Origin of the sequence: Shewanella sp. Pdp11, assembly GCF_002838165.1 — a bacterium.
Classification (GTDB): domain Bacteria; phylum Pseudomonadota; class Gammaproteobacteria; order Enterobacterales; family Shewanellaceae; genus Shewanella; species Shewanella hafniensis.
Genome location: NZ_CP015194.1, coordinates 2,472,154 through 2,529,824, shown reverse-complemented (window position 1 = coordinate 2,529,824; position 57,671 = coordinate 2,472,154). Strand labels below are relative to the sequence as shown.

Sequence of the window (57,671 nt, the reverse complement as noted above, 5' to 3'; positions counted from 1 at the left end):
GTAAATAATCCCTTATCACCGCTCACCGATGGCCAAGTGTTAATTAAAAACCTGTGGATGTCGGTCGACCCTTATATGCGTGGCCGCATGGTAGATCGTAAGAGTTATGTTCCGCCCTTCGCCTTGAATCAAGTCTTAGAAGGCGGCGCGATTGGTGAAGTTATCGCGTCTAAAAACACTGATTTCCCAGTAGGCACTAAAGTCAGCAGCATGTTAGGTTGGCGCGAACACGCCGCCACCGATGCGGCTGGACTGACCGCTCTGCCGCAAACTGAATTAGACTGCTCACATTTTCTCGGCGTGATTGGTATGCCCGGCATGACAGCGTGGACGGGACTGACTCGCATCGCAGATTTAAAAGCGGGTGAAACCCTGTTTGTTTCTGCCGCATCAGGCGCAGTTGGCAGTGTTGCTTGCCAGATTGGTAAACTGATGGGGGCTCGCGTAATCGCCTCTGTGGGTTCAGATGAAAAAGCGGCATTGCTGCAAAGCTATGGTGTTGATGCCATCATCAATTACAAAACCTGTGGCAATCTCACCCAAGCGCTCACAAAGGCCGCGCCAGAAGGGATTGATGTGTACTTTGAAAACGTCGGTGGCGAGCACTTAGCCGCAGCGCTGAGCAATATGAAAGATCATGGTCGTATCGCCGTTTGCGGTATGATTTCGCAGTACAACGACACAGCACCAACACCTGGTCCAGACAACTTGGCCCTGATAGTGATGCGTAAACTTAAACTAGAAGGTTTTATCGTATCCGAACATTGGGCGCATTATCCTGAGTTTGCCGCTAAAATGGCTCAATGGTTAGCTGAAGGTAAAGTCAAAGCTGAACAAACCATTTATCAAGGGCTTGAACAAGCACCGGATGCCTTTATCGGTCTGTTTGAAGGCAAGAATCGCGGTAAAATGTTGGTAAAATTGGCGTAAATCGCCATCAAAGTGACATAAACGCTCTGTTTAGATAACAAGACTCAGCTTTAGATAGCAAATAGTCGGTGTAACACGAGTTGTACCGACTGTTTCTATTTGATAGTCAACTGCTTGTCTTTTAACCTTTAACGGATTAACCCTTCCACATCGCAGCTTCAATCAAATGTGCCACCTTCTCCACAGCGGCCTCGCCTGCGGCAATCGCTTCATCGGCACGGTGAAATTCCATAGTACCGATATTACCGACCTCAGGCACAATACAAATATCTGGCGGATCGCCCATCAAGCGTGCCCGTTTATGTCTTTGCTCTAAAATGCCCATTGATTGTGACATCACGGCAATCATGCCAGGATTCGATTTAGTGCCAAGCGAAAACTTATCGGTAAGATTGCTGACATAATCTCGGCCACGGGCAAACAAATCCATAAATCCGGTTTCTTGTCTTTCAGATGGATCCATTTCAGGTTCCGTTATCTTTTGACTCGTCATGTTCACCGGCAATACTTGAATACGGCCGGAATGATAGCCATATAAATCCACAGCAATCACCAGATCAACGCCCATGGCACGACTAACAGAAACAGGCACTGGATTCACCACAGCACCATCAACGAGCCAGCGGTCGCCCTGTTTTACGGGCGCTAAAATCCCCGGCATGGAACAAGACGCGCGCACAGCTTGACGTAAATCACCTTCCGTAAACCATATTTCCTGCCCCGAATACAAATCGGTCGCCACCGCGGCAAAGGGACGATTGAGGTTCTCAATATTCACATCCCCTATCCGAGCTTGCAGCACATCAAATACCTTATCGCCGCCAATAAGCCCGCCTTTACGCCATCGTATATCCATCAAGCCAAGCACGTCCCAGCTGGAGAAACTCCGAACCCATTCTTCTAGCTCAGGTAAATTATCATGGGCGTAAGCGGCTCCGACTAAAGCACCTACCGAACATCCCGCGACTTTATCGGGCTTGATCCCCATGGCGGCAAGGCCATTCAACACACCTATATGTGCCCAACCTTTCGCAGCGCCACTGCCCAAGGCAATACCCACCGAAGGGGTTGTTCCGTTAGCCATAATCCTTCTCCTGTTACACTACCCGCTACACGATAACGTAAACTCCTTCCAAATCCACTGTCAATTAGTGAAACCAAGACAATTAAGTTCTTGTAACGTCAATGTAAACAAATGCAGGCAACAGAGTGTAAATGACACACTTTGGCGATAAATCCATGTATGAAACAGAGATAATCGCCGATGTGGATAGCTGAGTTAGGGCGATTAAGGCTATAATCTGCCCTTACTAAGATTTAGGGGATATACCTTTGCAATTTACCGATTTTTCTCTGGACCAGCGTCTGCTTCAAAGCATAAAACATATGGGGATCACAGAACCCACCGCCATCCAGGAACAAGCACTGCCTATCGCATTGGCAGGTAAAGATTTAATGGCGTCATCAAAAACGGGCTCAGGTAAAACCTTAGCGTTTTTGTTACCCGCATTGCAAAGAGTCATTTCTACCCGCTCACTGTCAAAACGCGATCCTAGAGTCTTGATTTTATTACCGACTCGCGAACTAGCACATCAAGTGTACAGTCAGCTTCGCCTGCTAGTCGCCAACACCCAATACAAGGCCATAAGCGTTCTGGGCGGGGAAAACTTTAACGATCAAGCTAAAGCCTTAGCAAAAGAACCGCATTTTATTGTCGCAACGCCAGGTCGTATCGCCGATCATCTAGAGCAAAAACATCTATTTCTAAATGGGTTAGAGTTACTCGTGCTCGATGAAGCCGACCGCATGTTGGATTTAGGCTTTGCACCGCAGTTAAAAGCCATCAACGATGCTGCCGATCATAAACGTCGTCAAACGCTGATGTTCTCTGCCACGTTAGATCATAACGAAATCAATGATATCGCGGCAACACTGCTAAAAAATCCAGCGCACGTAGCAATTGGCGCGGCACACTCTGAGCATAACGACATTCATCAACGTATCTTTTTATGTGACCACTTAGACCATAAAGAAGCGTTATTGGCCCGTTTGCTGAAAGATGAAACCCATAAGCAAGTGATCATCTTTACCGCGACTCGACCAGATACTGAGCGCTTAGCCGCTAAGTTAACAGCACAAGGTTTTGCAACCGCAGCACTCAGCGGTGATTTAAAGCAAGCTGCACGCAACCAAATCATGGACCAATTTGCCCGTGGTCAACAACAAGTTCTCGTGACGACCGATGTCGCCTCTCGTGGTCTGGATTTGCTTAATGTGTCTTTGGTCGTCAACTTCGACATGCCTAAATTTGCCGAAGAATACGTGCATCGTATCGGCCGTACTGGCCGTGCTGGCGCAAAAGGTGATGCGATATCGCTCGTCGGACCTAAAGATTGGGACAACTTTAAGAAAGTCCAAGTATTCCTTAGAAAGACCTTTGAGATCAGTACGATTTCAGGTCTAGAAGCTAAATTTAGTGGCCTAAAAAGTAAAGCCAAACAGACACCAACAAAACGTGTTGCTAAAGCCGAGCTAGCTAAAGGTAAGAGCAAAAGAACTAAAGCAGCCACACCAGCACCGTCACGGGATAAGCGTTTTATCACGGGCGTGGACATTGGCGATGCACCCATGCGTAAAAAACCTGCTGCGGCGCAATTGCTGCAAGACAATGATACAGAAGAAGTTTAGAACGAATTAAAGAATACATGCCGGTGGATTTAACATCAGATTTTATTTCTGATACCCAATACATTGGCTTAACGAATACTGGGAATTGACGTACTTAAGTGCATCAGCATGTCGCCAAGAGAATCAAAAGCGCAGGGTAAACACTGATCCTCGCGTCATTTCCAGCTACAATAGCGCTATTATCGATATTTTGAAGGTGTAACATGAGAGTTTGTGGTGTTGAATTAAAAGGTGGCGAAGCCATTATCAGTTTATTGAGCTATGAAGGTGAAACCTTCAATGTGCCAGAATGCCGTAAGGCGTCTTTCACCGTTTCCCAATCTGCTACCACAGAAGCTATTCGTGAGTTTCACTTCGCTTTTCATAAGCTTATGCAAGATTATCGCGTCGATGAAGTTGTCATCATTGAACGTGAGCAAAAAGGTAAATTGGCGGGTTCTGCTACAAGTTTTAAACTTGAAGCCGCGATTCAATTAGGTGAATTACCTGTCAGCTTACTGTCTCCTGTCACTATCAAAGAGCAAAACAAGCGCAATCCACCACAGGTTGATTTCGATAGTTTAGATCTTAAAAAAGTGCAGCAGTTAGCTTTCGAAGCCGCTTACGCCCAGCAAAATCGCCGTATTTTCGGCAAAGTTTAAGTAATGCGATAACTCAGGCTCCGAAATCATTCGGAGCCAAATTCCCTATGAATCCATTAAAATACTTAAGCGGTTACAGCCCAGATATTCAACAGCAGGTACAGCAACATCTTGATGCTGGCACATTACCTAAGCTACTGTTGAAACGTCATCCTGTCATACATAACGTCCGCAGTGATAAAGCGCTGTACGACTACACCCAAGCGATTAAAAACCAATTTTTACGCCAGTCGTCCCCGCTCTCAAAAGTGATCTTTGATGACAAAATTAACATTAGTCATCATGCACTTGGCTTACATTCCTACGTTGCACGAGTTCAAGGCAATAAAATCAAAGCTAAGAACGAAATTCGCATTTCTTCACGTTTGAAGCGTGTACCTGAACCCTTATTGCGTATGGTCGTTGTACACGAATTAGCCCATTTAAAAGAAAAAGATCACAACAAGGCTTTCTACAATTTGTGTACTCATATGGAGCCGGATTATCACCAGTTTGAATTTGATTTACGCTTATTATTGACCTGTATCGACGCCAACATATCCCCTTATTCCGCAGATAAAGCCGACACTTGACCTTAGTACATTTTCTGCCCACAACTTGACTGATAATAGTTTTCATTTAGAATATTGAAGTATCTCACGCTGCAGAATTCAGTAACGACAATGACGAAACAGAATATCGATAAACTTTTAAGCAAGTGGTGTAAAAAGCAAGCGAAAAAGTTACTCAAGGCACAGACGAAAACTGTTTCAAGTTCAGGAAAAGCGATTCCATCCTTATCTCGTCTGCACACGCTTACCGATAAATCGTTGACGAATAAAAAAGCTCAGCGAAAGCACCTCACCAAATTACTCACGAAGCACATTTCACAGCAAGAATTTGCCCATAGCAATAAATCCGCACTCAAGAAACAGTTAAAGCTAGCAAAGGCTAAGTTTATTGCCGCTAATGATGCAACATTTTCATCGACTATCATTACTCGGCTCACTCCTTTACCCACAGAACACAGCTTTGCATTACGTCCTTTTAAAAAGTCTCCCTGCGGTGGTTGCCCCGCCCTAAAAGGTAAACTGTGTAAGTGTGCATTAAAAATGATGCAAAGACGCCAAGCAAGCTGATAGGCACGATTTAGCGCTACGTATTCGTTTCTGTTCAGCCCCAAATATCAGTTTGTATAAGAGTAAAGTGTTAGCTTTAAAAGTTATCAGCTGCCTAATTGTGCTCTTATTGTCCAAGAGAATAACTTGCTAAAACACGCTAACTGAAATTCCTCAGAACCGCTCCATTTATCCCCCGAGTTTTTATCGCCACAACTACGTATTGAATAAATATTAAGCTTTCATTTGACTCAAAATCATACACGTAATAACTGAAAAATAACGACATCCAGAAGGATCATGGAAATAAAAAAATGCCGATGAAATTTACATTTCATCGGCATTAATAAAATCTTTAAACACTTATTCAGACTTGGCGAGATTAACTCTATTAGCCAAGGTTCATCATAGCTTCACGACTCTTCACCATATTGGTAAATGTGCGTAAGTCTTGATTGGCTAACTTACTAGACATAGGAATATCCGCTTTCAATGGGTCAACAGGTTTGCCATTGATATGGAATTCATAATGTAAGTGTGGGCCCGTTGAGCGACCAGTATTTCCTGATAAAGCAATAACTTGGCCTCGTGTTACTCGTTGACCTTTACGCACAAGCGACTTAGATAAATGCAGATAACGGGTACGATACTTACCGCCGTGGTCAATCACAATATACTTACCAGCGAACTGGTGATCAGTCACTAAACTAACAACACCATCACCTGGAGCAATCACTTTAGTTCCGATAGGCACTGAAAAGTCGGTTCCGTTATGGGGTGAAATACGGCCAGTAATTGGATGCTTACGATAAGGGTTAAAACGGGAACTCATGCGCGGTTGTTTAGCTAATGGATAACGCTGGAACGCACGTACTAAACTCTGGCCCTTGGCATCGTAATAACTGCCGTCTGTATATTGAAATGCACTAATTTCAGAACGACCAGTTTTAATACTCACGCCTAAAATTTGGCTACTGCCCGTCGCTTCACCTTCAACATATTGATCATTTACCAAAACAGAGAATTTATCGCCAACACGTAAATCACGGGCGAAATTCAATTTTTCTTTGAGTAAATCTTCAATCCGCTGAATGTCTGCCGCAGCTAAGCCCATTTTTTGTGCAGAGACGTAAAATGAACCTTTAATATCGCCAGATATAATACGATTTTGCCAAACACCTTCAACGTTGACTTCTTCAACATTAAAACTGCCATCTTCATAACGCGTAAACACCACTTGGCGAGCGGCGTTAAAATAAAGCTCTAATTTCTGTAATTGGCCTTCGTTATCGAGCCAAAATTGCATTCTGTTACCGGGCAATAAGGTATCGAGAGCCAAAATATTTAAATCAGCTTCTAACACCTTATACATGGTCTGCTGATCAACACCCGCTTTCGAAAATAACCCACTTAAGGTATCACCAGAAACAATAATTCGCTCAAACTGAGGCGCGTTATTAATAAGAGTCGCTTGGTCTTGAACTTCAGGTTCAGAAACTTGAGGGAGAATATTTTCAATATCGAGGACAACTGGGATACGCTGAGCAGTAGGCACAACATGACCATTATTCGGCATTAGCATAGCAGCGCCAATCAACAAACCACCCATTAATAGAATGTTTTTTTGGGTCGATGATAAGTTCTGCAAACGGGTTTGCGATAAGTTGATAAAGTTGGGTTTGCCTGTCTGCAACGCTTTTCACCTTTCGTTAACTTTGCGTTTTATTTTTGAACCAGTCCCTATTAGGGAAGCCCGAATTTTTTCCAACTTATCCCAAAAATCCCATTATGACAAATGCTATTTCGTACTTTTACCTGACTATTAACAAGAAACATGCGTCAGTTGGCATTTTCAACTGACTTTGTGGACATTATCCTAATGTTAAACACGCAGGTGTCACAATAAATAACATATATAAAACAGAATGTTATTTATCGTACACAGAGAGAACGAGCGACTAAGGCAAAACTATCGTCATTTCGCTCCCATGTGAGGTTTTATTGATGTCGATGCGCGTATTTATCTGCTCTTTCATCTCAGAAACGTGCGAGATCACCCCTATCATGCGACCCGAAGACTGCAGATCCATCAAGGTTCGAATCGCCAATTCCAATGAATCCTGGTCTAAACTGCCAAAGCCTTCATCGATAAATAAGGTGTCGAGTTTTATCCCTCCCGCATAAGCTTGCACCACATCGGATAGCCCTAACGCCATGGACAAGGCCGCCATAAAACTTTCGCCGCCGCTTAAGGTTGCCACAGGACGCACTTTTGAGGTGTAGGCATCTTCAACTTCTAACTCGAGCCCAGACGCCTTGTTACCCTTTGCTCTATCTTCCTTACGCAGCAAGCGATAACGTCCCTTACTCATCAGATGCAGCCTATGGCTCGCTTCGAGTAGCACATCGTCGAGCAGTACGCTTAATACAAAACGCTGCAAACTGATCTTATTGCCTGTTTTCCCATTCGCCACATCGGCAAGCGTGCCGATAACCGCATACTCATCCTCTAACGCCTTCGCTTTCGTGTCTGCAATACTCAACTGAGTTTGGGTTTGTGTGAGTAATACGCTGCGAGTGTGAAGCAACTGCCATGCCTGCTCTGCTGAGTGTAATGCTTGCTGCGCCGACTCAAGCTCGGCAGCGAGCTTAATGCTATCGGGCGGCACTTTATCCTTAAGCTTAAGCGCTAACTGTTCACACTGGGCCTTAGTCAAAGCGCTGCGCTGCTGGTAAGCCTCAATCTCGCTGGCTAATGCATGCAGTTGATCTTCATCCAGCATGGCCGCAAATAAGGCCAGTTGGTCGGTAAATCCCGCTGCGACTAATTGCTGATTGAGTTGCTGCTGGGCACGCGTTTGCTGGGCTAATGCCGCCTCAGCGGTATTTTCGGCACCATTCAATGCTGCTTTAGCTACAACAAAGGTTTGCCCCGTTTGTTGCTGAAGCGCCCTCACCTCAGCAATCTGTTGTTTGATCTTGTTTATCTGTTGCTGGTTTTGCGTGATAGCAGCAGTTAATGCCTCAAGCGTTGCAAGCGCAGGTGGGACGCTTTGTTGCATGTGTGCTAACTGCCCCTGCAATAAATCCACTTTAGATTGCAGCGCACTATCGTGTGTTTGTCCCTGCTCCAGCTTTTGTTGCAGATGCGTTTCCTGCGCTTGCAACAAGACAATTTCTTGCTGTAACTGCTGCAAATCTTGATGAGCTTGCTCAGCTTGTCTGAGTGCGAAAGCGTATTGCGACAAGGTATGCGTATGTTCATCTAACGACATATCAACCGCAGTGCCCAATTGGGCCGCGAGTTCTTGCGCTTGTTGCTGCAAGGTTTCTAATTGAGTCTGTAATCCGCGATATTCCGCTCTGGCTTTGCTCAGGACTTCTTGGGCCGTTGTTTCAGCGTCTTGGGCCAATTGCAGCGCTTCATCGCTTGGGAGCGGCTCTTGGCTCTGTGCTGGCTGCGGATGAGTTTGGCTGCCACAAACAGGGCAAGGTTCATCTTGCTGTAATTGCCGCGCTAAAATGGCTGCCTGTCCTTGGTGCCAAGTCATTAATAAGGCTTTATGTGCAAATTGTGCTTGCTGATGCTGGGCATTGAGCTGTTGTCCGTGCGCTTTTGCATTGGCAAGTTTTGCCTGTGTCGACGATACCCTTGCCGCCACTTGTTGCCATTGCTGATAAGTCGACAATAACTGCTGTTGCTGCTGGTACGCCTGTTGCAATGAGAGGCGAGTGTCGCTGTTGGCCTGCAATGGTGGCAAAGCCAATTCCAATTCACGCCGTTTTTGAATGACTGCGGTTAACTCATTTTTACTGATCTGAAGCTGTGCTTTAGCCCTAACTAACTGCGCTTGCTCTTGCTCTAGGGTTTTATTGAGTCTATCCAGTTCCCTAAGTTGTGGCCCAAGCGCATTCAATTGCTGTTTGGTTTGTTCCTGTTCCAGTAGCGACGCTTCCAATACGGGCAAATCTTGCGCTTTGAGCTCAGCATTATCAAAGGCTTGCTTGGCCTGATTCAGTGCCGTTTGCGCATTGTTAAAGGCGAGACTGGCGGCTTTTGCTTCCTGCTCACGGGCTAAAAACACCTCAACCATAGGCGCTAAACGCTGCGCTTGTTTGGCTAAGTCCAGCTTTTGGGTTTGTGCAGCGATACTTTCTTGCTGTGCCTCAAGCGCTGCTGCCGTTTGAGTTAAGGTATCCAATTGTGCAAATTCGGCCAGTAGATGCTGGGCGGCATCACTGGCTTTAATCACTAATTGTTGCTGTTGTAATGCCTGTTCCTTGGCACTTTGAGCGAGCACAAGTTCAGGCGTGAGCTTAGCTAATTCGCTGCTAAGCTCGTCATCGGATGCTAGGCCAGCACTTTGCAAAATACCATCGCGACGGCTACGTTGATCTTTCACTAAGGCGCTGATATCGGCAGCCTTATTTTTTAAGGTATCTTCAATCCGGCGATAAATATGCGTTTGAAATAACTGACTAAATATCAGTTCGCGCGCTTTAGAATCCGCCATTAGTAATTCGCGAAACTTACCCTGAGGCAGTACCATCACTTGGCGAAACTGCTCCACATCGAGCCCAGTTAAGGCTTCAATCTCAGCGGTGGCCTCGGACACTTTGCTAGCGACTAACAAGCTTTCATTGCCATCGGCGTCAATTTTATAGAGCTGTGCTTCGCTTTTTTGCACTGTCGAGCCGTCACCGCTTTTCTTAACTCTGTCTTGCTCTGGCACGCGGCGAATACGATAGCTGTTATTACCGAGCTGAAAACTGAAAGTGACTTCTGTTAGTAGACTAACGTCAGCCATATCACAGCGCATTTGGCTGCCTTCACGCTCATTACCTGTGGTTTTTCCATAAAGCGCAAAACAAATGCCATCGAGCAAGGTCGTCTTACCCGCACCTGTAGGGCCGTTGATGAGAAATAACGGATTGGTTCCAAGGGCTGTAAAATCAAGTGTTTGAGTCGCTGCAAAAGGGCCAAAGGCTGACATGGAAAGGCTAAGGGGTCTCATGCTTGACGCTCCTCATTGTGTAGCTTAGTCAGGAGTTCATCCATCACGGCTTGCTGTGCTTGCGTTAAGGATTCACCAGACACTTGAGAGAAAAAGTCACAGAACATGTCCATCTCACCTTTTTTGATATGGTCCCGGCTCAAGGCGACTTGCGGCTGCCCCGCCATCAAGCCTGTACGCTCTAAATGCAGCACATTCGGGTAGACCGCCCTGAGTTTGCCCATAGCGTCTAAAATGGCATGTTTATCGAGGAGCCTGACCATAAGGTAATCTTCACGCTTGATATCCGTTTTACCTTGGGCGAGTAAGGTGTCTAACTCCCCTTCTAAGATGCGAACATCACGCAGCGAGATTAACGGCAATAAACGGATATCAATCGGCGTTTGCGCGCCTAGTTCAACTAAGGTCACCGACTTGTGTTGATGTTGTTCACTAAAGGAATACTTCAAAATCGAGCCTGAGTAGCGCACATGCTCGGCGCCTTTGTATTGCGGTCCGTGCAAATGCCCAAGGGCAACATAATCAAACTCAGTAAAGAGCTTTGGTGATATTTTATCGGCGCCACCAATACTGAGCGGCCGCTCTGATTCTGATTCACTGCCACCATCCAAAAAGCAATGGCTTATCACCACTTTGGGTAAGCCTTGGCTATCGTGCTGGCGCACTTTTTCAAGTAATAAATCCATGGCCATTTCGTGGCTCGATGCCTCACACTCAAACACTTGCCGCACTGTTGCTGGTTCAGCGTAAGGCAAGGGATAAAAAACCACATCACCACTTGTACTCGACAAAGTAATAGGCTGAATGTCAGCACTCAAGGGCCCCACAATATATAAGCCACTTGCCGTCATTTGTTTTGCCGCAAACCCTAAGCGCTCGTGGCCATCGTGGTTACCGGCAATCATAATCACTTGCAGGCCTAAATCTTGTACTAAACGGTTGAGTACATCATCTAACAGCGCAACCGCGTTTGCTGGCGGAATCGATCTGTCATAAATATCCCCCGCCACAATCACAGCATCCACCCTATGCTCAGCTGCTAAGGCAATAATTTGCTCGAGCACAAAGGCTTGATCATCCAGTAATGACTGATTGTGTAACTGACGACCTATGTGCCAGTCCGAGGTGTGGATAAATTTCATAATCGCTCTTTTAAAGAAGTGGTAGCGCTAAACCTGAGTATGTACCAGCACATCAATGCAAAAAGAAGGCACACGAGATAAACACTGCACGCATATAAATCGGGTTGAATCGTATTAAATAAAAACATCGCGTTTACATGCACAGAGAAAATCGAGCAGCCTAAAAAGTGCATTAAAATTGACAAGTTATACTATTCAAAAACCTTTAAAGAGTACACCTATTGCAAAGTAGGAGGGATATTTAGATCATCTTTAGAGGATATTCTGAGCGATTTCCACCTCTGCTTCACTTTTAAGCCAAGGAGGGCATCACTCAGATAATATCAATTAACTTAAGCTTACGTGCCAAGATTAACTTATTCACCGCTTAAAGCTAAATTTATTAATAATAAACAATCTATTAGAACAAGTGATATTGCGTTGCTAGGAGTTTAAAGCTCATAGCAAGGGACATAGTGACCACTAGCGGCTTGATGATCTTAGTACCTTTAGTCACAACCAAACGTGACCCCAAAGTCGCACCAATCGCTTGCCCAGCCAGCATGACTAACCCCAATAACCAAATCACTTTGCCACCCAAGGCAAAGAAAATCAGCGAAGCTATATTGGTTGAGAAATTAAGTAGTTTTGCATGGGCAGTCGCCTTCGCCAGACCAAACCCCGCTAACGATACAAACGCCAGTGCAAAAAAGCTCCCCGTACCAGGACCAAAAAAACCATCGTACAATCCCACGCCTAAAGCAGCAGTAAAAGCAAATGCGGTAGGTGTTAACACTTGATGCTTATCGTCTTCAGAAATCTTTTTCGAAAATAAGAAGTAACAACCAATTGCCAAAATCAAGAATGGCAACATTAATTCCAGCACTTTAGTATCGACGAGTTGAACGAGAATCGTGCCTAATGCCGCGCCGATAAACGCACAGAACAAGGCTAATTTAACGGATTTAAGATCCACTAACCCTTTGCGGACGAAATACAAGCTCGCAAAAAAACTACCACCACAGGCCTGTAGCTTATTTGTGCCTAAGGCAACCGCAGGCGGCAAGCCTGCCCACATGAGTGCAGGGATCGTCAACAAGCCACCACCACCGGCGATAGAGTCGATAAAACCAGCCACCATAGCGACGGCAAAAAGTATCGCTGCGATCTGTAGAGTCAGTTCAAATTCCATAATGATTTATTATTCTTCTGATAAAAAAGGGAGTAATTGCTGAGCATTAGACTGCGTTTGCCAAATAAACGCAAAGGAGTTATTGTCGCCACTGCGTGAGCTAAACTCACGCAAAATCTATAATCCGGTTCGGATTTGCCCAGTTATAGGAGATAAAATGTTGACCGAACTGCCGCCACTCAATTCCCTCCGCGCTTTTGAAGCCGCCGCGCGCTTGCAAAGTATGACACTGGCAAGCAAGGAGTTGCATGTCACCCATGGTGCGGTCAGTAAACAAATCCGAGTTTTAGAGGATTATTTGGGTTTTGCGCTTTTTGTACGCCTACATAAAAGAGTCAGTTTAACCGATGAAGCCAAGCGCTATTTGCCCCATGTCCAAGCCGCGCTGCAAACCCTGTCAAGTGCAACGAGTGACCTACGTCGTCTGCCATCTAAGCCGCAGACCTTAGCCATCAATGTGCTGCCAAGCTTAACCATTAATTGGCTTATTCCAAGAATGGAGCAGTTTAAATCCCGCCATCCACACCTTTATGTTGATTTGTCGATTGGCGACTTTGCAGTGGACTTTAGTCAAGGCCGTTATGATATTGCGATTCGCAGCTGCACAGCCATTCCTAAGGGCGCGAATTATATCAAGCTGATGGATGAAGACTTGTGCTTAGTTTGCGCGCCATCGTTAGCGCCAAAACTGCAAAATATTGAGGATATCAATCACGTCACCTTACTAAAACACACAACGAGACCCGAACTGTGGGAATATTGGGCAGACAAAGTGGGCTTAACACTCACTCAAGCGCAATCCTTTGGCGTCGAGCATTTCTACATGCTGAGTCAAGCGGCTGCGAGTGGCATGGGCGCAGCACTTATTCCGCGATTCTTCATCGAAGAACAACTGGCAAACGGCAGCTTAGTCATCCCCTTCGACGCCCCTTTCACTAGCCCCTATCGATATTATTTACTCACCCCAAAATCCCCAAGCCTGCCGTTAAAAGCTCAAGCTTTTATCGACTGGTTATTAGAAGTGTTTGCCCCTTATCGCCATTAAACAACATTACTAAACAACATTTGGAATTTCGCCATTCCAGCAAGGTGCAATAACGCTATATGTGCCAAATAAAGCTATGGTGTGCTGAAATGAGCGCAGAAAAACGGTAATAAAAAACCACCAAGAAGGTGGTTTCAAACTCAAAGGTCAAAGCAAATCAGGATCAGTGATTGCAATGAGCACCGTGGACATGTTCATGGTCATCATCGTCCATAAACTCGTCGTCACCGTCTTGGTGTTGCATTACGCCCCAACCGTCGGTCATGCCACCGAATTCGGCAGCAAAATCATTCAACATGACTTCTTGCTCAACCAAAGTATCGTAATCAGGTACCATATTAAGGCAAACAATGATTTCCCACTTGCCCAGCTCATCATTCAGATTCAACTCAAGCTCGCCTTGCAAGTCAGAATTTGTGAGTTCTTCTAACGCCGTTTCGGCATCACGTTGGTCATCAAAAACCAAAAAGAAATCAACATCTAACTCTTTCGTTAAATCGATTCCTGCTTCAGCCATTGCGGCCAGCATTTTACCATTGTCATCATCTGGAAATTGCATATCTTGCTCCACTGTTTCAGGCTTATTATGCCGCAATGATTTGAACTGATTCACCATTAAAGCTGACGATATCGCCCGCAATAATTTTTTTACGCTTACGAGTTTCAACTTCACCGTTCACAGTGACTTGACCTTCCTCGATAAAATGCTTGGCTTCGCCACCGGCATTGCTCATGCCCTGCACTTTTAATACTTTGTACAATTCAATGAAATCTTCGCCAGAATGCAAAGCCAATTGATTAATTTGCGCCACTTAATACACGCCTTCTAAAAATAAACCTGCGGCATTATACCAGCACCGCATAAAATCCGCTGAAGATAATTTGGCTAGAGACGTCTTTCATCGGCAAGTAAGCCGAAGACCGATTCATCGAGCCAGTTTTCACCGACTTTGAATTGCTGCCTGAGTAAGCCTTCAAGCCTGAAGCCGCACTTTTCAAGAACCCGCGCCGATGCATGATTATCTTTGGCGCAATGACCAACAAATTTATGCACATTAAAACTTAAGCAGGCCCAATCTATGACTGCCTTTAAGCTCTCAGTCGCATAACCTTTGCCGTGGCCCTCTGCGGCCAGTAAATAACCCACTTCGGCACGCTGCTCATCAAGGCTTTGGCAATAAAGGCCTGTTAACCCAACAAATTGCCCTGTATCAACGGTCTCAATCACTAAGGTCAGCCAATCGCCTGAACCGTAAAACCAAGTATCTGAGCGCTGCTGAAACTTACTACGGATCACCTCTTGCGACTCTGGCACTCGCACATAGCGATTAATCTCTGGATCGCTGTGCAACGCATAAAACTGTTCCCAGTCGCTATCTTGTAAGCTCCTGAGTTTCAATCTATCGGTGTAGAGTTCCAGCATAGTGACTCCGTGATGAGCAGATAAACAAAAACGGCAGCAAATGCTGCCGTATTAAAAAGCGGTATCCAATAAGCCGTAAAACTTATGCGCGGCTGGTCACTTCGAGTAAATGAAAACCAAATTGCGTTTTAACTGGACCTTGCACTTCGTTTAATGGCGCGCTGAAGACAACTTCATCAAACTCTCTCACCATCATACCAGGACCGAATGACCCCAATTCGCCGCCTTGGGCACCTGATGGGCAAGAAGAGTGCGTGCGAGCAATTTGAGCAAAATCCGCGCCTTCCAAAATTTGCTGTTTCAGCGCTTGACACTGCTCTTCGCTGCTAACTAACAAATGTCTTGCTGTTGCCTGGACCATAGTAAAACTCCTGTGAGGATCATGAGACATTTGCCCCAAATATCATTGATATTCCCATTAAAACATCCGTTTTAACAGGTTTTGAATCAACAGTATAAAAACTTTCTGTTGAATAAAAAAGTCTTAAAATGCCGTCATTCACATCAAAGTCAAATAACGGCAAATTACGGGCTAAGCCTGTTTAGACGCTATCCAACGGTCAATTTTATTTTCCATAACCGCCATAGGTAATGAACCTGAGGTGAGGATTTGATCGTGGAACGCTTTTAAATCAAATTTATCACCTAAGGCTTTTTCAGCACGGGCGCGCAGTGCCAGGATCTTCAGCTGGCCGACTTTGTAAGACAAAGCTTGACCAGGGATCGCCATATAGCGCTCCACTTCAGCGACTATGTCACTCTCAGCCATAGGCGAGTTGTCTTTCATGTACTGAATCGCCTGTTCACGACTCCAACCTTTAGAATGAAGGCCAGTATCAACCACTAAGCGCATTGCACGCAGCATTTCATCGGAAAGCTTACCAAAATACTGGTAAGGATCGGTAAATAGCCCCATCTCAATACCTAAGTATTCAGCATAAAGTGCCCAACCTTCCTCGAAAGCGGTATAACCGCTAAAACGCTGAAACTCAGGCACACCGGTCAGCTCTTGTTTGATCGCGATTTGGAAGTGATGCCCAGGAGCGGCCTCGTGCAAAGATAAAGTCGTCATCCCCCACTTAGGCTGTGCTTTGAGGTTATAAGTGTTGATATAAAACACCCCTGGACGGCTGCCATCCACCGCTGGCGCTTCATAAGAGGCTCCCGCTGCTGATTGTTCTCTAAAACTTTCAACCGGCTTAACCACGTAATCAGCCTTTGGCATCACATTAAAGTAGTTAGGTAAGACATGATTGATTTTATCTTTCAACACCATATAACCATCAATCAAACCTTGACGGTCGCTGTAGAAATACTGAGGTTCGGATGATAAAGACGCGAAAAATGCCTTTAAATCGCCCTTAAAACCGACTTGCTCACGAACCTTATCCATCTCAGATAAAATTCGCGCCACTTCACTTAAGCCAATTTGATGAATTTCATCCACAGACATAGTGGTGGTCGTATGTGAGTTCGCCAGATGCTGATACCAAGATTTGCCGTTAGGCAAACCAGACCAGCCGTCAGTCGCCCGCGACTTAGGTAAGTAAGTTTGCTTAAAGTAATCACGCAAGTTCGTTAACGCTGGCACGATACGCTCGGCTATCATAGCTTGATAACGGGTGGTCAATTCGGCTTTATCTTGCTCAGAAAAACTCTCGGGGAAATGTTGAATGGGTGAGTAAAAAATACTCTGAGTCGCATCAGTCGTTAGCATAGCGTCTAACTGGGGAATAATGCGCTCTACTAACACCCGAGGTAGCACCACTTTACTTTCAATGCCTTGATTCATCCGATTTTCAGCAAGCGTTACCCACTTGATAAAACCATCAACCCTCTGTTCCCAATTACGATAATCATCGACAGTATTAAAAGGTTGCGCACTTTCGCCACTCCCAAGCTGCACCATAGTAATGACAGTGCTATAGAACTGGCTTATCGGCATAAAACGTGAAGGGAAAGTTTCGTCAACTAATGCCATATCTCGGTCATAGACAAACAGGTCATAACTTAACTGTAGATCCGCGGGCAGTTGTTTTGGATCTATCGCGCGCACCTGGGCTAAATAGTGAGTGTTAAGATCATGGCGAGCTTTGAGATAATCCTCAGTTAAATCACCGCCGAAATCAGCGTTATAGTCATTAACACCAACAAAAGTAGCGTAAATAGGCTCAAGCTTTAGGTAATCTTTAAAATAAGCATCCACTAGCGATAAATAGCGCTGCTCTGCTGTTTGTGTTTTGCCCTGCTCAGCAACGGCATTTGATTGACTGTTTTCTTGAACTGCCGTGGCTTCAGGCTTAGAACAACCTTGAAGGGCAAAGATTAACGCTATCGATCCTGCCAATAAACCCAATTTCATTTTATTATTTCTCCTTTTTGGCCCGCTATTGCAGAACTGTTTCTATACTTAGTTCAAGGTCTGCTATCGGAGTTAATCTATGATCTACTCGTTCCGCAACTCAGGTTTCAGGGATCCAGAAACTGGAGTCTATAACCAAACCTATTTCATGGAAGTATTCAACCGAGAATGGCATCGTCATATAAGAGAACACCAAAGCTTGGCACTATTGTATCTGTGCCCTCACATTCATGAAACCGTCAAACAACCCCATTTACTCGAATTCTTTACCAAACAAGTGCAAGAAGCACTATTAAGAGCAACAGATATGATAGCTAGACTTGATCATAATCACTTCGCACTGGGTTTATTCAACATAGATGAGGAGGGAGCTGAGGTAGTGTTAAAACGAATAGAACAACAAATTTCTGATTTCAATCAAAATTTTGGTAAAAATCATAAACTGACAATCGATTATAAACTGGCCGCCTGCATTTGCTTGCCAACACAAGAAAACAAAATCGAATCGCTCTTCAGCAATGTCAGCCAACTCTCACAAGATCTTGAAAAAAATCATGATCAATCTCAAGCTTTAATCCGCTTACAGTAAATTTTTGACATTAAATTACATCAAATAAAAAGCCCCTTACGGGGCTTTCAAATCTGATACTAAACTGCCAAGCACTTACAGTGTGATGTTATGCATACGTGCTTTCTCTTTGATATAAGAGATATAGCTTTTTGCACTCTTCTCAGTCTTTTTATCGTTGGCAGCTAATACTGCACGGTTATAAGCTGACTTGTACTGTTTCAAACTTAAATGAGCCAAAGCTAATTCGAAGTTTGCTTCGCCAGGATGATCAATACCCATAGATATGGCTTTTTCAAGCACAGGGATCGCTGCAGTGTATTGTTCATTCAAGTTCAGTAAGCGACCTTGTTTCAAGTAAGTCTTACCATCATTGCTGATAGCTGCAGCTTTACCATAATACTCAGCGGCTTGTTTAAACTCTTTTGCATTCTGATAAAAACCAGCCAAAATCTCTAGAGACTTAGCATCCTCAGCGATCAAGCCCGATTTTATATGCTTCTGATAGACTTTAGCGGCTTGATATGGAGCACCTTTCTGTGCCATCAATTGTGCTAAACGAGTAATGTTACCCGCACTATCTAAGAAACCATTTCTATAAGCTAAATCGTAAGTTGCAAGAGACTTGTCATAGTCTTCAACCATCAGATAAAACTGCGCTAATTGAACCCATAATCTGCCATCATCCGGGAATAATGGCACCATGACTTCTAACACGCCAACAGCTTTCTTATACTTCTTTTGATTGAAGTAAGAAGTTAGCTTCATCTGATATAAGCCTTTATCAGGAGTCTCAGCTAATGAAAGACCTTTATCGGCCACTTCAATCACTTTATCCCACTGTTTTAGCTCAGAGTGTGCAATACCAATACGACGATAAATTTGAGAGTCAGCTTTACAAGTAAAATCCATCCACTTGTAATAGTAAGGAATCGCTTCCTTAAATTTCTTCTCTTGTAACAGTAAATCCGCATAAAGACGCATGGTCGCAGCATGATCTGTTCCACCTAAAATATCAGCTTCAACAGCTTGTTTTAGGTACTTGATCGCAGTATCCATTTTGCCTTTCTCGGCATAAAAGTTACCTAGCATGCGTGCAACATAGGCTTTATCGAAATCGTTCTTTGCATTTGCTTCGAGCAAAATAGCAATGGCTTCGTCCAGCTGACCATTGGTATAAGCTTCAAACGACTTCTGAACTTTTTTCGCAGCGCCTTCACCTACAGCTTTAGATTGACGTTTATCGATCTCACACTTTTCAGCTGCTACCGCAGATGAAACAGATAATCCGCCGCAAATAGAAAGCAATAATAGAGCTGCGATTTTATTAACATTACGCATCGTTATTTGCCTCCTTTATCTAAGGTAAAGTCCAGCTGAACCGTCTGACCGGGTTGCTTCAGTGGCTTGCCATCAACAATCTTTGGCTTGTACTTCCACTTCTTCAGTGCTCGGATCGCTTCTTTATCAAATAAACGTTTTGGCTCTGCTTGAATAACTTCAACGTCATCGATACCACCGAGTTCGTTGATAGTGAAGCGAAGTTGTACCCAACCTTCTTTACCATCACGAGCCGCAGCAATTGGATACTGTGGTTCGATACGAACGATAGGCGTAGCATCACCATCGCGAGTCATCATGTTGCCTAATTTAAAACCAGTACTTGCACCACCAGCCTCTACACCACCCATATTGAACGACATTGCTGTATCAATATTACTTGATGAATCAGGTGGCGTTGTATCAGGCTTCTGTGGTTGCTCTGGTGGTGGTGGTGGCTTAGGCACTACCCTTGGCTTATTCTGTGCTTTTGAATCCTGTCTATCCATAGTGATTTCAATTACAGGGGTCTCGGCCGATGTTTCGCCGCGCTGTGCGCCGCCACCGACCAAGAACGCCATAAAAGCGAACAGACCAAAAGTCACAGCAGCACCAATAATGATCGATACTAGTGCTCTTAGCATATTAATCGTTCCCCGCAGATACCGAAATTTTATCTATACCAGCTGCTTTCACTTGGTCTAGAACTTTAACAACTAAGCCGTGCATTGCGTCTTTATCAGCCTGAATCAATACAGCTGCTTCAGGAGCTTCAGCCAGCATACGCTCAACGTTTGCTGTTACACGTTCGATATCAACCTGACGGTTTTCCATCATGATCACGCCTGTTTTACTGACGCCGATAAAGATGTTAGCCGAAGGCTTTGAAGTCGCTTGTGAAGCTTTTGGTTTGTTGTAGTCCAAACCAGATGGTTTCACGAATGACGTTGTTACAATGAAGAAGATTAGCATGATGAACACGATGTCGAGCATCGGTGTCATATCAATTTGCGCTTCCTCATCTATACTGGAATGCTTTTTACGTGCCATGTTCAATCTCTCTCTAGTGGTGCGGCATGCTGTCTTTTAGCTTTTCTAAACTGATTTTCATTTTGGCATCGAGGCGAGTACTGAAGAATACTCCCGATAATGCTGCAACCATACCTGCCATCGTAGGCATAGTCGCCATTGAAATACCAGCTGCCATCAAACGAGCATTACTCGTCCCCTGAACTGCCATCACATCGAACACTGAAATCATACCGGTTACGGTACCTAACAAACCTATCATTGGACAAATTGCCACTAAGGTTTTAATAATCAGCATACGTGCATTCAAATCTTGCTTCGCTTGGGACATCCAAGCTTCACGGATGCGGTGTGCATACCAAGAGGTCGTTTCCTCTCTTGCGTCCCATGCAGCTATGATTGCTTTATGTTGCTTTGGTGATATCCAATTAAGATACCAATAACGCTCAAGCATCAATACCCACATTAAGAACAGAACACCCGCTACAAGCCAGAGGACGTCGCCTCCGGAGGCCATGAAGCCCCTGACGGAATCCCAAATGTCCATCAGGTATAGCGTCATTAGTCAGCCCTCTTCTCAGCATGTGCTGCGATAATACCAGCGCTTTGCTCTTCAAGGATCTGAACGATTGACTTACTACGGGCAACAACCACTGCATGCATTAACATTAACGGCAGAGCAGCAACCAGACCTTGAACTGTAGTGATAAGCGCCATAGAAATACCGCCAGCCATCAGTTTTGGATCGCCAGTACCAAATAATTGGATACTTTGGAATGTTGCAATCATACCCGTTACTGTACCTAACAGACCCATCATAGGTGCGATAGCGGCCAATACTTTGATGATTGAAATACGCGCTTCCAATGCTGGAGTTTCTTTAAGAATCGCTTCATCCAATTTCAACTCTAACGTTTCAACATCAACGTCTTTGTTTTCTTGGTAAACTTTCAAGATACGACCTAAAGCGTTATTGCCAGGCTTATCGACGTTCTTACGTTGGCTATTCACGCGAGCACCAATAATCGTCATAGTGACAAGGCGTTCGATAGAGATTAATAAACCAAGTGCCAACAGAGCAATAATGATGTAACCGATAGTACCACCAGCTTCTAAACGATCTTCAAAGCTAGCTTTGTTGGTGAAGATGTTTAGCAGCACGCCGCGTGCAGGGTCAACATAGAATGGCGCAGTACCTGAAGTGATTTTTTCCCAGTCAGCAACAGCGCTAACTTGGTAACCTTCTGGTTGTTGAGATAACTGCTGAATTAAACCTAACTCAGGGTTATAAACAACGTACTTGCCATCAGCAGTTAAGTTGTAAGCACCAACACGATGAATAGTCGTTGTTTTAACGCTACCGTCGATTCCAGTAACTGAACCTTCAAACTTAACAACCTTGCCAGACTCAGCCATTTCAAACAGCTGTTCTTGCCAAAATTGCTCTAGCTCTTCAATTTTAGGTAATTGTTTACGTGCACCTAAATCAGCGATGAATTTATCACGATTTGGGTATTGAGCACTGATGTTTGAGCTTGCCAGTTTACCAGCGAAATCACCGGCTTCACCTTTAACCACACCAAACATCTCACCCAAGTCACCTTGAGCAGTTTTCAGATCTTCTTCTAACTGAGCAATTTTACGCTCGTTATCTAAGAACGCTTGGTTTAAATCTTTGCCGCGTTGTTTTTCAGCCGCTAAAGCATCTTTTTCGCGCTTTAACAGTGCAGCTTTATCACCACGTTCAGCTTGGAATTCTTGCTCACGTTTACTGTTGATTTTGCCTTCTGCAGCACGTTCAACTTTAACTTGTTGCAATAATTGGTCAATCGACTTAGGCGCATCTGCAGCGCTAGCCATACCAGCAGTTAAAGAGAAACTTGCAGCCAACACAGCTGTAGTAATTAACTTCTTCATTATTGTGCAGTCTCCGCAGCAGGAATTGGTAACGCAAATAGATCTAGAGCACCTTGTTTACGGGCAATGCGGATACCTTTAGTCAGTTCACGCAAATAGCTGTCATCTAACTTATCCCAACCCTTAGATTCTGGGTTGTACATCCAGCCAGTCTTTTGATCTAAACTCTGTGCATAAAGAGCAACACGACCTAAGTTAAAGAAGTCAACCAACACTTCTTTGCCATCTAGGTTTAACTTACCTTGGTTAACAGCAACCGCGCTACCATATTCACGCTCGATGCTATAAGCATCAAGGATTAAACGGTATTTTTCGGCTAAGGTAACTTCAGCAGTATTAAGAAGGTTTTTCAGCTCATTAACACGATTAGTACGTACTTCAGAGTTGAAAGGTAAATCTAATTGAACGAATTGTTCTAATGATTCAACCATTTTAAACATTAATGGCACAACACCTTGGCGAAGTTTATCAACACCATTAATGTCGCTTTGTACTGAATCCATTGTCTTTTGTTGATCAGCAACTAAGCTGGCAACGTAATCGTTATATGATTTCAGTGATTCACGCTCATCCGCGACAGAACCATACTCAAAAAGCATGTCTTGTGCTTGATCGAAATACTTATCAACATTCTTTTGCGACGCTGCAGCATCAGCATGGATCATACTATCCGCTTTCTGCACGTCGGTAAGAGGATCTGCAACCACTAAGTTGCTGCTCGCTAATGCCAGCACGCCAACAAGTGCAGTAGCGATTTTTGTTCTATTGCTTACCTTGGACATAGTTCCCAACCAATTTGAAGTGAATAAAAAGGTTTAACTTACCAGCAACAAAACGAGAAGCAAAAAATGCTCGCCGAAAAAATTACTGTAAGTTCGTCTTTCTCTTGTGATTCTTAGTTTTTTCTTCCCTTTTCTACGCCCTTACAGGCATAGACCCGCTGGCATCATTTCACAAAATGTTGACCTGTGTCAACATTTCAGCCGACTAAAAACTAGTGTAAAGATGCGCTATGAATAAAAAATTTTACGAAAGGTGTTTTTTTAAACAAAATATCACCGAAAAAGTTAATTTAATTGAGAAACCAAAATATAATATCGATAAAAAACATTAAATTTCATAATCTTGAGATGAACCACCTTTGAACCAACTGATTTTGTTAATTAACATTTTTCAACATGAAACTAACTCAAGCAGGTAATCTTTACTTACGCCTAGACTTTAGAACAATCCTTTCTACAGAGTATTTTGCAACCTGTACCGGTCTGGATGGCTGATATTACCTATCTGCCATAGCAAAATCATGAAGTCTATTTAAGCTTGCTAACCGATGCCTAGTCACGAAAAATCGTGGGCTATCATGTTGATGATTATTTCAAAAAGATAGTTGCTAACAGCGTACAAACAAGCACAAAGGCTGCTGCAAGATAAAGATAAACCGCTGATACACCACTCAGAACGAGGAATACAATACTGCTTAAACGCTTATCAAGCGGTTCACAGTCATCATTGCGTGACATGCTCAATGGCAGACGGATAGGACTGCTATCAAAATACGTTAGCAGAGCGAGTAAATGGCATATTGAATAACACATAAGCTAATAACGCTGCAGGAAGCGTGACAGATGGTGGCAGAAGCCGTCGCCATATATAATCAATGACAGCCCCATTTGGCCTTAAAATACAAAACGCCCGATGAGGTTCATCAGGCGTTTTAGGTACAAATAAATGTCAACTTATTTCAGGATGAAACAGAATAAAATCTATTCGCTACATTTAGAACTTCATACTTGCACGAACAAAGAAGTAACGACCTAACACATCATAAGTGTAAGGGTCAGTGTTCGAATCATTGTTACCAGTATAGTAAGGAGGTTCTTTATCAAAGAGGTTGTTAATACCACCTGATAAACGAATATTATTCGTTAAATCATATGAACCTGATAGGTCATGGTAAACAACACTATCTACTGATGGAGCATAACACTTAGACTCTTTACCAATACACGCGAATGAGTCCATTCCATCTATATAACGAGCTTCGTATGTGAAACTCCAGTCATCAGCAGTCGCGGTAAGATTGATATTACTCTTCAGTTTGGCATAAGCACCAACACCACCAGTGACATAACCACGGTAATCAACAGGATTACCGTCAGGATCAAACTCTTCATAGTTAGTTAAAATCGACGTATCCCAACCTACTTTCCAATCAAGTCCTAAGGCATCAAATGCATAGGCCACGTTGATATCGTAACCAGAAGTGTTGGTAGCACCAATGTTTTGTAATCCATTATCGAACTTAATTCGACCACTGTTATCAATTTGGATATGTGAAGATTGACACAGTGCAGTGTTTGTATTGATAAGGTTGCCAGTTGAATCCATACATTTATTTGCAATGTAGTTATTATCAACAGAAGTAATTGTGTTTGAAATCTCAATATCGTAGTAGTCAACTGTCATCGACAGCCCTTCAACGAAGCTTGGTGAGTACACTAAACCTACAGTTGTAATGTCAGCCTCTTCAGGTGTGAGTAACGCATTACCACCCACAGTTACTTCTGCTTGATCTTGCTCAGTTGCAGGGTGAACAATTTGTTCAAATGATGGAGATTTACCACCATACAACTCATCAACTGTTGGTGCGCGGAATGCAGTAGATAAGCCGCCTCGTAACATTAAATCATCGTAAATACGCCAAGTTAATCCGAGCTTCCATGTGGTATCATCACCAAATGTACTGTAGTCGAAGTAACGCATTGCTGCGCTTAGATCTAATTGCTGAACTAAAGGTATGTTACTCAGCAATGGGATGGCTAATTCAGCATAAACTTCATTTACGCTGAAATCTCCACTTGTTGGCTCAACACGAGGATCATTCGCGAGTCCCTGTGCAGTCAAAGAGTCAGGAGTGAACTTTGCTGCCTCTTTACGGTTTTCATATCCAGCGGCAAATCCCATCATACCAGCAGGTAATTCGACAATATCACCTGATAAAGTTGCAGCAACGATATCCAGTTCACTACCGCCACTGTTAACTTCAGTGTAAATAAATGGAGCAATGCTTTCCCCCTGCCATGAAGACTGAAGGAACGGATCAAACGTACCTTCCAGTACCGCTGCGTTTATTGAGCCTAAGTTGTGTAAGTTTGCTAGTGTATCGACCGAGTCATTTCGGCCCTTGTTGTATGATGCATCCCAGCTCCAGCCATTTTCGAACTCACCTTCAACACCAACAACTATACGAACAGTATCAACAACTTGATTAAAGTCACGGGTACCAGATTCAACCATACGGCGACCATAAGATAACTTTTCACCTGGTTGAACCCAAGGAAGTAAGTCATCGGTCATCCAGCCACCGGCTGAAATAGGGTTATAGACCCAAGCATCATTATTCCAAATTGGTTGAGGTGCCATTTGTTGATTTGACCAACGCTTGGAATACATTGCTTCAGTAAAAAAACGAGTATTTTCGGTTAACTCATATGTACCTGCTAAAGTCAGGTTTAAGCGCTCCATAGGAGTGAAAAGGTAACTATCTTTGGCATAGTTATATGCATCATTAGCAGTAACATAATCATGATAAGTACCACCTCGGCCGCTTAAATCAGCTTCAGACATGCCATCAAAATATTTAAATTTTGGCTTTCCTTTACCGTCATCAACATATTCACCATAGTGCCCTTTGTCACCAATAGCATACGCACCATCCGGACCTGTGCCATCGATTCCAAAGTTGTTATCCCCCCAAACATGACCGCCTTGAGCGTAACCACTACCTCCACAATACAAACTGACATTACCATTTGCATCAGGTTTGGTTTCAGTTATCGGGCAGTCAGAAAAACCGCGGTCAGCTTGGCTAGCTTCACCGCGCTTAGTATATTGAGCGCTAACAACGATATTACCTTTATCGAAGGTGTTACCCAAAGTCATATCAATTGATGACTCATCAGCATCACCTTGAGCAGAGAGCCCTGTTTGAACGTTGACTTCAAAGCCCTCAAAGTCTCTCTTAAGAATAACGTTTACCACGCCAGCGATAGCATCAGTACCATAGATAGCGGAAGCCCCATCTTTAAGGACTTCAACGCGTTGAATCATAGAAACAGGAATAGTGTTAAGGTCCACACTAGAAGCAGCCCCTGTTCCAGATGCAATCATACGGCGACCGTTAACAAGCACTAAAGTACGGTTAGTACCTAAACCCCTTAAGTTAATACGAGTATTACCACCCGAACCGTTGTTGATACCAGCGTTGGTCATCGCACCACCCGCTGATGTCATTTTTTGTAAAACTTCATCCACTGAAATTGCGCCAGATGAAATGATTGCCGAAGCATCAATTACGCTCACAGGGCTAGCAGTTTCCATATCTGCGCGTTTAATACGTGAGCCAGTTACTGCAATACGTTCAACTTTTGCCCCATCTTCCTCTGCTGCAAAAGTGAAAGGTGCATTTAATACCGTAGCTGTCATCCCACCAATTAGTGCTAAACGCACTGATTTGGTCAGTAAGTTATTCTTATGCATTGTCTATCTCCCTAGATATTTGTTATTTATTATTTTTTATTCCGTGCAACACCCCCACAAAATAACACGGGAGCATACACAGGTGAAACAATAAAAGCACACAAGAAACACAAAATCAACAAATACAACTATAGGGCGACAAATTTAAAATATAGAAATTAAATTAAGAAAAATAAAAACTTAAAATACAAAAGCTTAAGCAATTACAGTATAAGACCAAAACAAAAGCATTAAAAAAGCATGTCTAAATTACCACGCGCAATTATTGGTCACAGAGGAATTATTTTCATCCAAACGAAGACTTTAATTACACATAAATATTGCAAAATCATATAATTATAAAAGCCTACTGAGCTACACCTAAAATTTATACTGCTAAGTTCAGTACCAAGGTGGGATCATACTTTGTTAACAGTAGGGAACTGATTCCTATCTGTATTATCTGATCGGGCATGTTATTCTACTGAGCCTAATCCATGTCCTCAGGGCTGGATTAAGCTTTGTTAAATCTCTTAACCAAAGAAAATCTCGCTTCTAAAATCGCCATTCCATGCTGCTTTTCTTATCTTGGTTGGTTTGCTGGCTTTTAGCGGATGTTGCTCTAAAAGGTTCAGCACGATACGCCGAAATAGCGCCATCTTCTTCGCGTTTTCACGGTCACCAATCCTTGAACAGTCTTCCCTAAAAGTGACGTCAAGCACCCAGTGTTGCAGGTTCTCGATGTGCCAATGCTGACGCACCGCTTTGGCTGCAAGTTCGACATCTAGCGGCAAAGAACTTAAGTAATAATCCGTATTTATGGTTGTAATGCCTTTACATGTTCGTTGACGTTCAACTGCAATGAGTGACTTGGCTGATGGCCACTTTTTCGCGAGCGCCTGTGACAGCTTTGCTGGAATTTGAAACGTTGTGCGATGCTCCTTACGGCCATGCCCCTTGTCATCCTCTTCGATACTCAATATGTCGACGCCGTCGTTATCCCAGTGAGGTTGAAATTGCATCTCAATGGCCTGCCTCAGTAGCGGTTGGTTGCCTTTGACCTGAACAACATAGTCGCCTTTTGCTTTGATGATTTGTTGAAGCGTTTCCCGCTGGCAGTGAAGTGCATCAAAGGTTACAACAGCATCTTTAATGTCTAACATGTGCAACAGCGCTTGAACCGTTGCGATTTCGTTACCTTTGGTCTGTGTATCTTGCTGATACAGCACAATTCCTTGTTCGGTATCAAAGGCCGAAACGAGGTGTAGCGCATTTTTAGCACCATGTTGATTAACAGCACCCCGCAAGGTTTTGCCGTCAATAGCGATCAATGGCTTGGATGAGGTTTCTCTTAAACTATTTGCCCAACCAAAGAGCGTTAACACCAGTATTTCGGTATCAATAACTTTAATGATCCGAGCAATGGAATGCCGAGTCGGGATCCCTTTGTCAAAATCTCGATGTTTACGTAGCCAAGATAGGTTCTCTTGGCCGAATTCTTCAATAGCTTGCCAGCCATCACAACCTGAAGCGATTGCGGCTAAAACAAGAAAAATAATATCAACTAAATCATGGTCTAGGTTGATGTGAGAGCGAGGGTCTTCGATGAGTTTCAAGTGTTCAAATAAGGACATGGATTAGGCTCAGTAGAATAACATGCCCGATCAGATCATGTAGATAGGAAGAAGTTCCCTACTGTTAATAAAGTATGATCGCCCAGCAAGGCGCATGTGTTAACGATACTACGGATAATAGCCAAGAGTTTGCGAACCATGAAGAGATAGCAAACACACTAGCTACTAAGGTGTAGTTTGCGCATCCTTATCGTTCTTGTGAATAATAAACAACTCAAAAAATATGCAAAAAAGCCAGTCATTGCTGACTGGCTTTTTGGGTAATATCTGAAAAGGTTCTTACTTTAAAGAACCTTGAAACTTAAAGCGTGTAACGGATACCGATTGCTACGCCATCAGATTCAGAAAGTGCCATTCTGGCTTCTTGGTCTTTATCTGCGCTGGTGAAATCGCTGTAATCTTTACGTGCTTCTATGTACAGAACTGTGTTTGGATCCCATACAAAGTGCAATCCGACCACAACAAACTGACGTTTAAATTCATCGTTTGGATCAGCATTGAAGTTAGGCTGGATGACATAGTCTTTACCCGCATCAAGCACGTTGTAAGAAATGAATGGACGCAGGCCATTGTCAAACTTGTAAGAAACTAAACTTTCAATACCATAGGCATCTTTGATCAAACGACCAATATTATCAGTGTCATGGTTTTCTTGTCTGTTAAAGTTCGCTGCGGCATATAAACCATCGTTATCGAAGTTACCCCAAGTGATGCCAGCACCATAGATAACATCGATAGCAGTTCTTTGCTCACCATTACCAAAACTCACATCAAACTCACCACGGTTAACACCCGCAGTTAACGTCAACATATCAGTGGCTTTATAAGTCAGCGCGCCACCATAGGTGTAGTTGTACTCAACTTGTTGAGCCGCTTTATCACCGCTTTCCCAGTTCGCTTGACACTGAGCTTGGCTGATATCATCCGTAGTATCACAGGTGTAGAAGCTGCTGTTTTTTAACTGCGCTTGAACTGCGAAGCTAACATCGCCAAAGGCATTGCGATACTGGACCGTTTTATCACCACGACCCACGCCGTTTACCGCGCCGTCATCTTTGTTATAAGTGTAAACACCTGCAGTGTTGCCGTCCCACACAAAACCGTAGTTAGTGTTGTAAACGACATCGTACCAAGCGCCCCACTGCTTACCGATAGTCAGTGTTCCATAAGTGTCGTGGGACAGACCAGCGTAACCTAAACGGTTATAGAAGAACTCTTCTTGAACAGATTCGAAGCGATTGTTATAGACAATATCGCTATTACCAACTGGGTTTACACCCCACTCTAATTTAGCAAAGGCTTTCCAACCGTCAGTCAACTCACGATTAAAACCAAAATTAATGCGAGATGCGCCGTTAACAACCTCTGTTTCCCCTTGAGTGTTGATCACGCGTGCATCAATAAAACCACCGATTTCTACGGCATTTTTATTATCTTTATAGATCTCGATAGCTGAGACTGATGGTACTAAAAACATGGCTGCAAGCGCAGTTGCTACTAACGTCTTGTTCATTTGGTGCTTAACCTTTTTTTGTTTATGTTTTGCCAACGTCATTCCGTTGTTATATTTCCTTACAATTTCCACTTAAAGGGTAGCAAATTTTCAATATCTCCTCAAAGCGAAACCTAAAGAATATGTCGATTAACATCACAAAAACAAACCAGTTAACCTCTATAAAACAGGTTAAAACGCTACATTCGCCACTTATAGCAACACATGAAGAACATTAAAAACACTATATTAACAGCAACTGCTTTGACGCAATATCCATGTAGTTTAGTTTCATTATCGAAAATACCGGCTCTGCAATAGGGCCAATTTGCTTATCAATGTAGTATTGGTAATCAATTGGTGACGTTCTGTACAGTAAGGGTTCCGGTCCATTTACAGTAATCAGGTAATCAATTTGCGCTCCACGCTTGCCAAAAGTGTTGTCACCTGTTATGTCACATAGTTGCTGGGCGACTTTAACATGTGGTGAAGATTTAGCCGTGTAATCTTCGATATTGCGCCGCATGCGTTTACGAAATACCAAATCATTATCCAACTGACCATCAAGCAATTTTTCAAACACGCTGGCTAAATAAACACTGATATCCCTTTGGTTAAACATTCGCTCATAGAGTGACTCTTGGACTTTGCGCGCTAAGGGACTCCAATCACTGCGCACTTGTTCCATACCTTTAAAGATAAGCTCAAGTTCATCGCTCGCATTGCGCCACGCGCCAACATAACGCTTTTTACTGCCTTCTAATGAGCCTCTTAAGGTTGGCATAAAGAACTGCTCGTAATGCCGTTCAAACTGTAACTCGAGAAAACTCTCAACTTGGTGATCAGCACAGATCTTAGACTGCCACTTAGCATTGATATCCTGCGCCAGAATGTTACCCAAGGCGTTAATGTCTGAGAGATCAGGCTCGCTGCCAAGCCAGACAAAGGTCGAATCCGTATCGCCATAAATCACTTGATAGCCCATCTCTTCTATCCATGCGCGGGTTTGTTTCATGATTTGATGGCCACGCATAGTGATCGAACTTGCTAACTTTGCATCATGGAACACGCAGCCTTGAGAACCTAAAACCCCATACAGCGAGTTCATGATAATTTTTATCGCTTGGGATAACGGCGCATTATGTTCACGCTTGGCCTTTTCTCGCTGCTCAGATAAGGTTTGGATAAGCTTAGGTAAAATAGGCTGTTGCCGACTGAAACGGCCGCCGAGAAACCCCGCAACACAGTCAGACTCAGGCAACTGCAAGCCTTCAATCAATCCCTTAGGATCGATCAAAAAGGTGCGAATAATGGAGGGATACAGACTTTTAAAATCGAACACTAAGATGTGTTTATACAGGCCCGGCACAGAATCCATCACATATCCGCCAGGACTTTCAATGCCATCACTGGCAGGCTCTGCTGGAGCGACATAACCCGCTCGATGTAAATGCGGTAAATACAAATGATTAAACGCCGCCACCGAAGCCCCTACTCGCCCAAGTTCTAAACCTGTCAGTTCGGCACGCGCGAGGGCAAAATCCCACAATTGAGTGTGAGTAAAAATATCCCATACTAGGCGGCTATCGGTAAGATTATAATGCGCTAAGGCTTGTTTATCGGTCTTAAACAGCTGGTCAATTTCTTCAACGCGATTATCGACGTTATGAATGGCCTTGCCTTCACCTAATAATTGCCGCGACACAAATTCAAGCGAGAAACGCTCAAAGTGATAAAAAGCCGCCTTAAGCCAATCGATACCATCGAGTACCACACGGCCCGGTAAGACTAAGGTTTCTGGGCGAAATTTATTATCAACCTTCCAATCGAGCTTAGCGCCACCGCGGCCAATGGTGAGTGGAATACGGTGTAATAATGCACGGCGTGACAATAGCGCGAGATCGAAGCTCACCACTGACCAACCGATAATAAAATCAGGATCAAACTCATGGAACCACGCGATTAATCGATGAATAAGTGCAGCTTCATCGACCACCCATTCAATATACTCGGGGGCGTTTGATTCAGCTTCGCCCACCATAATCACTTTTTCATAAGTCTGCTTGAGGCTGCCTTGCCCCTCGTCTCGGCCACTGTCTTGACCATATAGCGCCACCGAATAGAGTAAGCCCTCAAAGCTGCATTCAAAATCCAGTGAGATACAGCGTAAATTCACCGCCGTTAAAGGGGCAATACTCTTAGCCCGCTCGGCGATAAACACGGGCAGCGAGTTAGCCTCAAGACTGTCGCTAGTCGGCGCAGAGAAATGCCCTAAAAATGCCACATCCAGCGCCACAAACCGCTCGATTAAATAACGCTGTTCAGGGCGAATATCCGCTTCAAATAAAGGGATATCGGCATCTTTTGCGATGCGCTGTAAGGTACGTAAGCTGTTGCTGGATTTTGCATAAACTCCACTGACGGCGCCGCCTTTAAAGCTTTTGAGCGCTAACGGCACAAACCGCAATGCTTGACCCGGCGTTTGTAACTGTAAAGCCGCCACATCCGTTTGATGACAAAAACAAATGTGTTCAGTCCCTTGCACTTCCACCAGCACAGGACCTTGGGCGGTCGCCAGATAATACTGCAACACTAAACTCCCATGACGATGAATCGCATGGCGTGTTAAGACTCGACCTTGTACACTAACGGCCGCGGCAGCCTCTGGCTTCATCGCATGGGTTCCCAAATCGCATAGCTTGTCAATTTAGATGGTTCCTCAATTTAAATGCCGCCAAATGGCAGAAAAGTTTCTTAGGCTATGCAATCACTGTTATTATGTACAGCATTAATTCGATAAAGTAGTGACGCATGTTACCTGACAATGTAAAAACCCAGATCCGCGCCATCTATAAGGATATAGCTACCGCCTTGCCTAATTTTAGGCCGCGCCGCGAACAAAACTATATGGTGGCGGAAATCTCTAAGACCCTCGCTGGCGACTATGACAAAGATAGACGCATTATCGTGGTTGAAGCAGGGACAGGTATCGGTAAATCATTGTCTTATATTCTCGGTACCATTCCACTGGCATTAGCGAGCAAGAAAAAAGTCTGTATCGCCACCGCGACCGTCGCCCTACAAGAACAATTACTGCATAAAGACTTGCCCTTCTTCCTTGAGCAATCCGGTTTAAATTTCCGTTTTGGCTTAGTCAAAGGTCGACAACGCTATGTGTGTCTATCGAAACTGGCAATGCTCATCGGTGACGACAACAGTACACAAATGGCCATGTGGCAAACTAAGCCTGACAACAGCCAAGTAGCTATGATGCATGGCCTGTTAAAAGACTATAACGAAGGTCGCTGGAATGGCGAAATCGATACCTTAGCCGTACCGCTGCCCGATCACCTGTGGCAACAAATCGCCTGCGACAAACACAGCTGTCATCGTCAAGTCGCCAGCCACAGAAATTGCCCGTTCCATAAAGCCCGTGAAGATGTCGATACCTGGGATGTACTCATTGCCAACCACAGCTTGTTATTCGCCGACTTAGAGCTCGGTGGCGGCGTGATTTTGCCCGATCCCGAAGACGTGTTTTATGTTATTGATGAGGCTCATCACTTACCGATTGTGGCGCGGGATTTCTCCAGTGCTCAGGCCACGCTGAGGGGCGCCTGCGACTGGCTCGAAAAAATTGGTAAAACCTGCGCTAAGTTGCAAAACCAAATAAAGAGCAACAACATTATTGCTCCTGCGCAGGCGATGCAGGATCACTTAGGCGATCTTATCAGTCAGCTCAATCAAGTGGCCCACTACTGCGACACCCAAACTAAACACTTTGCTAATCCTGAGAACCGTCTGCGTTTTGAACACGGCAAACTGCCGGACTCATTACTCATTCTGGCTGAAAACCTTGCTGTAACGTCTAATCTTGCCCTCAAGCAGTTTAATAAAATGCTGTCACTGCTAGCAGAAGCGATTAAAGATGGCGATATTCCTAAACATCAATCCGAAGCACTGTTAGCCGAAACCGGATTTATGCTGCAAAGGCTCGAGAATCTACAAAAATTGTGGAGGATGATGGCCAAGGAAGATAAACATAAAGGTGCGCCTATGGCGCGCTGGGTGGAGCTCATTACAGGTAAACAAGTAGATTATCTGTTTAGCGCCTCGCCTATCGAAGTCGGCTTTATGCTGGAATCTATGCTGTGGCAAAAAGCTGCGGGGGTAGTCTTATGCAGCGCCACACTGCGCGCGCTCAATAACTTCGACCATTTTGTGCATCAAGTCGGTTTGTCACTCAACGATGGCAGCCGTTATTTAGCCTTACAATCGCCCTTCGATTATCCCAATAACGCGACACTTTATTTACCCAAAATGCGCACTGAGCCGACGGATGATGCCTATACGGCAGAACTTGCCGAGCAAATCATTACTCTGATTGAAGGAGAAATGGCCACCTTAGTGTTATTCGCCTCCTACTGGCAGATGGAAAAAGTAGTTGAATTACTTGAGGGTAAACTCACCACTGAGCTACTTATTCAAGGCAATGCGCCACGGCAGCAGTTGCTCGAAAATCATAAAGCTAAGTGCGATAAAGGTGAACCGAGCATATTATTCGGCACCGGTAGTTTCTCCGAAGGCCTCGACTTACCCGGCGATTATCTGACGAACTTGATCGTCACTAAACTGCCCTTTGCGGTGCCAACCTCACCCGTTGAACAAGCCCATGCGGAATATGTCAAAGTCAAAGGCGGCAATCCCTTCTTGCAACTGACTATCCCAGATGCTTCACGTAAGCTTATTCAGAGTTGTGGTAGATTACTGCGTAAAGAACAAGATTATGGCCGAGTCACCATTTTAGATAGGCGGTTAGTCACTAAACGCTATGGCAAGTCCTTGTTGGACGCCTTACCGCCCTTTAGACGTGTCATAGAGTAGGATTAAAATTTGGAATTGTTACTCGAGCCCAGTCATTGGGCCCTGTTGGCAGTTATAGGTCTTATCGCTGGATTCATCGATGCCGTCGTAGGCGGCGGTGGCCTTTTGTCGATCCCCGCACTGTTAACCTTAGGCATTGCACCGCACACAGTACTAGGCACCAATAAATTAGCCGCCAGTTTTGGCTCTTCAATGGCGGCGTGGACCTATTATCGCCAGCACCTCTTTAAACCCTCGTTTTGGTACATGGCTTTTATTGCCACCTTTATAGGCGCAGTCTTGGGCAGTTTTTTAGTCTATTTAGTCGATACCCAATGGCTCGAAAAAGTCCTGCCCTTGCTGATCATTGGCATTGCCATTTACAGTTTAGTCAGCCCCAATGCGATATCGGACGTTAACTGCCAAGCCCCAAGCAGCAAACCACCTGCCAAGCAACAATGGCTACAGGGACTCGCTTTAGGCACTTATGATGGTTTTGCCGGCCCAGGCATAGGCGCATTTTGGACTGTCACATCAGGCTCTTTATACAAGCTGCCTCTACTACACAGTTGCGGCCTTGCCCGTGCAATGACCTTTACCAGCAACTTGACCGCATTGACTATCTTTGGCTGGCTTGGACAGGTAGAGTGGCAAATAGGTTTGTGGATGGGATTATGCATGATGTTAGGCTCATTTATCGGCGCCCGCTGCGCGATTAAATTTGGCATGCCCTTTATTCGTCCACTGTTTATTTTGATCGTGCTAATGATTGCAGCGAATTTGGCATGGAGCGCATGGTTGTGAACACCCAACAATTACTGGTGATGCTGAAAAATCAGCTCAAAGCCCTAGAGCAAGAAGTACTGCAGCACGATAATCGACTCGCGCCGCCGCAGCGTAAACTCCTGCAAGAAACCGAGCGCTTTAATCATTCACTGTTTGTCCAACACGGCGCCCAACTTGGCCCTTGTATTGAACAAATTCGTAGCAGCATTATACAGCTCGAAAAACAAATTAAGCTCAAACTCGCCCCCCAGACGATTGCCCTCAGCTGTGAGCGGATCCAAGACAGATTCACCGCCGTCAAACGGGCCTTACTGACGACCTCTATCGACATTAAGTCTAAAACTCAACAGCGTGCCAGTAGCCGCGCCCGTTTTGCCGAGCGTCAGAATCAGTCTCACCAAGCCAGCGGTTTCGATTGGATCGCCAATAACGTGATGCAAAATAGTCACGAGATCTATGAAGAATTGAACAAACACCTAAATTGGGCGAAAAAATTTGAACAAAAAATTGAAGAAATGGAATCAAAACTTGAAAACTGTCATAGTGCTGACAAAATAAAATTGCAAAATGACATCCTTTTGATGCATCGTCGTCTAGGAAAATGCAGGCAAGCTATTAGTTATATAGAAGATCGCATTCAAATATTCGAACGTCCGTATCAGAGTAATAATCGTTAAGGAGTAACAATTGAAATCACTTTTGCCAATCAGCAGCCTGCTAGTATTACTCGGTTCTGCTTCAGCCTTCGCCGCAGATCTCAACATTCCGATGTCTTTTGAGTACCTTGCACTCGATGGTAAAAAAGTCGAGTCCAGCGTATTCAACCATAAAAGCAGCTTAGAATTGACACCTGGCACTCATAAAATCGCCATTCGTTACCATGAGATGGTAGAAGACGATTTTAGCGATAGCCAAACCTTTGTTAAATCAGCCCCTTTCATCGTGACCTTAGACGTTGATGGCGACTATCAATATTACCTCCAAGCCGCCGAAGGCAAAGTCGTCAAAAAGCCAAAAGTTTACGCGCAAAACCCACAAATCAGATTGACCCGTAGCGACAAAGGCAACGTCAATTTCCAAGTGGTGAATACCAATTTAGAAGAAGAAAGCTTTGTCTCTCGCCTTTTCAGTGGTAATCAAGCTGTTGACGTATCGGGAACTGCCGCAGCCGCAACCGGTGCTGCAGGCGCAGTAGTAGCCGTTGCACCAGCACCCGTAGCGACATCGGCGACCGTTAGCGCGACGTCACTCACTGCCCCCGTAGACACCTCTAAAGCGACAGCCGCTAATCCACAACAAATGTTGCAATACTGGTGGCTACAAGCGGATGAGAAAACGCGTAAAGAATTTATGAGCTGGGCAATTTCACAGCTGTAACGACTTGAGATAACGAGGTTTAGTCAATATTGACTCTGATCCCACTGGTTTATCACGCCAGCTATTCCAAGCTGGCGCTTCCTCCTCACCACAGATTCCCTACAACCAAATACGCGCATTTACGGCAGTACTTACTCGATAATCAGCTGGCCACACCAGCCCAGTTTCATACGCCAACGGCCATGACAGCACAAGATGTAATGCAAGTGCATCAACGCGAGTACGTAGAGCAGTTTATCGCGGGCACTTTGCCAACTGCAGCGCTTAGACGGATTGGTTTTCCGTGGAGTGACGCCTTAGTCGAGCGCACCTTGCATTCTGTAGCTGGCACCACACTCACTGCTTCATTAGCCATAAATCAAGGTATTGCCCTGCACCTAACGGGTGGCTATCATCACGCCCATTACGATTTTGGCAGCGGCTATTGTATTTTCAACGACCTTATCCTCGCGGCAAAGAATGCTATCGCGAGCCAACAAGTACACAAGGTACTGATATTTGATTGCGATGTGCATCAAGGTGATGGCAGTGCAACCCTCAGCCAGCGACATCAAGGCATAATCAGTTGCTCAATTCACTGCAAAGAGAACTTCCCAAGTCGTAAGCAGCATTCCCACCATGATATTGAGCTGACCAAAGGCAGCGATGACAATCTGTATCTCGAAACCGTGGAGCAAACACTCGCCCTACTCATCCGCATCCATCAGCCAGATCTCATTCTTTATGATGCAGGGGTCGATATCCATCAAAATGATGATCTCGGCTTGCTTAATATCAGTCAAGAAGGGCTATTCAGACGGGATTTAACTGTGTTATCAATGGCAAAATCGGAAAATATTCCAATTGCAGCCGTGATAGGCGGCGGCTATAGCAGAGACGCACTACAATTAAGCCAAAGACACAGCCAACTTTTTATTGCGGCAAACCATTTGTGGTAGCAAACTCAATGAAAACCGTCATGGAGCATAACGATGCAACTCGAAATCCGTAATTACTACGAAGTTCTTTTAATGGAAATATTGTCAGATGAAGGACTTATGGACGAGCTTCCTGAAGACTATCTCGCCGACTTATGTTGTGTGACCTTAAATCAACTGCCTGTGCGCTACATACGCCACCTCGTCGATACCTACTTCTTTGAAGACTATAACGAGCTGCAAGAATTAAAGCGTGAGATCCAGACCGCACTCGAAAAGTCCCGCGCCTTCCTTAAACAAAATCTGCAAAAAAGATTACAGGAAGAAGCCGAAGCCAATCGTTAATCTCGAAAAAGACTGACTGATAAGAGTATTTTAGCCAGTGCAGTGGCAGGAAAGAGACAAACAATGGATTATCGTATTGCGTAAAGTATTCACGCTAGAAAGGATCAAAGGCAGAAAACAGAAATAGTCAGTTTGTTAGGATGTTGAATTGAACAAATTGATTAGAATAGAAACTGAATAAATAAGTTAAAAGGGATAAAACAGAGGGGATAATTGAATTGGAGGTTCCCCTAGAGCCGACACCCCGGCACACAAGTCGCTTGCTGCGGTTGCTCCCTTCCGGGCCTGGCCGAGTTCACAAGTTATCATTGCGGGGGGACCCTAGGGTCACCATAACTTCGAGCATTACTTTGAAAGAGATAAACCAAAGTGCTTGCTTGAACGCCGAGGATTATCCCCCATGCCTCCTATGGGATCAAGCGCTAATCGACAAGATCTGTTAATATCCCGCCTAACTGCACAATCTATAAGCAAGTGAAATGATTGAAATGATAAAAGCCTGCAAATGCAGACTTTTATAGACATTTCCCTGAGTTTCACTGTGTCAAACTTGGCATAAAGAAAATTCAACAAGAGTAAAACTCAATACATAATGCAGCTCAATCATCGCCAGAGATAATTACAACTGAATCAAATGACGATTCTGCTCAATCAACTTAGCCCCAACACCAGAGACATTGGCTAAATCATCGATTGCATTGAACTTACCATTTTTGGTGCGGTAATCGACAATCGCTTGCGCCTTAGCAGCACCAATCCCTTTTAGTACTTGTAGCTGCTCGGCTGAAGCCGTATTGATGTTGACTTGTGCAGCATCTGGCATGGCTTTCTTCGCATCCGATGCCATATCGCTCGCCTCAGTTTTGGCCTGAGTCTGCATTTTAGCGGCGGCTTTAGTCGGGGTATCTGCGGCGATTGCGGGCGTTGTCAACAAAGCCGTTAATGCCATGGCACTCATAATCGCGGGTATACACTTAGTGATATTCATAACTCTTCCTCTATTCCATGAATTGCGGCCTCTCTTCCTACTTCCGTGGCCTCAAATCAAAAATAGTCCAAGCTGTTATGAAATACCAAATCGGCACCACAAATATTCACCATTGCTAAACTTCATCTCTTAAGCCGATAAACCTAGACCTAACCATAGAAAAAGGGATACTAAATCGCATCCCTTTTATCATTCAAATAGTTGGTGGTTTAAATTAGTGACACTCGTTAAGCTAAACGCGCTAACGCCTGACTTAAGTCAGCGATGATGTCGTCACAATCTTCTAAGCCAATAGAAATTCGCAGCAGATTGTCACCAATGCCTGCCGCCGCCCTAGCCTCTGGCGTGTAGGGAGAGTGCGTCATCGACGCAGGATGTTGAATCAGGGATTCTGCATCGCCTAGGCTCACCGCAATAGAGAACAAACTTAAATGCCCCACAAAGGCCATGGCTTCTTCTAAATTTGCCGCCAGTTCAAACGCAATCACGCCGCCGGCACGTTTCATCTGCTTACCAATAAATTTATGCCCTTGGTGAGAGGCAAGTCCTGGATAATACACGCGGTTAATACTGGGATGTTCGGCCAAAAATTCGGCCACGCGCTGGGCGCTATCGCAATGGCGCTGTAAACGCACATCTAAGGTTTTAAGGCCACGCAAGATCAGCCAAGCATCGTGTGGCGATATCACAGCGCCAATATCTTTTAAGATTTCATACTTCACTTTATGGAGCTGCTCTTCACTGCCACACACTATCCCAGCAATCACATCACCATGACCATTGAGATATTTAGTCGCACTGTGGATCACCAAATCGATACCAAAATCCAGCGGCCGCTGCAGTAATGGAGTCATAAAGGTATTATCGACAATACTGACCAACTGGTGGCGTTTAGCAATAGTCGCAATTGCCGCTAAATCAAATACCTGTAAATGGGGATTGACTGGGGTTTCACAGAAAATGACCTTAGTATTGGATTGAATCGCCGCTTCTATTTCTGCTACCGATGAAAAGTCCACTAAGGACACTTCAATACCAAAGCGAGCGAACTGAGTCGTCATTAGCGCATAAGTGCAGCCGTATACGGCATTGGATGCCACTAAGTGATCGCCCATCTGCAGATTAGCCAATAATGCGGCGGATACAGCGCCCATACCAGATGCGGTCGCAGCGGCAGCCTCTGCCCCCTCTAAAATCGCCATTTTACGTTCAAGCTCGGCGGTTGTCGGATTACCTAAGCGCGTGTAAATATACCCCGGCTCATTACCCGCAAATCGCTCGCCACCTTGCTGCGCCGACTCAAACACAAAAGTCGCACTTTGATATAGCGGCGTCACTAAGGCGCCAAAAGCCTCACGCTCATGGCCGCCATGAATAACCTGTGTTGCCGCTTTCCACATCTTGCCTGACTCATCTTGCATACCTAGCTCCTTGTCATTGGCATTGAACTGACCCCGTTGTTGATTAATTGTTCGTTTGGGATGCTCAATACCTGCGTTATGGATAATCCAATAGATAAGTTAATGAAACATTAGCCCTATCGAATAAGACCTACAGAATAAGCCCTACCATAACGCGACCAAGCACTTAAGCCAGTAGCGTGGCGAAAATAGCAGCGCGCAAAGTGTAATTAACTTGTTACATAGCACTTTTAAGTCGCACTTTCTCATACTCGCTACCTGCAAAAAAACATAAAAAAATGCGCTAAGGAACCAGCCCATTAGCGCATCTATGTTGACGACTTGAATCAGCCAATCACTTGATATTAAATAGCATTTACTCTCTAGACTTATCTTTATCCGACTTAGAAACCTTGTCATCAACATCGGCGAACTGGCCTTTTAATGCGTCGCGGCCTTCCTTAGTAAACAGCTTGCCTGAAAACTGTTTCAGCTCAATTAACAATTCCTGGTGCACTTTAGACAATTTAGGCCTTTGCTCTTCCCTAAACACAATCGGCCGACACAGCGCCATGGCTTGATATCCAAGGCGCGCAGTTAACATGCCGCCACCTAAGCCTTGAGCCAAGCGAGCTGACAATTTACCTGTCATTTCAACTGATAACAGCTGTGTCCCTAAATCGGTAACTAATTCACTGGTGCCCGCATAAATAATATTAATGATGATACTGCGGATAAGTTTAATCCGGCTCCAATAACCTAACTCAATGCCATAACAGCGAGCCACATCGCGCAGCATACGTTGATTACGCCATAGGATGATCGCCATATCGAGCACGGCTAACGGGCTGGCAGCCAGTAGCACCGCCGACTCTGCCGCATAGCGTCGCACCACTTTTTTGGCTAGTTCATCCCGCTCCGTCAACACTAAGTCCTCGAATAACAAGACTTTCTCGGCATCATTATGCTCATCTTTTAATGAACGGCGAAGTTGCTGCAAACCTTGGCTGTCGCCATAGTGGCAAACGATATTATCGATAAAGCTGTCGGCCTCACCCATTTGCATGCTCTGCGCCAGCCTTGCGCCCGTTTCTTGGGTATCGGCGACCTGTTTAAGCCGCGTAAGCTTACGGTATTCACTGACGGCGCCCGCTAATGCCCACGCACTGACGACCCCAAGCACGACACCATAAAAACTGAACAACCAAGGGCTCTCAAGCCAGGCATCCCTCAGTCCCAATCCCGTTTGAACCACCACAAGCAGCAATAAACTCACTGCCGCCAGACGCGCGAGCCAAGACCAAGGGCGTGATTTTACAAGTTGAGGCGATACCGATTTAGCATCGATCATTTCTGGATGGGTAGACAGTGTCGCATCCATTAACGCCTCAACATCAGCTTCAATGTCTTGCACAGGCGCAAGCGGATCAAAGGCTTTCGCCCCTTTGAGGTCCTCTTTACTGGGTTTAAGCGCCACGACTTGTGGGTCAAACAGCTGCTGCTTTTTCAGCGGCTTTTGTTTAATGGCCTGTTGTTTAGCTGCCTGTTGTTCAATGGATTGTTCAACTGATTGCTCAACCGAGCCTTCAAATGAGTTAGCAGAAGAATTGGATACCTGCTCATTTGGGTTATCCGATAGCTTTAGCGTCATTCCAACTTATCTCCCAGTAAGTACTGCAACAGATGATCGAGACGAATATGGTCAAAGTGCACTTGAGAGGGGTCGACATTGACATTATTTGGCGGTGCAAAGCCTATAAAGTTAAACCCTTGATCACGCCAAAAATCGGGGGCAGGTAAGCGAGTGGGCACTTCGCCTGGAAACAAGGTCAGGGCTTTGCCATTGATTCCCGTCCCCTGCACGACTTCGACCTCGCCCTCTTGGGTCGTCACCATGCCATGGCGAGTCGCCTTGATGGCGCTAATCGCCATCGTCTCCACTTTACAACCATCAAAACTGGCAAAATGTTGGCTGTGTTTCAACATATCGGTCAGCAGGGACAACACATGGCCCTGCTGATCACGGGTAACATGGTCAACCTTGCTCGCGGCAAATAATAAACGGTCGATGCGGGGAGCAAATAAACGCCGTAAATAGCTCGATTGGCCAAACTGAAAACTTTCCATAATGGCATTGAGTGCCGCCCCCATATCCTCAAATTGCTTTTTACCGCGATTCAACGCACTAAAACAGTCAACGAGCACTAACTGCCTGTCAAAACCGGCAAAGTGATTTTTATAGAAAGGCTTAACCACTTTAGCCACGTATTCTTGATAGCGTTTTTCCAATACATGGAATCCACTGTGTTTATCGCTTTGCGAAAGCGCCGCGAACTTTTCATCATTAACTAATAACAGGGGGAAAAAAGCCAATAAAGGAGCGCCCTGCCATTCACCCGATAATAACATGCGTCCAGGCTGCGCTTGGTAATAACCTTGTACGTGCACTAAGTCATTGAGTAATAGCTGATACTGATCCGCAATCAATTTTAATTGCTGCTCATCGGCGCTGGCGGCTAAATCCAATGACATCAAAGATTGTTCAAACTCAGCATACAGGGGTGAGCTTTTAAGATGCTCGATGCGAACTTGTTGCGCGCGACACCAAGTAACAAAGTCTTGGCGCAGCATAGGTAAATCGAGTAACCATTCGCCGGGATAATCGACGATATCCAAATACAGTGTGGCGGTATCAGAAAACTTGGCCAATAAGCCCTTTTGCGGTCGGTATTTAATCGCCAGTCGTAATTCAGAAATAGTGCGAGTGGAGGCTGGCCAAGTCGCGGGTTCGGAAGTGAGCGCTAACATGGCGCCTTGATAATCAAAACTGGCGATTTCCAGATCTGGCTGCATGGCACGCTTAACCCCGAGCAAACGCTGCTCACGGCTCACCTGCCACAATGGCAAAGCGCTGTTGTTGCGGGCGTGGGATGAGGTTGAGACGGGTCCAGAATTGAGTAACTGATTGACTAACCCTGTGATAAACGCGGTTTTTCCCGCACCAGAAAGCCCAGTCACGGCCAAACGTAAATGCCGGTCCGCGGTGCGATGTAACAGGGATTGGCCCTTTTGGGTTATTTTATGGAGCGAGGCATCAAGCATTCCCATAGAGACTTCCCTTATGTCGAATGAGGTTAACTTATATTAAGTGATCTTGACTATACACTGGAATGGACAAGAGATTAAGCAACAAGGGCGGACATGGCCGCCCTTTAGAAGGGTTACAAACTATTGATTTGTCTTTTTAAATCAAAGTTGTCAGAGGTGACGTGACGTTCTAAATTTTGTAGCCTGACTTCCAGACTTCGAAATTGACGACTCACGTCGCTCAGTGCTTGCTTTGCGGGTTCTCCCGACTGCCACGGCTTCTTCTTTACCTCGATATCGTCCCTATCGTACGACTTCTGTGGCTTGATGTCTAAAATCACCCACAAAGCGACATAGATGATAAATACCACACCTGAGCCGCCGAGTAAGAAGATAGACACCGCCAGTACTCGCACTAACCAAGTTTCAATCGCAAAGTACTCGGCAATCCCTGCGCATACACCCGCTATTTTGCCTGACTGGGGAATGCGGTACAAAGTACGGCCATTAGATCCTCTCATGTTTCCCCCTCCATTCGGGCGATTCTGTATCCAGAATGGCCTCTAAGGTCTCGATACGCGCCGCCATTTTATCGGCCTTGGATATCAAGTCATTGAGTTGTGAAAACTCTTCCTCAGTGAGTCCCTGGCTCACTTGTCGCTTACTGCGATAATGAAGAACTAACCATATTGGCGCGACTATCACCATGAAAATAATAATCGGCGCCATCAGTACGTCCATATCCATAACTCACCTCTGAATTGTTATTCTTTTGACTTAGTTGGCGCTTTAGCTTTTACCTTGGCTTTTAGCGCTACCAGCTCTGCATTCACAGAATCTTCCGCTTCTAGCGCCGCAAACTCATCGGCTAAGGTCTTTTTGCTGCCAAGATCGTAAGATTCAACTTGGGCTTCTAAGCCTTCGACACGGCGCTCATATTGCTCAAACTTAAGCATAGCGTTGTCGATCTTGCTTGAATCTAACTGCTTTTTCACTTCTAAGCGTGATGACGCGGTTTGAGTGCGCAAAATAATGGTCTTTTGGCGCGCTTTTGCATCGAGCAGCTTTTCCTGCAACATGCCCACTTCATCTTTCAAGCGTGCGATATGTTCATCGATAACGGCTAATTCTTGATTCAGCGTGTCTGCTAAACCGGTCGCTTTTTGTTTTTCAACTAAAGCGGCTTTCGCTAAGTCTTCACGGTCTTTGGACAGTGCCAGTTCAGCCTTATCTTGCCAATCTTGCACTTGCTCTAACACGCGGTTGATACGACGTTGCAGCTCTTTCTTTTCAGCTAACACTTTAGCTGAGGTAGAACGCACTTCAACGAGTGTGTCTTCCATTTCTTGGATAATCAGTCGAACCATTTTTTCTGGGTCTTCGGCTTTATCCAGCAATGCGCTGATATTAGAGTTAATGATATCGGCGAAACGAGAGAAAATTCCCATAATCCTATCCTCAAATTGATGTTGGTCTCGTATAAGGTAATACACTAACCGTGCCAACTTTTACTTCTCATTTAAATACAACAGCTTAAACAAAATTTTAACTTTTACTTCCTTTTACGCTTCAAGCCACTTATTATCATTTTCACCAAATTTTAGCGCGAAAGACTAAAAAATATCGTGGATAATAAATTTCAGCAAGACAACCTTATCGGTCAATCCAACGCCCTACTCGAAGTGTTAGAACATGTGTCGCAAATTGCGCCTCTGTCTAAACCCGTACTGATTATTGGTGAACGTGGCACAGGTAAAGAGCTAATTGCCGAACGCTTACATTATCTGTCTAAGCGCTGGGATCAAAGTTTTATTAAGCTAAACTGTTCATCTTTGAGTGAAAATTTACTCGAGAGCGAATTGTTTGGCCATGAGTCAGGTGCCTTTACTGGTGCTAAAGGTAAACACGAAGGTCGCTTTGAGCGCGCCGACGGCGGCACCTTATTCCTCGACGAATTAGCCAATACCTCAGGACTTATCCAAGAAAAACTCCTGCGCGTCATTGAATATGGCGAATTTGAACGAGTCGGCGGCAGTAAAACCGTGCAAAGTGATGTTCGTTTAATCTGCGCCGCCAACGAAGATTTACCTTCGCTTGCGGAGGCAGGCGAATTTCGTGCCGACTTACTCGATAGGCTTGCCTTCGATGTAATTACGCTGCCGCCGCTGCGTTGCCGCCCAGAAGATATTATGACACTGGCGGAATACTTCGCCGTTGGCATGGCGCGCCAATTAAAGCTGCAGCTATTCAGCGGATTCAGCGCCCATGCGGTCGAGCAATTAATGACCCACGACTGGCCGGGCAATATCCGTGAACTTAAAAACGTGGTCGAGCGCAGCGTTTACCGAAATGGTGGTGAAAATCGGCCCATCGACCATATCACCCTCGATCCCTTTGCTTCACCGTATCGGCCTAAAACGCGCATCAAGACCCGCGAACGTCAAATCAGCTCAGTCGCGCCAACAAGCGTTGTCGGTACGCCGCAATCTGCGCCGATACTTGAGGCTGAAGTCCCTGCCAATACTGAGTCTTCAGTGAATAGCTTTAATTTTCCGCTGGATTTTAAAGAGCAAACTGAGAAGTTTGAGATGGATCTTATCCAGCAAGCACTCTCAAGCAGCCAATACAACCAAAAGAAAACCGCCGACATGCTCGGATTAAGCTACCACCAACTGCGTGGCATCCTTAAAAAATACAATTTACTTGATAAAGCATAAGCAGATTGCCCACGGGGGAGATGCACTGCTAAAATAGCCGTTCATAGTCGATAAAATAATGATTTATAAATGAGTGTGCTAATTAGACGCCTGTGCCTAACAACTGCAGTTTCTTGCATGAGTTGGTTGTTGGTCGCGTGTGGCCCCCAACGACTCCCTTCCGGTTTGGTGTATTGCTCCGAAGGGAATCCTGAGTCTTTTAATCCACAATTGGTGACATCTGGCACGACAATCGATGCCACCTCGCACCAAATTTATAGTCGCTTAGTGGATTATGATACCCAGTCTGGCAAGCTTGTCCCTGCCTTGGCGACGAGTTGGGCCATGTCCGATGATGGCTTAAGCTATCGCTTCACCCTCAGGGAAAACGTGCAGTTCCAGCATTCGAAGCGGTTTACGCCAACACGCCCCTTTAATGCCGACGATGTGTTGTTCTCCTTTAAGCGTATTATCGATACCCAGCATCCTTATCATTTTGTCTCCCGCACGGGTTATCCCTTCTTCCAAAGTATTGGCTTTTCTGAGCAGGTCAAAGGGATAGAAAAGATAAACGATCATGAAGTGGTCTTTTATTTGACCCGCAAAGACGCGTCTTTTCTGTCGAATTTAGCCACCGACTTTGCGGTGATCTTATCCGATGAGTATGCGCAGCAGCAGTTAGCATTGGGTCATCCTGAAAACGTCGACCACTTTGCCATAGGTACAGGGCCGTTCACTTTAGTGCAGTACGCGAAAAACGAATATATTCGCTATCGCCGTCATCCTGACTTTTGGGGCGAACCCGCAAAAATCGATATGCTGGTATTTGATATCACGCCCAAAAGTACCGTCAGACTCGCGAAACTGATCGCAGGAGATTGCAGTGTGTCTGCGCTGCCCAAAGCGGGTGAGCTACCGGTCATCAAGCAACATGAAAAATTAAATATTGAATCACAACCTGGACTCAACGTCGCATTTTGGGCCTTTAACACCCAGAAACCACCACTAGATGATGTTCGTGTTCGCCGCGCCCTCGCCTATGCGGTCGATAAACAAAATATCCTGCGGGCGGTTTATCAAAATACTGCCATTGAAGCCACGGGGGTTCTGCCGCCAGCATCTTGGGCCTATGCCAATAACAAAGGGCTTGTGGATTACAATCCGCAAAAAGCGCGCGACCTGTTAAAAGAAGCAGGCATTAAAAATCTCAGTATTGATATTTGGGCCATGCCAGTCGCCCGCGCCTATAATCCCAATGCGTTAAAAACGGCCGAATTAATACAATCAGATCTGGCCAACGTAGGCGTAAAAGTGAACATCGTCAGTTACGACTGGAGCGTGTTTAGTCAGCGGCTCAGCCGCGATGACTATGATTCTGTGCTGATTGGCTGGAATGCCGATAACAGCGATCCCGATAACTTCTTTACTCCACTGCTAAGCTGCGCTGCGATGCAGTCGAACAACAATCGTTCGCGCTGGTGTAACCCTGAGTTTGATGCCATCTTAGATAGTGCAAGGGAAGTGTCAGATCAGGGCGAACGTAAAGTGATTTATCAGCAAGCAGAAGCCTTTTTGGCCGAACAAGTACCTATGTTGAGCCTAGCCCATGCCAAACGTGTGGCGTTAACTCGTAGTGATATCAAGGATATGCAACTCACGCCTTTTGGCGGTATTTCCTTCGCCCACACTAGCCAAGCACAAGAGGAGGCCAATTAATGTTTAAATACCTACTGCGCCGCCTCAATTTGTTTCTGGCCACTTCGTTAGTCATGGTAGGTGTCTTATTTTACGCCACCGGCTTGTTTCCGGTGGACCGCACCCACGCACTCACTGGCATACATACACCGACGGCGAGTCAACTGGTTCAAATCGAGCAAGACTACAAATTAGATAAAAACCAAGCGTGGCAATTTATCGCTTACCTGCAACAAAGGCTTAGCGGTAATTTAGGTATTTCAGTCACGTCACATCAAGAAGTGGCAGAAGAACTCAGTGCCGTTCTGCCCGCCTCTTTTGAACTCGCTGTAATGGCAGCCATTATTGCAATTTGCTTTGGCGTTCCCTTAGGTGTGCTTGCCTCCCAGAGCCAACATAAACTCACCCAGAATACCATTATGGCGATCACGCTGACTGGCTACTCTGTGCCCGTATTCTGGTTAGGCCTGTATCTTTCACTCTGGTTTGGTGTCGATCTCGGTTGGTTACCGATTTCGGGACAAATCAATTTGTTATATGAAATCAAACCCGTCACTGGCTTTATGCTAGTAGATACCCTGTTATCAGAGTCTGAATACGGCATGTCGGCATTTAAAGATGCCCTGCTGCACATCATTTTGCCTGCCACGACACTCGCCGTGTTACCTTTTACTGTGGTGGTTCGCAGCACTCGTTCGGCGATGATGAATGTAATGAATCAAACTTTTATTCGCGCCGCCGAAGCCAGAGGCATGCATACAAGTACAATTATACTGCGCCATGCACTACCCAATGCCTTGATCCCTGTGCTTAAACATTTAGGACTGATGCTTGGCTCATTTGCCAGTTATGCCATAGTGGTCGAAATGATTTTCTCATGGCCTGGCGTGGGTTCTTGGCTGGTTTCAGGGATTTACCAACGGGACTACACTGTCATCCAAGGTGGTATTCTGGCCGTAGCCCTATTGATTATCTTCCTAAGTATCTTGATTGAAGTGCTGCACACAGTCTTTAATCCACTGAGCAGAAAAGACCTTTATGCCACCAGTTAAAATTTATCAAGAAGATCAAATTGCCTCCCCGACTATGCGGGTGTGGCTTAACTTTTCGGCTAATCCTTTCGCCTTAGCGGGTCTATGGACGATTGCTTTCCTGCTCTTACTAACGCTATTTGGCCCTATGATTGCGCCCTTCCCACCAGAGGCACAAGATCCCAGAGCCTTGTTATTACCCCCCTCATGGGACCCTTCTGGCACAGTGGCACACTTTTTAGGGACTGACGATTTAGGCCGCGATATCTTCAGCCGATTATTACACGGCGCGCACTTGACCTTTGGTATGGCGCTGCTCATTGTTGTCACCGCGTTATTCACAGGCTTTATTATAGGCTCACTGTCGGGCATGATGCGTGGGTTAAAATCCAGTATTCTCGGGCACTTACTCGATGCGCTGCTATCAATTCCTTCATTATTAATGGCCATTTTAGTGGTGGCTGTAATGGGGCCAGGGCTTGAAAATGTGTTCTGGGCCGTCGGGATAGCGTTAACCCCGCAATTTGTGCGCTCGATACACCAGTCAGTGCATGAAGAGTTACAAAAAGAATACGTCACAGCCGCGCGTTTAGATGGCGCGAACTCGATGCAAATTTTTTGGTATGTCATCATGCCAAACGTGTGGGAAGTGGTGATCATTCAAACCACACTTGCCATTTCGGCCGCCATTTTGGATATCGCCGCCCTCGGTTTTTTGAGCTTGGGCGCACAGGCACCGAGCCCAGAATGGGGCGCTATGGTCGCCCAAGGTATGGATAATTTATTAACGGCGCCTTGGGCTGTGACTATCCCGGGCTTAGCGATTCTTTTCAGTGTGCTTTCCATTAACTTGGTTGGCGATGGCTTACGGTCGGCGCTTGCGCCCATCAGAAACTAACTTATGCCTTTACTCGACGTACGAAATCTCACGATTGAACTCGATACGCCCCACGGTAGAGTGCGGGCGCTCGAAAAAGTCAGCTTAACCCTCAATGCGGGCGAAATTCATGGCCTTGTCGGTGAATCTGGCTCGGGGCGAAGTTTGTTAGCCAGAGCGATTCTTGGGATCCCTGGTCCCAACTGGACCATCACAGCCGATCGCATGATGTGGGATGGCAATAACCTGATGGCTATGAGCTCAAAAGAGCGTCGCAATCTGATGGGGTCAGATATGGCGATGATCTTCCAAGATCCATCGGGCAGTTTAGATCCGGCGCAAACCGTCGGTAGCCAACTGATGCAAGCTATGCCTAAGAATCCCAACGCCTATTTTTGGCAAAAACGTCGACATGCGCGGCTGACGGCACAAAAATGGCTACATAAAGTCGGGATCAAGAATCCGCGGCAGGTCATGTCTAGCTACGCTTGGGAATTATCCGAAGGCGAATGCCAAAAGGTGATGATTGCGATGGCGGTTGCTAACCAGCCTCGCCTCTTGATTGCCGATGAGCCCACAAGCTCGATGGAACTCAGCACTCAAGCGCAGATATTCAGATTATTATCTCAATTAAATCAATTACAAAATGTATCGATTCTATTGATCAGCCACGAGCTTGAGACCTTGGCCCAATGGTGCGATCACTTATCCGTGCTCTATTGCGGTCAGGTTATGGAATCAGGGCCGACAGACGAAGTGATTAAGCAGCCTTATCATCCTTACACTAAGGCGCTGCTTGACAACATGCCCGACTATTCAGGCTCCGGTGGTCACAAGGCAATTATGCCCACCCTTCCTGGGTCTGCGCCCGCCTTGCAGCATTTGCCAATCGGGTGCCGTTTAGGACCTCGCTGCCCTGAAGCCCAGAAAAAATGCGTTAATCAGCCAAATTTAAGTCATATTAAAGACCGCTATTTTGCCTGTCATTTCCCTTATCACGGCGAAACCCATAATGACGACCCCACTGCTTAAAGTTAACGATCTTTATAAAAGATACGATACCGGTTATCGAGGCTTTTCCCGCCAATATAACGATGCATTAGCGCCCGTATCCTTCGAGCTCCAGCGCGGCGAAACCTTAGCCATAGTAGGAGAAGCAGGGTCGGGTAAAAGTACCTTAGCCCGCATTTTGGTCGGTGCAGAGCCCCGCAGCGGCGGCGAGATTTTTTTCGAAGGTGAAGCCTTAGACAGCCGCGATATTAAACAAAGATGCCGCTTAATTCGGATGATTTTCCAAGATCCCAATACCTCACTGAACCCGCGTTTGACAATAGGTCAATTGCTCGATGAGCCGCTGCGGTTTAATACCCAAATGTCGGCGCAATCGCGACACACCCAAGTGGTCGATACGCTACGCAAAGTGGGGTTATTACCTGAGCATGCAGAGTTTTATCCGCACATGATTTCCGAAGGCCAAAAGCAACGCGTTGCGGTAGCGCGGGCCCTAATGCTTAACCCTAAAATTATCATTGCCGATGAAGCTTTGACCGCGCTTGACCTTTCAGTACGCTCACAAATTCTCAATTTGCTGCTGAAACTGCAAAAAGACCTCGGCTTGTCTTATATCTTCGTATCCCATAATCTCAATATTATTCGCCATGTTAGCGATAAAATCATGGTGCTGCACAAAGGTGTTATGGTCGAGAAAGCGCCTACAGAACAGATATTTAACTCGCCGCAACATGAATATACCCAGAGGTTGATCCAGGAGCAGAGTCTGTTTGTCCACAAACGTTAAACTGCTCCAACCACTTAAATAATCAGGTGAATTGGCTAAAAATAGGTGCCATTTACCCGCCGAAATATTTATCCTATTGGTCATTTTGATAGAAGAAGCTTAAACATGATTATCAAACCAAAAATTCGTGGATTCATTTGTACCACTACACACCCAGTCGGTTGTGAAGCCAACGTTCAAGAACAAATCACGCTAACCAAAGCTAAAGGTAAAATCGCTAACGGCCCGAAAAAGGTATTAGTGGTTGGCTCATCAAGCGGTTACGGTCTGTCTTCACGTATTGCCGCCGCTTTCGGTAGTGATGCCGCAACGATTGGCGTGTTCTTCGAAAAGCCAGGTACTGAAACGAAACCAGGTACTGCGGGTTGGTACAACTCTGCCGCTTTCGACAAATTTGCTAAAGCTGAAGGCCTATATTCTAAGAGCATTAACTGCGATGCCTTTAGCCATGAAGCAAAACAAAAAGTGATCGAACTTATTAAGCAAGATCTCGGTGAAATCGACATGGTCGTTTACTCACTGGCATCACCTGTGCGCAAACTGCCCGATTCTGGTGAACTTATTCGTTCTGCGCTAAAACCAATCGGTGAAACTTACACAGCGACTGCGGTTGATACCAATAAAGACTGCATCATTGAAGCCACCGTTGAGCCAGCAACTGAGCAAGAAATTGCCGATACAGTAACGGTTATGGGCGGCGAAGATTGGGAACTGTGGATCAAAGCCTTATCTGAAGCCGGTGTATTAGCGGATAACTGCAAAACCGTAGCCTATAGCTACATCGGTACTGAACTGACGTGGCCAATCTACTGGCACGGCGCCCTTGGCAAAGCCAAGATGGATTTAGACCGTGCAGCAAAAGCATTAAATGAGCAATTGTCAGTCACTGGCGGCAGCGCTAACGTTGCGGTACTGAAGAGCGTTGTGACTCAAGCGAGTTCGGCTATTCCAGTTATGCCTTTGTATATCGCTATGGTATTCAAGAAAATGCGTCAGGAAGGGCTCCATGAAGGTTGTATGGAGCAAATCTACCGCATGTTCAGCGAACGTCTATTCCGCGCCGATGGTGCTAAGCCAGAAACTGACAGCGACAACCGCATCCGTTTAGACGATTGGGAACTGCGTGAAGATATTCAGCAACACTGCCGTAATTTGTGGCCACAAGTGACCACAGAAAACTTGTCAGAATTAACGGATTACCGTGAATACAAAGCTGAATTTATTAAATTATTCGGCTTTGGTATCGAAGGTATTGATTACGATGCCGACGTTAATCCATACGTTGAGTTTGACGTTATCGAGCTCTAATTCTGCGATAGCGAGTCACGGTTTATCACAACATTAAACGCCACTTTTTAGTGGCGTTTTTATTTAGAACCCCAAACTAAGATGCGCTACACTAGCTGCAGTTGACCCCTAATAATCCCTCAATAAGGAAAGACGATGAAAATTAGCGCAAGAAATACGCTCAGCGGCACGATCAAATCCATAGAAATGGGCGCGGTAAACAATGAAGTGACGATCGAACTTGCACCAGGTGTCGTATTGACCTCTGTAGTGACGAAAGCATCCTGTGAGCGCCTAGGGCTTAAAGTGGGTGATTCGGCTTATGCACTCATCAAAGCCAGCAGCGTCATGATAGGCGTTGATGACTAGCCCGACGGTAACGTCGCGCTTGATGTAATAAAAGATTAAATCTAACGGGCTGCCTGCTGTGACAGATACCCTTCAATCTCATCGACACACTTAAGCGCATTGAAAAACAAAAAGGCCAAGTGGGATCACTTGGCCTTTTTAATCGAAGTTTACCAGTAAGATAGCCAGGTTAACGCGCTATCCTCACAGAAATTATTCTTCTACAGGGTAAAGTACCTTGGCATTGGCTTTAAGTGAATCTATCAAGCCACGGTAATCTGCTTCGCTGTATTGTGCGTTCAGACGTTGTTTAAGCGCATTAACCAGCTCATCACTCACGCCTTCTGCAGCGTTGACTTTATCCAGTGCAACCACGGCATAACCATTTGCTAAACCAACGGTATCGACAACAGGAGTTGTGCTCGGTGTTGGCATTTGGAACGCTTTACCTACAATAGCTGCATCAACATCTTGCGCGCCGCGGCCTAGTTTCACTTTAGCAACTAAGCCAAGATCCGTTGCACCCGCTTTAACTTGGGCCATCAGCTCTTGTGCTTTCGCACGGGCAGCTTCGTTTGCTTGGTCTTGCTTCAAACGTTCTGTGATATTGGCTTTCACTTCCGCTAAGGCTAAAGTACCCGCATCGTGATGTTCTTTCACACGAACCACCACCACGTGGTTAGGTTCAAGCTCAATCACTTCACTGTTTAACCCTTTCAGCATAACAGTTTCAGAGAACGCTGCTTTGACTAAGTCAGGCTTGTTCAGCGCAGCTGGAACGTTATCGCGAGAGAACAGCGGAGTCGTCTTAATATCGACGCCCACAGCTTTAGCGGTTTCAGATAACGTATCTGGCACTTCATAGCTAGTATCCGCTAATTTGCTTTGTAAGCTGTAGAATTGATCAACCGCTTTCTTATCTTGCAATTGGGCTACTATCTTAGCTTTCACATCGGCAAACGGCACAGTCACACCAGGTTGCACATCTAATAGCTTGATAATATGGAAACCAAAGTCAGTTTTAACCACCGCAGAATGTTGGCCTTTGTTCAATGCAAATAAGGCAGCATCGAAAGCTGGGTCCATCACACCTGGTTCAAACCAATCCAGTTTACCGCCCTGCTCTGCACTCAAGGTATCGTCAGAGTTCGCTTTAGCCAGATCAGCAAAATCGGCACCGCTGTCTAATTGCTTAGCTAAATCTTCAGCCTTGGCTTTTGCAGCCGCTTCATCACTACCAGGCATAACCAGAATGTGCGCCGCAAGACGCTTCTCGTTAGACACGTATTGGGCTTTATGTTCTTCGTAATAAGCTTGCGCTTCTTCGTCTGACACTGGGTTATTTTTAGCAAAATCAGCCGCATTCAGTTCAACATATTCTAAGCTCACCATTTCAGGGCTCATAAACTGCCCTTGGTTTGCGTCGTAATAGTTTTTCACTTGCTCGTCAGTCACAACCGCTGTCGCTAGGAATGGCGCAGAATCAACCACTAAATAACGCACATCGCGGGTTTGACCTTGTAACTCAGCCAATTGCTTAGCTTCACCTGCTAACACAAATTCAGTACCAACTAGCGCAGCTGTTAACTGACGACGGGTCATATCGACACGCATCATGTCTCTAAACGCCTGTGGTTGATAACCTAACTGACGTAGAATCGCTTGATAACGGTCGTTATCAAATTTGCCATCAGTTTGGAATGCGGGTTCAGTTTTAACAGCTGCAATAATCTGTTCGTCAGATACTCGCAGCCCCATTGCCGTAGCCGCTTGATCTATCAGTTTGTCAGCCACTAAGCGCTCTAATACGCTCTGCTTAATGCTTTGTAGATATTTTTCGTCAGCAGATAACGCAGCAAACATCTCACCTAGCTGTTGCTCCATACGAGAGCGCTCGCTTTGGTAAGCCTGTTCAAGCTCGGCTTTCGTGATCTTGTCGCCGTTCACTTCTGCCGCAGGTACATCAGTTGTAGAACCTAAGTAACTGCTGACTCCTGCAAATGCAAAAGATAAAATCACAAGTACGAGAATGCCTTTAGCAATCACGCCTTGCGAACCATCGCGGATCTTTTCTAACATCAGATTTCTCGCTTGTTGCGATTAACAAAATAAAAAGGCGCATCAGTTTGAGATGCGCCTTTCTGTAATTTATGGGGAATATTCAGACGCTACCACAGGTAAATTCTAAAACCCCGAGTAATGGTAGAAATTAAGCTTCATATTCCATTACTTTCAATTCGTAAAAAGCACTGATAAACAGTGCTTGTCATTACGAATGCCTTACAAAGGCTACGATATTAATGATTAATTAACAGCGTCTTTCAGTGCTTTACCAGCTTTGAATGCTGGAATTTTAGCTGCTGCGATTTTGATTTCTTCACCCGTTTGTGGGTTGCGACCAGTACGCTCAGCGCGTTCACGCACTTCAAAAGTACCAAAACCAACAAGAGAAATTTTATCGCCTTCTTTCAGACCTTCAGTCACAGCAGCGATAAAAGAATCCAGTGCACGGCCGGCAGCGGCTTTAGAAATGTCAGCACCAGATGCGATTTTCTCGATTAGTTCAGATTTGTTCATGTCATCCCCTTGAATGTAATTTTTTTGCGCCGCAACCAAATCCGTCTCTAGAGCGGTCTGCGGAGGCTTTTATAACAAGCTTGAATTCAAAGTTCAAGCTGAGTTCGAAAACCAAAGAAATAAAACTGGATACAGCTCAAAGCCAGTTGCGCCAAGGGCTTGGAGCAGCTGGCTCTCCACAGACCTAGGCTACCACAGGTCTGCGCTTTGTTAAGCCCCTTTTTTCATTTTTTTTAACGTGATAGCGCAATTTCTTGCGTTATGCCAAGTTTTTAACCACTTCGAAGCCTTCAACCGGTCTTTCTAGGGCCAGTTTTAACACTTCGTCGACCCAACGCACAGGACGAATTTCTAAATCGGCAATCACATTGGCAGGAATTTCTTCCAGATCACGCTCGTTTTCTTTTGGTATAAGTACCAATTTTATGCCGCCGCGGTGTGCTGCCAGCAGTTTTTCTTTCAAACCGCCAATAGGTAACACTTCACCACGTAAGGTAATTTCACCTGTCATGGCCACGTCGGCACGCACAGGGTTCCCCGTTAAGCTTGATACTAAAGCGGTACACATAGCTGCGCCGGCTGATGGACCATCTTTTGGTGTTGCACCTTCTGGCACATGCACGTGGATATCACGCTTCTCGTAGAAATCCGCATTGATACCTAATTGTTCCGCACGGGCACGAACCACTGTCATCGCAGCCTGAATCGACTCTTGCATTACATCGCCAAGCGATCCTGTGTAAGTTAACTTACCTTTACCAGGTACCGATGTGGCTTCTATCGTCAGTAAGTCACCACCCACTTGGGTCCACGCTAAGCCAGTCACTTGACCGATTTGGTTCTTCGACTCAGCTTTGCCGTAATCGAAGCGCTGCACGCCAAGGAATGACTTAAGGTTATCTTGATTCACAGTGACAGATTTAACTGATTTATCGAGCAAAATCATTTTCACGACTTTACGACAAATCTTCGACAATTCGCGCTCAAGCGCTCGCACACCCGCTTCACGGGTGTAGTAACGAATAATGCCAACAATCGCGCTGTCATCCACATGGATTTCAGTCGCTTTTAAGCCGTTGCGTTCAATTTGCTTATTCAGCAAATGTTGCTTAGCAATATTCAGCTTCTCGTCTTCGGTATAACCCGACAAACGAATGACTTCCATACGGTCAAGCAGTGGCCCAGGAATGTCCATGGAGTTTGACGTAGCGACGAACATCACATCGGATAAGTCGTAATCGACTTCGAGGTAATGATCGTTAAAGGTCGCATTTTGCTCAGGATCGAGGACTTCTAATAAAGCAGAAGCCGGATCGCCGCGCATGTCTGAACTCATCTTGTCGATTTCATCCAGCAAGAATAATGGGTTTTTTACACCCACTTTAGCCATCTTTTGAATGACTTTACCTGGCATAGAACCAATATAAGTACGGCGATGACCACGGATTTCCGCTTCATCACGCACGCCGCCTAAGGCAACACGGACATACTTACGACCAGTCGCCTTAGCGATCGATTGACCTAGCGAGGTTTTACCCACACCTGGAGGTCCAACGAGACACAGAATTGGCCCTTTAAGCTGACGCACTCGACTTTGGACTGCCAAA

At 45.2% G+C, this 57,671-nt stretch carries 51 protein-coding genes, 1 other RNA gene and 1 pseudogene (2 of these 53 only partly in view); 22 read left to right on the top strand and 31 right to left on the bottom strand.

Annotated features, from left to right (window positions below; all coding sequences use genetic code 11):
* Positions 1-930: the 3' portion of an NADP-dependent oxidoreductase gene (locus AYJ58_RS11175; protein ID WP_106650178.1), read on the top strand. The gene continues 84 nt to the left of window position 1, outside the view; the window shows 930 of its 1,014 coding nt (coding positions 85-1,014); the start codon falls outside the window, past its left edge; it ends in the stop codon at positions 928-930.
* A gap of 136 nt (positions 931-1,066) precedes the next feature.
* Here the strand turns inward: AYJ58_RS11175 and rssA are convergent, their stop codons facing one another.
* Positions 1,067-2,014, bottom strand: coding sequence for a patatin-like phospholipase RssA (gene rssA, locus AYJ58_RS11170; protein ID WP_106650177.1), 948 nt, complete (start codon positions 2,012-2,014; stop codon positions 1,067-1,069).
* A 248-nt stretch (positions 2,015-2,262) separates the two neighbouring features.
* On the opposite strand from rssA, the gene AYJ58_RS11165 reads away from it, so the two are divergent.
* The 4 genes from AYJ58_RS11165 to AYJ58_RS11150 all read left to right on the top strand — a co-directional run bounded on the left by AYJ58_RS11165 (position 2,263) and on the right by AYJ58_RS11150 (position 5,377).
* Complete coding sequence (locus AYJ58_RS11165) at positions 2,263-3,618, top strand: DEAD/DEAH box helicase (RefSeq protein ID WP_106650176.1); 1,356 nt, start codon at positions 2,263-2,265, stop codon at positions 3,616-3,618.
* Between the two features lie 203 nt (positions 3,619-3,821).
* Positions 3,822-4,259 carry a DUF3010 family protein gene (locus AYJ58_RS11160; protein ID WP_106650175.1) on the top strand — a complete coding sequence of 146 codons (438 nt, stop codon included), beginning with the start codon at positions 3,822-3,824 and terminating at the stop codon, positions 4,257-4,259.
* 47 nt (positions 4,260-4,306) lie between these two features.
* A complete protein-coding gene (locus AYJ58_RS11155; protein WP_106650174.1) occupies positions 4,307-4,831 on the top strand; it encodes a M48 family metallopeptidase in 525 nt (174 codons plus the stop codon).
* 90 nt (positions 4,832-4,921) lie between these two features.
* Positions 4,922-5,377, top strand: coding sequence for a hypothetical protein (locus AYJ58_RS11150; protein WP_106650173.1), 456 nt, complete (start codon positions 4,922-4,924; stop codon positions 5,375-5,377).
* A gap of 370 nt (positions 5,378-5,747) precedes the next feature.
* Here the strand turns inward: AYJ58_RS11150 and AYJ58_RS11145 are convergent, their stop codons facing one another.
* From AYJ58_RS11145 to AYJ58_RS11130, 4 genes are all read right to left on the bottom strand, one after another.
* Complete coding sequence (locus AYJ58_RS11145) at positions 5,748-7,049, bottom strand: peptidoglycan DD-metalloendopeptidase family protein (RefSeq protein ID WP_106650172.1); 1,302 nt, start codon at positions 7,047-7,049, stop codon at positions 5,748-5,750.
* Positions 7,050-7,314: 265 nt separating this feature from the next.
* On the bottom strand, positions 7,315-10,371 hold the full coding sequence (locus AYJ58_RS11140; protein WP_106650171.1) for an AAA family ATPase: 3,057 nt from the start codon (positions 10,369-10,371) through the stop codon (positions 7,315-7,317).
* Positions 10,368-11,513 carry an exonuclease SbcCD subunit D gene (locus tag AYJ58_RS11135; RefSeq protein WP_106650170.1) on the bottom strand — a complete coding sequence of 382 codons (1,146 nt, stop codon included), beginning with the start codon at positions 11,511-11,513 and terminating at the stop codon, positions 10,368-10,370. Before AYJ58_RS11135 ends, AYJ58_RS11140 begins: the two co-directional genes overlap by 4 nt.
* A 400-nt stretch (positions 11,514-11,913) precedes the next feature.
* Positions 11,914-12,684, bottom strand: a complete 771-nt coding sequence (locus tag AYJ58_RS11130) for a TSUP family transporter (RefSeq protein WP_106650169.1) — start codon at positions 12,682-12,684, stop codon at positions 11,914-11,916.
* Positions 12,685-12,841: 157 nt separating this feature from the next.
* On the opposite strand from AYJ58_RS11130, the gene AYJ58_RS11125 reads away from it, so the two are divergent.
* Positions 12,842-13,729 (top strand): LysR family transcriptional regulator, encoded by an 888-nt coding sequence (locus AYJ58_RS11125; protein WP_106650168.1) that lies wholly within the window; start codon positions 12,842-12,844, stop codon positions 13,727-13,729.
* 163 nt (positions 13,730-13,892) lie between these two features.
* On the opposite strand, the gene AYJ58_RS11120 is transcribed toward AYJ58_RS11125, so the two are convergent.
* From AYJ58_RS11120 to AYJ58_RS11100, 5 genes are all read right to left on the bottom strand, one after another.
* On the bottom strand, positions 13,893-14,288 hold the full coding sequence (locus AYJ58_RS11120; RefSeq protein WP_006087411.1) for a ribonuclease E inhibitor RraB: 396 nt from the start codon (positions 14,286-14,288) through the stop codon (positions 13,893-13,895).
* 25 nt (positions 14,289-14,313) lie between these two features.
* Entirely contained in the window at positions 14,314-14,541 is a 228-nt protein-coding gene (locus AYJ58_RS11115) for an RNA-binding S4 domain-containing protein (protein WP_106650167.1), read from the bottom strand.
* A gap of 74 nt (positions 14,542-14,615) precedes the next feature.
* Positions 14,616-15,152 (bottom strand): GNAT family N-acetyltransferase, encoded by a 537-nt coding sequence (locus tag AYJ58_RS11110; protein WP_106650166.1) that lies wholly within the window; start codon positions 15,150-15,152, stop codon positions 14,616-14,618.
* A gap of 82 nt (positions 15,153-15,234) precedes the next feature.
* Positions 15,235-15,513, bottom strand: coding sequence for a peptidylprolyl isomerase (locus AYJ58_RS11105; RefSeq protein ID WP_106650165.1), 279 nt, complete (start codon positions 15,511-15,513; stop codon positions 15,235-15,237).
* A 171-nt stretch (positions 15,514-15,684) separates the two neighbouring features.
* Complete coding sequence (locus AYJ58_RS11100) at positions 15,685-17,514, bottom strand: DUF885 domain-containing protein (protein WP_106650164.1); 1,830 nt, start codon at positions 17,512-17,514, stop codon at positions 15,685-15,687.
* A gap of 79 nt (positions 17,515-17,593) precedes the next feature.
* Between AYJ58_RS11100 and AYJ58_RS11095 the strand changes: the two genes are divergently transcribed.
* The gene (locus AYJ58_RS11095; RefSeq protein ID WP_006087408.1) at positions 17,594-18,103 is read left to right on the top strand and encodes a diguanylate cyclase domain-containing protein; all 510 of its coding nucleotides are present in this window, start codon (positions 17,594-17,596) and stop codon (positions 18,101-18,103) included.
* 75 nt (positions 18,104-18,178) lie between these two features.
* On the opposite strand, the gene AYJ58_RS11090 is transcribed toward AYJ58_RS11095, so the two are convergent.
* From AYJ58_RS11090 to AYJ58_RS11065, 6 genes are read right to left on the bottom strand one after another with little or no spacing between them, the layout of a single operon-like run.
* Entirely contained in the window at positions 18,179-19,423 is a 1,245-nt protein-coding gene (locus AYJ58_RS11090) for a tetratricopeptide repeat protein (protein WP_106650163.1), read from the bottom strand.
* Between the two features lie 2 nt (positions 19,424-19,425).
* Positions 19,426-20,046 carry an energy transducer TonB gene (locus AYJ58_RS11085; RefSeq protein WP_006087406.1) on the bottom strand — a complete coding sequence of 207 codons (621 nt, stop codon included), beginning with the start codon at positions 20,044-20,046 and terminating at the stop codon, positions 19,426-19,428.
* A 1-nt stretch (position 20,047) separates the two neighbouring features.
* A complete protein-coding gene (locus AYJ58_RS11080) occupies positions 20,048-20,452 on the bottom strand; it encodes an ExbD/TolR family protein (RefSeq protein WP_006081158.1) in 405 nt (134 codons plus the stop codon).
* A gap of 13 nt (positions 20,453-20,465) precedes the next feature.
* The gene (locus tag AYJ58_RS11075) at positions 20,466-20,993 is read right to left on the bottom strand and encodes a MotA/TolQ/ExbB proton channel family protein (protein WP_006087405.1); all 528 of its coding nucleotides are present in this window, start codon (positions 20,991-20,993) and stop codon (positions 20,466-20,468) included.
* Positions 20,993-22,348 (bottom strand): MotA/TolQ/ExbB proton channel family protein, encoded by a 1,356-nt coding sequence (locus AYJ58_RS11070; RefSeq protein ID WP_006087404.1) that lies wholly within the window; start codon positions 22,346-22,348, stop codon positions 20,993-20,995. Before AYJ58_RS11070 ends, AYJ58_RS11075 begins: the two co-directional genes overlap by 1 nt.
* The gene (locus AYJ58_RS11065) at positions 22,348-23,130 is read right to left on the bottom strand and encodes a DUF3450 domain-containing protein (protein ID WP_106650162.1); all 783 of its coding nucleotides are present in this window, start codon (positions 23,128-23,130) and stop codon (positions 22,348-22,350) included. Before AYJ58_RS11065 ends, AYJ58_RS11070 begins: the two co-directional genes overlap by 1 nt.
* 481 nt (positions 23,131-23,611) lie before the next feature.
* Here AYJ58_RS11065 and AYJ58_RS11060 point away from each other — a divergent pair.
* Positions 23,612-24,009, top strand: a pseudogene (locus tag AYJ58_RS11060) (transposase); the annotation flags it as partial.
* 115 nt (positions 24,010-24,124) lie between these two features.
* Here AYJ58_RS11060 and AYJ58_RS11055 read toward each other — a convergent pair.
* The 4 genes from AYJ58_RS11055 to AYJ58_RS11040 form a co-directional block, all read right to left on the bottom strand.
* Positions 24,125-26,887: a TonB-dependent receptor gene (locus tag AYJ58_RS11055; protein ID WP_106650161.1), complete on the bottom strand. Its 2,763-nt coding sequence runs from the start codon at positions 26,885-26,887 to the stop codon at positions 24,125-24,127.
* A 512-nt stretch (positions 26,888-27,399) separates the two neighbouring features.
* On the bottom strand, positions 27,400-28,500 hold the full coding sequence (locus AYJ58_RS11050; protein WP_106650160.1) for an ISAs1 family transposase: 1,101 nt from the start codon (positions 28,498-28,500) through the stop codon (positions 27,400-27,402).
* Between the two features lie 301 nt (positions 28,501-28,801).
* A complete protein-coding gene (locus tag AYJ58_RS11045; protein WP_106651806.1) occupies positions 28,802-30,013 on the bottom strand; it encodes a porin in 1,212 nt (403 codons plus the stop codon).
* Positions 30,014-30,236: 223 nt separating this feature from the next.
* Positions 30,237-32,666 (bottom strand): DNA polymerase II, encoded by a 2,430-nt coding sequence (locus AYJ58_RS11040; protein ID WP_106650159.1) that lies wholly within the window; start codon positions 32,664-32,666, stop codon positions 30,237-30,239.
* 137 nt (positions 32,667-32,803) lie between these two features.
* Between AYJ58_RS11040 and dinG the strand changes: the two genes are divergently transcribed.
* Genes dinG through AYJ58_RS11010 form a run of 6 tightly spaced genes read left to right on the top strand, consistent with a single transcriptional unit; the run spans position 32,804 to position 38,280 of the window.
* A complete protein-coding gene (gene dinG / locus AYJ58_RS11035; RefSeq protein WP_106650158.1) occupies positions 32,804-34,876 on the top strand; it encodes an ATP-dependent DNA helicase DinG in 2,073 nt (690 codons plus the stop codon).
* Positions 34,877-34,885: 9 nt separating this feature from the next.
* Complete coding sequence (locus tag AYJ58_RS11030; protein WP_106650157.1) at positions 34,886-35,659, top strand: sulfite exporter TauE/SafE family protein; 774 nt, start codon at positions 34,886-34,888, stop codon at positions 35,657-35,659.
* On the top strand, positions 35,650-36,318 hold the full coding sequence (locus AYJ58_RS11025; RefSeq protein ID WP_283107623.1) for a primosomal replication protein: 669 nt from the start codon (positions 35,650-35,652) through the stop codon (positions 36,316-36,318). The genes AYJ58_RS11030 and AYJ58_RS11025 overlap by 10 nt, the downstream gene beginning before the upstream one ends.
* Before the next feature lie 10 nt (positions 36,319-36,328).
* Positions 36,329-37,018 (top strand): DUF2057 domain-containing protein, encoded by a 690-nt coding sequence (locus AYJ58_RS11020; protein WP_106650156.1) that lies wholly within the window; start codon positions 36,329-36,331, stop codon positions 37,016-37,018.
* Positions 37,019-37,047: 29 nt separating this feature from the next.
* Positions 37,048-37,956 (top strand): histone deacetylase family protein, encoded by a 909-nt coding sequence (locus AYJ58_RS11015; RefSeq protein ID WP_198555427.1) that lies wholly within the window; start codon positions 37,048-37,050, stop codon positions 37,954-37,956.
* A gap of 33 nt (positions 37,957-37,989) precedes the next feature.
* The gene (locus AYJ58_RS11010) at positions 37,990-38,280 is read left to right on the top strand and encodes a late competence development ComFB family protein (protein ID WP_028760452.1); all 291 of its coding nucleotides are present in this window, start codon (positions 37,990-37,992) and stop codon (positions 38,278-38,280) included.
* 227 nt (positions 38,281-38,507) lie between these two features.
* Here AYJ58_RS11010 and ffs read toward each other — a convergent pair.
* From ffs to pspA, 8 genes are all read right to left on the bottom strand, one after another.
* Positions 38,508-38,605: signal recognition particle sRNA small type (gene ffs, locus AYJ58_RS11005), an RNA gene on the bottom strand.
* A gap of 294 nt (positions 38,606-38,899) precedes the next feature.
* Entirely contained in the window at positions 38,900-39,268 is a 369-nt protein-coding gene (locus AYJ58_RS11000; RefSeq protein ID WP_106650155.1) for a ComEA family DNA-binding protein, read from the bottom strand.
* Between the two features lie 227 nt (positions 39,269-39,495).
* Positions 39,496-40,689 carry a methionine gamma-lyase gene (gene megL, locus AYJ58_RS10995; RefSeq protein ID WP_106650154.1) on the bottom strand — a complete coding sequence of 398 codons (1,194 nt, stop codon included), beginning with the start codon at positions 40,687-40,689 and terminating at the stop codon, positions 39,496-39,498.
* Between the two features lie 355 nt (positions 40,690-41,044).
* On the bottom strand, positions 41,045-42,319 hold the full coding sequence (locus tag AYJ58_RS10990) for a TIGR01620 family protein (protein ID WP_106650153.1): 1,275 nt from the start codon (positions 42,317-42,319) through the stop codon (positions 41,045-41,047).
* Positions 42,316-43,776, bottom strand: a complete 1,461-nt coding sequence (locus AYJ58_RS10985) for a YcjX family protein (protein WP_106650152.1) — start codon at positions 43,774-43,776, stop codon at positions 42,316-42,318. The genes AYJ58_RS10990 and AYJ58_RS10985 overlap by 4 nt, the downstream gene beginning before the upstream one ends.
* 113 nt (positions 43,777-43,889) lie before the next feature.
* A complete protein-coding gene (pspC, locus tag AYJ58_RS10980; RefSeq protein ID WP_063883141.1) occupies positions 43,890-44,276 on the bottom strand; it encodes an envelope stress response membrane protein PspC in 387 nt (128 codons plus the stop codon).
* On the bottom strand, positions 44,263-44,502 hold the full coding sequence (pspB, locus tag AYJ58_RS10975) for an envelope stress response membrane protein PspB (protein ID WP_006081138.1): 240 nt from the start codon (positions 44,500-44,502) through the stop codon (positions 44,263-44,265). Before pspB ends, pspC begins: the two co-directional genes overlap by 14 nt.
* A 17-nt stretch (positions 44,503-44,519) precedes the next feature.
* Positions 44,520-45,203 carry a phage shock protein PspA gene (pspA, locus tag AYJ58_RS10970; RefSeq protein ID WP_106650151.1) on the bottom strand — a complete coding sequence of 228 codons (684 nt, stop codon included), beginning with the start codon at positions 45,201-45,203 and terminating at the stop codon, positions 44,520-44,522.
* Positions 45,204-45,380: 177 nt separating this feature from the next.
* On the opposite strand from pspA, the gene pspF reads away from it, so the two are divergent.
* From pspF to AYJ58_RS10930, 8 genes are all read left to right on the top strand, one after another.
* Positions 45,381-46,472 (top strand): phage shock protein operon transcriptional activator, encoded by a 1,092-nt coding sequence (gene pspF, locus AYJ58_RS10965; protein ID WP_106650150.1) that lies wholly within the window; start codon positions 45,381-45,383, stop codon positions 46,470-46,472.
* 69 nt (positions 46,473-46,541) lie between these two features.
* On the top strand, positions 46,542-48,167 hold the full coding sequence (gene sapA / locus AYJ58_RS10960) for an ABC transporter substrate-binding protein SapA (protein WP_106650149.1): 1,626 nt from the start codon (positions 46,542-46,544) through the stop codon (positions 48,165-48,167).
* On the top strand, positions 48,167-49,198 hold the full coding sequence (locus tag AYJ58_RS10955; RefSeq protein WP_106650148.1) for an ABC transporter permease: 1,032 nt from the start codon (positions 48,167-48,169) through the stop codon (positions 49,196-49,198). The genes sapA and AYJ58_RS10955 overlap by 1 nt, the downstream gene beginning before the upstream one ends.
* On the top strand, positions 49,185-50,075 hold the full coding sequence (locus AYJ58_RS10950; protein ID WP_006081133.1) for an ABC transporter permease subunit: 891 nt from the start codon (positions 49,185-49,187) through the stop codon (positions 50,073-50,075). The genes AYJ58_RS10955 and AYJ58_RS10950 overlap by 14 nt, the downstream gene beginning before the upstream one ends.
* Before the next feature lie 3 nt (positions 50,076-50,078).
* A complete protein-coding gene (locus AYJ58_RS10945; RefSeq protein ID WP_006081132.1) occupies positions 50,079-51,086 on the top strand; it encodes a peptide ABC transporter ATP-binding protein in 1,008 nt (335 codons plus the stop codon).
* On the top strand, positions 51,067-51,852 hold the full coding sequence (locus AYJ58_RS10940) for a peptide ABC transporter ATP-binding protein (RefSeq protein ID WP_106650147.1): 786 nt from the start codon (positions 51,067-51,069) through the stop codon (positions 51,850-51,852). Before AYJ58_RS10945 ends, AYJ58_RS10940 begins: the two co-directional genes overlap by 20 nt.
* Positions 51,853-51,957: 105 nt before the next feature.
* The gene (fabV, locus tag AYJ58_RS10935; protein WP_106650146.1) at positions 51,958-53,160 is read left to right on the top strand and encodes an enoyl-ACP reductase FabV; all 1,203 of its coding nucleotides are present in this window, start codon (positions 51,958-51,960) and stop codon (positions 53,158-53,160) included.
* Positions 53,161-53,295: 135 nt separating this feature from the next.
* The gene (locus tag AYJ58_RS10930) at positions 53,296-53,508 is read left to right on the top strand and encodes a TOBE domain-containing protein (RefSeq protein WP_006085368.1); all 213 of its coding nucleotides are present in this window, start codon (positions 53,296-53,298) and stop codon (positions 53,506-53,508) included.
* Between the two features lie 192 nt (positions 53,509-53,700).
* Here AYJ58_RS10930 and AYJ58_RS10925 read toward each other — a convergent pair whose 3' ends face one another.
* The 3 genes from AYJ58_RS10925 to lon all read right to left on the bottom strand — a co-directional run.
* Positions 53,701-55,566: a SurA N-terminal domain-containing protein gene (locus tag AYJ58_RS10925; protein ID WP_106650145.1), complete on the bottom strand. Its 1,866-nt coding sequence runs from the start codon at positions 55,564-55,566 to the stop codon at positions 53,701-53,703.
* Positions 55,567-55,791: 225 nt separating this feature from the next.
* The gene (gene hupB / locus AYJ58_RS10920) at positions 55,792-56,064 is read right to left on the bottom strand and encodes a nucleoid-associated protein HU-beta (RefSeq protein WP_006081127.1); all 273 of its coding nucleotides are present in this window, start codon (positions 56,062-56,064) and stop codon (positions 55,792-55,794) included.
* A 259-nt stretch (positions 56,065-56,323) separates the two neighbouring features.
* A protein-coding gene (lon, locus tag AYJ58_RS10915; RefSeq protein ID WP_106650144.1) for an endopeptidase La crosses the window boundary here: on the bottom strand, positions 56,324-57,671 show its 3' portion. It continues 1,010 nt past the right edge of the window; the window shows 1,348 of its 2,358 coding nt (coding positions 1,011-2,358); the start codon falls outside the window, past its right edge — the gene reads right to left on this strand; its stop codon occupies positions 56,324-56,326.

Coding starts and splice junctions, on each gene's coding strand:
- rssA (WP_106650177.1), bottom strand. CDS start 2,014: ATGGCTAACGGAACAACCCCTTCGGTGGGTATTGCCTTGGGCAGTGGC.
- AYJ58_RS11160 (WP_106650175.1), top strand. CDS start 3,822: ATGAGAGTTTGTGGTGTTGAATTAAAAGGTGGCGAAGCCATTATCAGT.
- AYJ58_RS11155 (WP_106650174.1), top strand. CDS start 4,307: ATGAATCCATTAAAATACTTAAGCGGTTACAGCCCAGATATTCAACAG.
- AYJ58_RS11150 (WP_106650173.1), top strand. CDS start 4,922: ATGACGAAACAGAATATCGATAAACTTTTAAGCAAGTGGTGTAAAAAG.
- AYJ58_RS11140 (WP_106650171.1), bottom strand. CDS start 10,371: ATGAGACCCCTTAGCCTTTCCATGTCAGCCTTTGGCCCTTTTGCAGCG.
- AYJ58_RS11135 (WP_106650170.1), bottom strand. CDS start 11,513: ATGAAATTTATCCACACCTCGGACTGGCACATAGGTCGTCAGTTACAC.
- AYJ58_RS11130 (WP_106650169.1), bottom strand. CDS start 12,684: ATGGAATTTGAACTGACTCTACAGATCGCAGCGATACTTTTTGCCGTC.
- AYJ58_RS11125 (WP_106650168.1), top strand. CDS start 12,842: ATGTTGACCGAACTGCCGCCACTCAATTCCCTCCGCGCTTTTGAAGCC.
- AYJ58_RS11120 (WP_006087411.1), bottom strand. CDS start 14,288: ATGCAATTTCCAGATGATGACAATGGTAAAATGCTGGCCGCAATGGCT.
- AYJ58_RS11110 (WP_106650166.1), bottom strand. CDS start 15,152: ATGCTGGAACTCTACACCGATAGATTGAAACTCAGGAGCTTACAAGAT.
- AYJ58_RS11105 (WP_106650165.1), bottom strand. CDS start 15,513: ATGGTCCAGGCAACAGCAAGACATTTGTTAGTTAGCAGCGAAGAGCAG.
- AYJ58_RS11100 (WP_106650164.1), bottom strand. CDS start 17,514: ATGAAATTGGGTTTATTGGCAGGATCGATAGCGTTAATCTTTGCCCTT.
- AYJ58_RS11095 (WP_006087408.1), top strand. CDS start 17,594: ATGATCTACTCGTTCCGCAACTCAGGTTTCAGGGATCCAGAAACTGGA.
- AYJ58_RS11090 (WP_106650163.1), bottom strand. CDS start 19,423: ATGCGTAATGTTAATAAAATCGCAGCTCTATTATTGCTTTCTATTTGC.
- AYJ58_RS11085 (WP_006087406.1), bottom strand. CDS start 20,046: ATGCTAAGAGCACTAGTATCGATCATTATTGGTGCTGCTGTGACTTTT.
- AYJ58_RS11080 (WP_006081158.1), bottom strand. CDS start 20,452: ATGGCACGTAAAAAGCATTCCAGTATAGATGAGGAAGCGCAAATTGAT.
- AYJ58_RS11075 (WP_006087405.1), bottom strand. CDS start 20,993: ATGACGCTATACCTGATGGACATTTGGGATTCCGTCAGGGGCTTCATG.
- AYJ58_RS11070 (WP_006087404.1), bottom strand. CDS start 22,348: ATGAAGAAGTTAATTACTACAGCTGTGTTGGCTGCAAGTTTCTCTTTA.
- AYJ58_RS11065 (WP_106650162.1), bottom strand. CDS start 23,130: ATGTCCAAGGTAAGCAATAGAACAAAAATCGCTACTGCACTTGTTGGC.
- AYJ58_RS11055 (WP_106650161.1), bottom strand. CDS start 26,887: ATGCATAAGAATAACTTACTGACCAAATCAGTGCGTTTAGCACTAATT.
- AYJ58_RS11050 (WP_106650160.1), bottom strand. CDS start 28,500: ATGTCCTTATTTGAACACTTGAAACTCATCGAAGACCCTCGCTCTCAC.
- AYJ58_RS11045 (WP_106651806.1), bottom strand. CDS start 30,013: ATGAACAAGACGTTAGTAGCAACTGCGCTTGCAGCCATGTTTTTAGTA.
- AYJ58_RS11040 (WP_106650159.1), bottom strand. CDS start 32,666: ATGAAGCCAGAGGCTGCCGCGGCCGTTAGTGTACAAGGTCGAGTCTTA.
- dinG (WP_106650158.1), top strand. CDS start 32,804: ATGTTACCTGACAATGTAAAAACCCAGATCCGCGCCATCTATAAGGAT.
- AYJ58_RS11025 (WP_283107623.1), top strand. CDS start 35,650: ATGGTTGTGAACACCCAACAATTACTGGTGATGCTGAAAAATCAGCTC.
- AYJ58_RS11010 (WP_028760452.1), top strand. CDS start 37,990: ATGCAACTCGAAATCCGTAATTACTACGAAGTTCTTTTAATGGAAATA.
- AYJ58_RS11000 (WP_106650155.1), bottom strand. CDS start 39,268: ATGAATATCACTAAGTGTATACCCGCGATTATGAGTGCCATGGCATTA.
- megL (WP_106650154.1), bottom strand. CDS start 40,689: ATGCAAGATGAGTCAGGCAAGATGTGGAAAGCGGCAACACAGGTTATT.
- AYJ58_RS10990 (WP_106650153.1), bottom strand. CDS start 42,319: ATGACGCTAAAGCTATCGGATAACCCAAATGAGCAGGTATCCAATTCT.
- AYJ58_RS10985 (WP_106650152.1), bottom strand. CDS start 43,776: ATGGGAATGCTTGATGCCTCGCTCCATAAAATAACCCAAAAGGGCCAA.
- pspC (WP_063883141.1), bottom strand. CDS start 44,276: ATGAGAGGATCTAATGGCCGTACTTTGTACCGCATTCCCCAGTCAGGC.
- pspB (WP_006081138.1), bottom strand. CDS start 44,502: ATGGATATGGACGTACTGATGGCGCCGATTATTATTTTCATGGTGATA.
- pspA (WP_106650151.1), bottom strand. CDS start 45,203: ATGGGAATTTTCTCTCGTTTCGCCGATATCATTAACTCTAATATCAGC.
- sapA (WP_106650149.1), top strand. CDS start 46,542: ATGAGTGTGCTAATTAGACGCCTGTGCCTAACAACTGCAGTTTCTTGC.
- AYJ58_RS10955 (WP_106650148.1), top strand. CDS start 48,167: ATGTTTAAATACCTACTGCGCCGCCTCAATTTGTTTCTGGCCACTTCG.
- AYJ58_RS10950 (WP_006081133.1), top strand. CDS start 49,185: ATGCCACCAGTTAAAATTTATCAAGAAGATCAAATTGCCTCCCCGACT.
- AYJ58_RS10945 (WP_006081132.1), top strand. CDS start 50,079: ATGCCTTTACTCGACGTACGAAATCTCACGATTGAACTCGATACGCCC.
- AYJ58_RS10940 (WP_106650147.1), top strand. CDS start 51,067: ATGACGACCCCACTGCTTAAAGTTAACGATCTTTATAAAAGATACGAT.
- fabV (WP_106650146.1), top strand. CDS start 51,958: ATGATTATCAAACCAAAAATTCGTGGATTCATTTGTACCACTACACAC.
- AYJ58_RS10930 (WP_006085368.1), top strand. CDS start 53,296: ATGAAAATTAGCGCAAGAAATACGCTCAGCGGCACGATCAAATCCATA.
- AYJ58_RS10925 (WP_106650145.1), bottom strand. CDS start 55,566: ATGTTAGAAAAGATCCGCGATGGTTCGCAAGGCGTGATTGCTAAAGGC.
- hupB (WP_006081127.1), bottom strand. CDS start 56,064: ATGAACAAATCTGAACTAATCGAGAAAATCGCATCTGGTGCTGACATT.